The organism is Holdemania sp. Marseille-P2844, from assembly GCF_900120005.1.
Lineage (GTDB): Bacteria > Bacillota_I > Bacilli_A > Erysipelotrichales > Erysipelotrichaceae > Holdemania.
In genome coordinates this window covers 539848-597518 of record NZ_LT635451.1, presented here as the reverse complement: position 1 = coordinate 597518, position 57671 = coordinate 539848, and the positions used below count along the sequence as shown (strand labels likewise).

Here is a 57671-nt window from a genome sequence, read left to right as displayed (position 1 = left end):
ACAGCATCGCGCCTTCGATCTTGCCCTGTTCGATAGCTTCGATCGCCATCTCATAGTCATAGACCTTGCCTGTGTTGGACTTGAATTCACACAGGTTTCCTTCGTTGTTCTTACGAACAGCGACGAAACGTTCTTTGCCGGATTCAGTTTTCTCGTTTTTTCTTGCCATATTTATCGCCTCCTGACATTATTCTGAGCCCGGTCAGCATAAATATACTTGAGGTGATATTGTGAAATTCTGGAAATTTGCGGCTGCGGATTTGTCGACAGTACTGATCGATCAGCCGCCCCATGCCGAATCGGCGTCCCGGATTCTGAGCGGGGGGCTGGGCATCGGCGGCGATCAGCTGGCGGGCGTTGGCGAACAGGCTGAAGAAGGAAGCGTTCTGCTCGATGCGCAGGGCAATGACGGCCCCTCGCTCTTGTCCGCGGTGCTGGCCAAGGCAGCCTGGCAGAAACGCATGCAGAATCAAGCTCAGGGCACGATTCGGACGCCGGACCGCTGGATCAGCTGGTTTATCGAGAAAAATGGAATCGCGCTGTGCCTGCCGCGTCCGCAGGCCACCAACGACTTCATCGGCTATTATGGTCAGCATGAATGCCGCGGGGAGGGGATTCTGCCCTGGGATCCGCCGGATCATGCGGTGCATCGCTGGCGGCTGATCGACGCGCAGTCCTTTTATCTGGATTCCAGCGTGCCGGTGCAGGGACGAATCTGCGGCAGTGCGGAAGGGGCGCTGTGCGCCTATGCCTGCCTGCGGAAAGACGGACTGCTTTCCGGTCCGGCGTTAGCGTTGTGCGAGGGCGGACGGTTCTGGATCCGGCCGCAGGGGAAGGCGCTGATCCTGACGACGCCGGTTTTTTTCATCGCCGAGGGTTCTCTATTTGAAAATTAACCTGAAGTCCAGTATAATAGGCGTCAGAGGTGATGGAAAATGATCGAAAACGTCAATGACTTCTTATCTGTTGCCTTTCTCGCGCTTCTTTTAATCATTGCGGCGTTTCAGGTCGTCAAGCATTTCAGCTCGCGCCACGCGCGGCGGATTATGGATCTGGAGCGGGATTACTATATCCAGGATTTTGAAGAAGACGAATAGGAATCCGATCATAAAATCAGACTCAAAACGGCAAACGTACAGGAGGTAAACATGCTGATTCAGGAAATTACATCTGCCAATGCGCCGAAAGCGATTGGCCCGTACACCCCGGCGGTGAAGCTGGGCGACTTTGTTTATATGTCCGGCCAGATTCCGGTGGATCCGGCCAGCGGCGAAATCGTCGCGGGCGGCATCCAGGAACAGACTCACCAGGTATTAAAGAATATCGAAGCGCTGTTGGCGGAGATGAATCTGGAAATGCGCCACATCGTCAAGACGACGGTCTTCATGACCGACCTGGGCGAATTCAACGCGATGAACGAGATTTACGCTACGTATTTTGACCGGCCGTATCCAGCCCGTTCCACAGTGCAGGTCGGCGCGCTGCCGAAAGGCGCGAAGGTTGAGATCGAATGCCTGGTCATCGACACGCTCGTCTATGAACGCCAGATGCAGGGCGGCTGCGGAGGCTGCGGCGGGGGCTGCTCCTCGGATGAAGGCGGCTGCTGCGGCGGCGACTGCTGCGGAGAATAACCTAACACAAAAATTGGACTGAGGCTTCTCTATAAGGATTGTTTTGTCTTTGAACAATCAAAAAACAGGGAAATTGCAGCAGAAATTCCGGTTTTTACTCTCGCTTTGCGGGAGTTTTTTTATGTTTTTTTCAAGTGGTAAGAATAAATTGAAAATAGAATGTTAAAACTGCCAGCCGGGTATAAATAGAGCTGACGGGTTTGTATGAATTATGCGAATAAAATAAAAATTTGCCTGCCCAGTGTGTAACAGAAATATTTACGAAGAACGAGAAAAAAACAGGATTTTTTAAATTTTCTGCAATGATTACTAGTGACGGATCACTCACCAAAGCATTAAAAAGGGGAATTTATGAGAGACTTATTACTACTTTACTACGATTCAGCAAACTGCTGCACGATTGCGGTCCATTTCGATGGGACAATCAGCGCACTGCCGGACAAACCGGTAAAATGGCTGCGCCGCTGGTGCGTCGAGGCGGGAAGCAGCCTGGAAGGGCGGCTGGATGGTTACCGTAAGAAAATGGGAATCATCCAGAAACCGGCGCTTTATATCGGCGGCTATCCGCCCCAGATCTTTATTCCGACCGTGTCCATGGAGCGCGATGACTGTCTTTACCTGCGGGCTGACCGCATTCGCAAGATTATGAGCGATGACGGGATCGCCGTGGTTTGTTTTGATACCGGCGTTGTTTACCGGATACCGGTCTGCGCCCGCAGTCTGCGTCAGCAGCGCAACCGCAGCCTGCAATATTTGGAAATGTTGAACGGCCTGCGATGAATCAGACGATGATGTTTGTCATAGAATGAAACGATGAGGAGGAAATTATGACGAAGATCAATCTGATATTCAACGAAAATCGGAATATTCAAAAAGAACAGTCCCGGCTTGAACGAATGGGGCTGAAAGACGAACTGGCGATCGTCAGCGACGAGCATCTTCTCGCTTCGGCACAACCAGATCAAATTTACTACGACAGCCAGCGCAAGTGCGGCTGCTTCTGGTCGGGCGTCCTTGATAACGAGGACGAGCTGCGGTCGTTATGGGCTCAGTACCGGCCGCAAAGCACAGGCAACAGTGCGAAAATGTTGGCGCAGCTGTATGAAATTTTAAGTGAGAAGCTGTTTGAAAAGCTCGACGGCTGTTTCGTGATCGTGTTTGTCCAGGGGCATCAGCTGCATATCGTGCGCGATCCGATGGGCGTGAAAACGTTGTATTATACGCGCAAGCCGGATGGGGAATGGCTGTTCTCCGATCAGATCAAAGGGTTGTTTGCCGAGGGCAGCCGCATGCCGGTCGTCAACCGGACCGCGCTTCTGGAGCTGTTTGCGTTAGGGCCGTCGCATACCGAAGGGCAGACGTTTTATAAGAACATCGCGGAGCTGCCGATGGGGTATGCGCTGCTGATCCGCGACCGCAAGGAAAGCCTGCACGAATACTTTGAGCTGAACGTGCACCGGCACAACGAGGATCTGGCCGCGACGGCGGCGCATGTCCGGCAGATGGTCAGCGATTCGCTGAACCGCCAGTGCGCAGCCTCGGACGTGCACGCGGCGTTTCTTTCCGGTGGTTTAGACAGCAGCATTCTGTGCGCGCTGGCGTCAAAGCGCGGACCATTAACGACGTATTCGCTGGATTATGAGGGCAACGCGCAGTATTTCAAGGGCTACGCGTATCAGACGACGCGCGACAACGAGTATATCGACGCGATGATCGAACGGTATGCGTTCGACCACCATCCGCTAGTCATCGCCCAGCGCAAATGCGCGGACTTGCTGGAACCGGCGATGATCGGCCGTGATGGTCCCGGCATGGCGGATGTCGATTCCAGCCTGTTATGGATGTATGGCAAGGTCAGGGAACAGAACGGTTCGGTGTTGACGGGCGAATGCTCGGACGAGCTGTTCGGCGGGTATCCGTGGTTTTACCGCAGCGATCTGGTCAGCCTGAAGTCTTTTCCATGGCTGCAGTCGTTGCCGCAGCGCGTGAAGCTGCTGCGCGCGCCGATGAACGAGCTGGACTATGAGGGCGCGATGCGTTCCGCTTACTGGGCGACCGTTCAACGAGCTCCGAAGGATCCATTTGACAGCGAACAGGATCAGCGGGCCAAGCTCATGACGTATCTGACTGTGCATTGGTTTATGCAGACGCTGGTGCAGCGCCAGGAAGCGATGGCGGCTCTGACAGGCTTGACCGTGCGGGCGCCGTTCTGCGACGCGAAGCTCTACCAATATCTGTATAACGTGCCGTGGTCGATGAAATTTTATAAAGGCGAGGAGAAGGGACTTTTGCGGCTGGCGTTTGAAGACATCCTGCCGGCCAAGGTCGCGCACCGCAAGAAAAACCCGTATCCGAAGACCTATCATCCGGAATATACCCAGCGTGTCAAGGACCGTCTGCAGGCACTGATCAACGATCCTGAGTGCCGTTTGTGCGAGCTGCTGGAGCCGGCGGGATTGCAGGAATTGATCGACACCGACGGCGGCAGTTTTGCCAAACCGTGGTTCGGTCAGCTGATGATGGGACCGCAGCTGCTGGCGTATTTTATTCAGCTGGAACTGTGGCTGCGCCGCTACCAGATCCGAATCGAATTCTAGGATTTCAGATTCCTGTCTTTTTGGCTTGAAAGACAAAATAAAGATGATAAAATGAGGAATGGAAAAAAAGAGGAGATTTTATGTCAAACCAAGCCAAAAAGGACTGTAAAACACTGATTGCAGTCATTATTTCCGCCTTTGTCTACGCGCTGGCGATGAAAGCTTTTGTCGAGACCGGCAATCTGTTCCCGGGCGGCTTCGCCGGCCTGTCCCGCATGTTCAGCATGTCGCTGTCAAAATTCGGCGGGATTACGATTCCGTTCAGCGTCTTCTACTTCCTGCTGAACATTCCGCCGACGTTGTTAGTCTACAAATATGTCGGCCACCGTTTCACGATCTTTTCCGTGCTGCAATACTCGTTAACCAGCTTGTTTACAGAGTTGCTTCCGACCTTTCCGATCACCAGCGACATGCTTTTGATCGCCGTGTTCGGCGGTATCTTGGGCGGTCTGGCAATCTCAATCGCGCTGCGTGCGGATGCCAGCAGCGGCGGCACCGATTTCATCGCGATTTACGCCTCGACGAAATACAACGCGCCGACCTGGTCCTACGTCATGTATTTCAACGCCGCGATGTTGGTGCTGGCAGGCATTCTGTTCGGTTGGGAACAGGCGCTGTATTCAATTATTTATCAGTTCTGCAGCACCCAGGTCGTACAGACGATGCATCTGCGCTACAAGCTGAATTCCTTGTTTATCATCACGGAGAAGCCGGAAGAAGTCTGCGACGCGGTGTTTCATTACTGCCGTCACGGCATCACCAAGCTGTGGGGCGAAGGGGGCTTCTCGCATACGCCGCGGTGTCTGTTGTTCATGACGGTCAACGCCTATCAGGTTCACGGCTTGATCGAAGCAATCCGCCTGGTCGATCCGAAGGTGTTCATCAACGTGTCCAAAACCGATAAAATCATCGGCAACTATTATCAGAAACCGCTGGACTAACCCAGCCTGAGACGTTCTTTCATCAGAACGTCTTTTTTTCCGCTTTTCGACGAAGTTAAACAAGCTTTGCGCTTTTAAGCGGGTATGCTGAGCTTAACGGAAGGGGCGAAGCACATGGACTATCAGGTTAACGATCCTGAACTGCAGCGAAAGCTGGATCTGGCGGACAATGTCATCCAGCCGAAAACCCGCCAGGAAAGCCGGCTGCAGCGCTACTGGCAAAGCGTGGGGTGGAAGCACGCGGATAAAAAAAACCTGGGACTACCATCATCCCAGGCTGCGGACAGCTGAGGCTGTCCGTTTATCGTTTGCGGAACTCAAGACCGATTTTGCGCTGGACCTTTTCCAGCTTGCGGCTGGCCAGCCGCTGCGCCTTGACGGCGCCCTCGGCCAGCGTTTCCTCGATCAAGGTCGAATTGATGATCTCGTTGTAGCGGGCCTGAATTCTTTCCAGCTCGGCGCAGACGACGTCCGCCACGGCGCTTTTGAATTCCCCATAGCCTTTGCCCGCGAAACGCTCGACGATCGTTTCGATCGCTTCACCTGAGAGCGAAGACATAATCGTCAGCAGGTTGGCGATGCCCGGCTGATTTTCAGGATCAAAGCGCACACACGCTTCGTTGTCTGTCACGGCCGACATGATTTTCTTGCGGGCCGATTTGAGATCTTCCAGCAGATAGATGCAGCCCTTGTCGCCTTTGTCGGATTTGGACATTTTCTTTGACGGATCGCTGAGCGACATGATCCGCGCGCCCACCTTTGGAACAACCGGCTCCGGAATCCGGAACGTTTCGCCATAGCGGTTGTTGAAGCGGTTGGCAATATCGCGGGTCAGCTCGACATGCTGCTTCTGATCCTCGCCGACGGGAACGTAATCCGCGTCATAGATCAGAATATCGGCCGCCATTAAGCACGGATAAGTGTACAGGCCGACCGTCAGGTTTGTTTCGCCTTTTGCGACCTTATCCTTATACTGCGTCATCCGGTTCAGCTCGCCCTGATAGCTGTTGCAGTTCATAATAAAGCCCAGCTGCGCATGCTCCTTGACGTCGGACTGTAAGAAAATCGTCGCCCGCTGCGGATCCAGACCGCACGCCAGATACAGCGCCACCGCGTCCTTCAGATTCTTTTTCAGTTCTTTGGGATCCTGATAAACCGTGATGCAGTGCAGGTTGGCGATGAACACAAGCATTTCGTATTCATCCTGATACTTGACGAAATTGCGCAGGGCGCCGATATAGTTGCCCAGCGTCAACTGTCCGCTCGGCTTGATTCCGCTGAGCATGACTTTTCTTTTTTCAGTGTTTTCCATCATTTCTCCTCCTAAAATAAAAACGTCCCGATCACCGGGACGCTTCCGCGTGGTACCACCCAGCTTGTTTTCCAGACGCCTGAAAAACCGCTCATGCAGGATAACGGCCTGTTCCGTTGGAAAACTGACGCTTTCCAAGGCTCCAAAAACCCAATTCACGAAAGATTTCTGCGGATGAGTCGCACCGTTCCTCATCTCTCTGGATGTCACAAAATCCCGCTACTGCTTTTTCTTCGTTGCTTTTCTTAATTTAAGCACAAACCGATCGAACATGCAAGCCGGATCGGACTGGATCTTGTCAATCCGAGACGCAGCAGCGAACTGCACGGTCATAAAAAATCATGAAATTCATCCGAGAATCGGCAGGGCCGGATTGAATTTCCGGCTGTTTCATTGTATGATAAAAGCTCAAAAGAACTCACAACGGCGTTGAGCTTGATTTCAGCCCGGCTGTGCGCAATAGAAATGGCGGTGCAATTTATGATCGTAGTGTATACTTCACCCGGCTGTGCTTCCTGCCGAAAGGTCAAACAATGGCTGAAAGAGCGGAATCTGCCGTATATAGAAAAGAACATTTTTACGACGCTGCTCAACGAAACGGAGATCCGGCATTTGTTGATGCGCAGTGAAAACGGCTCGGAGGATATCATCTCCAAGCGCTCAAAAATCATCCAGCAGAACGCGATCGACCTGGACGACATGACGATCAGCGAGCTGGTGCATTTCATCCAGGAAAATCCATCCGTGCTGAAACGGCCGATCATCCTGAATGAACGGAACTTCCAGGTCGGCTACGACGAGGAGGAGATCGACGCGTTCGTCCCGCAGCAGCTGCGCTCTCTGGCCCGGCTGTCCTGCAACGCCAGCTGTCCGAATTACGCCGGCTGCGGCAAGATCCGGGAAGAAGCCTGACAAGCATCTGCGGATGCTTGTTTTTTTCCTCAAATCCAAAAGAAACAAAGGGAGGATGAATGATGAAAATCTTAGTCGGTTTGTCCGGCGGCGTTGATTCCGCCGTCGCGGCGTATCTTTTAAAACAACAGGGGCTGGACGTGACCTGCGCGTTCATGCGCAACTGGGATTCAATGGCCAACAATGATTTCTTAGGCAATCCGAATGCGGACGACGACGTATGCCCGCAGGAAAAGGACTGGATGGACGCTAAAAGCGTCGCCGACAGTCTGGGATTAGAACTGCTGCGCGTGGATTTTGTCAAGGAATATTGGGATAACGTTTTCTCTAACTTCCTGCAGGAATACAAGAAGGGGCGGACGCCGAATCCCGATATTTTGTGCAACAAATACATCAAGTTTTCCAGCTTTCTCGATTTCGCCCGCAGCCGCGGCTTCGATACGCTGGCGACCGGCCATTATGCGCGTGTGCGGCACGAAGCAGACTTCAGCGGTTTATACAAGGCGCACGACCTGAATAAGGATCAGAGCTATTTCCTTTGCCAGGTTGCGTCCGATGCGCTGCGGCATACGTTGTTTCCGTTAGGCGAAATTGAAAAGCCGGAAGTGCGGCGGATCGCGAAGGAACTGCGGCTGTCGATCGCGGAGAAAAAGGATTCGACCGGAATCTGTTTTATCGGCGAGCGCAACTTTCGGGAATTTCTGAAGAACTACCTGCCGGCCAAATCCGGCAAGATCGTCGACGTGATCAGCCGCCGCGTCTTAGGCGACCATGAGGGCGTGCTGTATTACACTATCGGTCAGCGCAAAGGCTTGGGGATCGGCGGTGAGGGCGGACCGTGGTTTGTCGTCGGCAAGGACGTCGTCCATAACGAGCTGCTGGTGGCCAGCGGCGAAAGCAACGACTGGCTCTTAAGCGATACCTGTCTGGTCAGCGGCGTCAACTGGCTGGCCAGGACAAAACCGCAGGGCGCGCTGTCCTGCTGCGCGAAGTTCCGCTATCGTCAGAAGGATAATCCGGTGACGTTGGAATTTCTCGATGAAACGACTGTCAGACTGACCTATCCCCAACAGGTCGCTTCGGTGACCCCGGGGCAGCAGGCGGTCTTCTATCTGGGCGAGCAGTGCCTGGGCGGGGGCGTGATCGAGGAAGTCTGGCATCGCGGACAATCGCTGACGGACCGGATCCGCAGCTTTGAACCATGAACCGAGTCATGCTGTCAAAGCGCCGGGTGCAGGTCATCCTGTTCAATTATTTCGCGGGCTACCTGTTTCTTTATCCCCTGTTGATCGGGGTGCTTTTCCGGCTGTTTGCACCCTTAGAGATCCCCAATCTTGACCGGATGCTGGAAAATCTGGTCTATATCCTGGTTTTCGCGGTGACGGTCGGCGCAGCCTGGCCGCTGTTGAAGGAACACCTTGAGCGCTTTCGGCAAAACCGGCGGGCGATTGTCAAATCGACGCTGACGCGCTATGTTCAGATGTGGCTGGTGATGTATGGGATGAATCTGGCGATCATTCTGATCACCGGGCTGTCAAGCAGCCAGAATCAGGATACCGTCGTCCAGCAGCTGACCCAGTCGCCGCTGCAGATCATTCTGGTCACCTGTCTGTTTGCGCCGGTCGTCGAGGAAACCGTCTTCCGCGGGGCCGTCTTTACGCCGCTGCGCCAGCGGGGCAGCTTTCGCACCGCCGCGCTGGTCAGCGGGTTTCTGTTCGGTCTTCTGCATGTGTTCACGTCGTTGCTGAGCGGCAATTTCAGCGACGGGATCTTTATCCTCGTTTACGGCACGATGGGCTATCTGTTGTGCGCAGCCGAGGAAGAAAATCAGACGATCGTCAGTCCGCTGCTGATGCACGGGCTGAACAATCTGATCAGCGTGATGCTGATCCTGCTGTGAGAAAGGAATGAGGGAAATGAGTGAGGAACGCGACGTCATCCGCGGCAAACTGAAGCAGATCGTCTTCCGCAACGACGACAACGGCTACACTGTCGCTCGTTTTATCGTTGATGATCTGCAGCAGCGGCAGGTGACGATCACCGGGTATCTGCCGGTGTTCAGCGAGGATGCGCTGATGGAGTTAAGCGGCAGCTATGTCGATCATCCCCGCTATGGAATGCAGTTTCAGGTTGAGACCTTCCATCGCGTCATGCCGGACGACGAGGATTCCCTGATTCGTTTTCTGTCCGGTCCGTTATTTGAGGGCATCGGCAAAAAATATGCCGAAACGATTGTGGCGGCCCTTGGTAAAGACGCGATTCATCGGATTAAAAACGACCCAACTGTGCTGGACAGCGTGCCGAAAATGACGAGCAAGCGCCGGACAGCGATTCTGGAAGGGTTAAAAGAAAGCGACGACGATCTGGAAAATCTGATCCAGTTCTTTGTCGCTCATGGTCTGGGGATGCGCAACGTCATGAAGCTGGAGCGGATCTACGGTAAGGAAGCGGTTGAGAAAATCCAGGAAAATCCGTATCGGATGGTCGATGAGGTCGACGGCATCGGGTTTGCGACGGCGGACAAGGTCGCGATGTCGCTGGGCTTTGAGCTGGAGGATCCGCGCCGGCTGGAAGCGGCGATGGTGGCGCTGGTCGATCAGATGAACATGCAGAGCGGCGATACGTTTGTCAGCCGCGAAGGACTGGCGCATCAGATGAAACGTCAGTGCGCCGGTCTGACCTATGATTTTGACGAACTGCTGGAATCGCTGCTTTTACAAAGACGGTTAGTGGAAGAAGAAGGGCGGATCTATCATGTCGATCAATATGACGCGGAGGTCCAGATCGCGCAGTTTCTGACGCTGTTTCCGTTTGAAGAACTGGAACCGGTCGATCCCGAAACGCTGCAGTTTGAGCTGGATGCGCTGCAGGAAAAGCTGGCGATCACCTACGATCAAGCGCAGCTGGAGGCGATCCACACGTTTTTTGAACATGACGCGATGATCCTGACCGGCGGCCCGGGAACGGGCAAGACAACCGTTGTGCGGGCGTTGACCGCGTTGTTTAAAAAACTGTATCCGTACCAGCGGATCGCCTGCTGCGCCCCGACCGGACGGGCAGCGAAACGGCTGGCTGAGCTGACGGAAACCGATACGTTTACGATCCACAGTTTGTTGGGCTGGGATCTGGAATCGAATACGTTTACCAAGACGGAACAGGATCCGCTGATCGTCGATCTGTTGATCATCGACGAATTTTCCATGGTCGACAGCTGGCTGTTCGCGGCGCTGTGCAAAGCCTCGGTGCATGTCAAGAAGCTGTGCATCATCGGCGACGAGGATCAGCTGCCTTCGGTCCGCTGCGGCTGCGTCTTGAAGGATTTAATCACCTCCGAGCTGTTTCCGTTAGTCCGGCTGGAACGGATCTTCCGCCAGAGCGAGGGCAGCGACGTGATCACGCTGGCGCATCAGATCCGTCAGGGCCAGACGGAGGAACTGGACTGTCATGGCGACGTGGCGTTTTTCCCGGTCGGACTTTACGAGATCAAGGATCAGGTCATCAACGTCGTTCAGTCGGCGCTCAACAAGGGCTACGATATTCAGGACATTCAGGTGCTGGCCAGCAAATACAACGGACCGGCCGGGATCGACCGGCTGAACGCCGCTTTGCAGCAATGCCTGAATCCGCCGGAGAAGGGCAAGCGTGAATGGAAGGTGGGCTACCGCACCTTCCGCGAGGGCGACAAAATTTTACAATTAAAAAACCAGCCGGATGACGACGTCTACAATGGCGATATCGGCATGCTCGTGGAAATCGTTTACGCCAATGAGGACGAAGCCGGCAAAAACCGGCTGATCGTCGACTTCGAAGGAATTCTCGTTGAATACACCTCGGATAACCTGCTCAACATTTCGCACGCCTACTGCATTTCCGTGCATAAATCCCAGGGCAGCGAATATCCGATCGTCATCATGCCGGTCGTGCGTGATTATGGGATCATGCTTCAGCGGCGGCTGATCTATACCGGCGTCACCCGCGCTAAAAAATCACTGGTTCTCTTAGGCGAGAAGGACGCGTTGATCCGCGGGATTGCCAGCCAGGAACATCATTTGCGCTCAACGACGCTTACCCGGCGGATCGCGGCGATGCTGAATCCGGAATTTTAAGCATAAGTTTATCCGCTTGCGGACATACTAACACCAAAAGGAGTGGAACGTATGAAAAAATGGTTATTCGGTTTCATGGCCGGTATGGCTGCCGGCATGGTGGTCGCGTTTGCGAATGAAGATGAACTCGACGACGCTTATTACAAGGCCTGCAAATGTAAAAAGAAGCTGATCCGCAAAATGCACCAGATGGATCTTGAACACTAACCCCGTCGTTGCGGGGTTTCTCTTTTATGAAAGACCTGTTTGAACGAACGGATTGGAAACGCTGGCTGCAGCTGTTTGGCTGCGTGCTGATCGTGATGATCGTGCTCAGAATGTTAGGCTGGGATGTTGTGCTGATGGCCGTCTTCCATGCGCTGTCGCCGCTGTTGTTCTCCTGTCTGATCGTGTTTCTGTTTGAGCCGTTTGTCGAGAAACTGCCGTTTCCCCGGGGGATCAGCTGTTCGCTGGTGTACTTCGGTTTCCTCGGGCTGTTGGTTCTGGGCATCGGCATGATGGTGCCGTTAGTGATGGAGCAGGGGTCGCAGCTGCTGGGCGAAGCGGGCCGGTTAAGAGAACAGCTGGCGGCGACCGAGTTCTTTCACTGGGCCGGGCAGCTGGATTGGCATGGCGTATTCACGGCCGGCTATGAGGCGGCGATGAGCGCGACCCGCAGCGCCGTCGACCGGCTGTCGTTTTTCGGCGTCAGCTTTTTAGGTGCGTATTTCATTGCGCTGGACATGGAAGCCTTCGGGCGCATTCTCAAAAAACGGCTTCCGTCCTATCAGCACTGGCTGCTTTTCTACAAAACCAGCTCGCGCGTCGTCTACCACTATCTGCGCGGCTTGGCGCTGGATTTGTTGTTTTTAATGATCACCGTGTCGGTGCTGTTGTTGATCTTCAGCGTACCCAACGCCGTATTCTACGCGATCATGCTTGCGCTGTTCAATCTGATTCCCTATCTGGGCGCAACGGTCGGTCAGATCGTGATCCTGCTTGCGCAATATTTCGCAACCGGTCAGATCCCGTGGGTATTGGGTGTCTTGTTGTGGCTGATCCAGCAGATTGAAGCCAACTGGGTGCAGCCGCTGATCTTCAAAAAGGTCATGAACCTGCGGCCGGTTTATACGCTGATCGCGCTATTGGCCGGGGGTTGTTTCTTCGGCATGATCGGGATCATTCTGGCGCCGATCCTGGCCGCGATTGTACAGCTGGCCTACCGCAGCTATCTTTTCGCAAAATGCACGGAAACAGTTGGCACGTGGGAAACAGTGTGGTATAATTTCGATAGTTTTGAAAACGATGACGAAGAAGAGTAGATCAGGCTGTTCCATTGCAGAGAGAAAACGGCGGTGCAAGTTTTCATGGAATCTGATCGAAGCCGCTTCCGAGTTTGCCCAAAGCAACGTGTGCTCTGCGTTAAAGAGAAATGAGGGCATTTCTTTTGAAGAAAAGAAATGAATCAGGATGGTACCGCGTGAGTAAAGCGTTCCTGGAGTTTCAGGGCGCTTTTTATTTTGGCAGACGCATCAGACAAAGAAAGGAAGAAACAAACATGAAAGAATTAACAGGCAACCAGGTACGCCAGATGTTTCTGGACTACTTCCAATCCAAAGGTCACATGATTGAACCGGGAGCTTCGCTGATCCCGCATAACGATCCGACGCTGTTGTGGATCAATGCGGGCGTCGCGGCGCTGAAAAAATATTTCGACGGCAGCGAGAAGCCGGCCTGCAACCGGATCGCCAACGCGCAGAAGTCGATCCGCACCAACGATATCGAAAACGTTGGCAAGACTGCCCGGCATCATACGTTCTTTGAGATGCTCGGCAACTTCTCGATCGGCGATTACTTCAAAGCGGACGCGATCCCGTTCGCCTGGGAATTTTTAACCTCGCCAAAGTGGATCGGCTTTGACAAAAACAAGCTGTATGTCACTGTCTATCCGGACGATGAGGAAGCTTACCGCATCTGGACCGAGGTGTGCGGCGTCGATCCAAGCCATATCTTAAAAACCGAAGATAACTTCTGGGAGATCGGCGAAGGGCCGGGCGGACCGGACAGCGAGATTTTCTATGACCGCGGCGAAAAGTATGACCCGGAGGGGTTAGGCGAAAAGCTGTTCTTTGAAGAAATGGAGAACGACCGCTACATCGAAGTCTGGAACGTCGTGTTCAGTCAGTTTGACTGCCGGCCGGGAACGGACCGCAAGCTGTATAAAGAGCTGCCGCACAAGAACATTGATACCGGCATGGGACTGGAACGGTTAGTTTCGATCATCCAGGAAGGGGAAACGAACTTTGATACCGACCTGTTCCTGCCGATCATCCGCGCGGCGGAAAAGCTCGCCAAGCATCCGTATGAAGGTGAATATAAAATGGCGTACCGCGTCATTGCCGACCATATCCGCACCGTGACCTTCGCGCTGAGCGACGGCGCGATGTTCTCCAACGAGGGCCGCGGCTACGTGCTGCGCCGGGTGCTGCGCCGGGCGGTTCGCTACGGTATTAAATTAGGCATTAACGGCGCGTTTATGTACAAGCTGGTCGACGTCGTCGCCGACAACATGAAGGATTTTTATCCGTATCTGTTAGAAAAGTCGGAATTTGTCGCCAAGCTGGTTAAGAATGAGGAAGAAGCGTTCCACTCGACGCTGGCCAACGGTGAAAAGCTGCTCAATGAGGAGCTGGCCAAAGCCGAAGCGGCGAAAACCTTGAGCGGCGAGGTCGTCTTCAAGCTGTACGATACCTACGGCTTCCCGCTGGAGCTGACGAAAGAAATCGCCGGCGAGCGCGGTTATACGATCGACGAGGAAGGCTTTGAGGCGCAGATGGCGAAGCAGCGTGAACGTGCCCGGGCCGCGCGTGAAGACGCGCAGTCGATGGCCAGCCAGTCGGCGGATCTGATGGATTTCACGGCGCCGTTTGAATTCACGGGCTATGAAACAATGAGCGATACCGGAACGATCACCGGATTGTTTAAAAACGGCGTGCGCGTCGCGATACTGGAAGACGAGGGCGAGGTCATCCTCGACCGTTCCTGCTTCTACGCCGAAAGCGGCGGACAGGTGGCCGACGGCGGCACGATGCGCTGCGACGAAGCGGATTGCGAAGTGCTCGACGTCAAGAAAGCGCCGCACAAGCAGTTTATGCATCATGTGAAAGTCGTCGACGGCGTGCTGAAGGAAGGCATGAAGCTGCAGCTGCAGGTCGACGTCCAGCGCCGGATCCGCACGATGGCCAACCATTCCTGCGTCCATCTGATGCAGAGCGCGCTGAAGAAGATCGTCGGCAATCACATCGCCCAGGCCGGCTCTTATGTCTGCCAGGATTACGCGCGGTTCGACTTCACGCATTTTGAAAAGGTCAGCGATCAGCAGTTAAAGGAAGTCGAAGCGCTGGTCAACGAATTTGTCATGGCGAAATTTCCGGTCCATACCGAAGTCATGGCGATTGAAGAAGCCAAACATTCCGGCGCGATCGCGCTGTTTGATGAAAAATACGGCGATGAAGTCCGCGTCGTATCCATGGGCGAGGTTTCCAAGGAACTGTGCGCCGGCACGCATGTCCACAATACGCAGGATATCGGTGTGTTCAAAATCGTCAGCGAAGAAAGCATCGGCTCCGGCATTCGCCGGATCACCGCCAAGACTGGCTATGCGGCTTATCAGGAGTTTGTCAGCGAGCAGGACGTGTTAAAAACGATTGCCGCGCAGCTGAAGATGAACAGCCTTAACGGCGTCAGTGAAAAGGTTGCGGGCGTGCTGGAAGAAAACGCGGCGCTGAAAAAAGAAATCGGGCAGCTGAACCAGAAAATGATGGTCTTAAAAGCAGACGACATGGTCAATCATGCGGAAGCGGTCAACGGTCTGAATATCATTCTGGAAGAGGTTTCCGGACTTGACGGACAGGCGATGAAGAATCTGGCGGAAACGCTGCGCAATAAGTGTGAAAAATCTTTCATCTTCTTAGCCAATCCTTCGGAAGGCAAGGTCACCTATGTCTGCGCCTGCAGCAAGGAAGCGATCGCCAAGGGCATAAAAGCCGGAGATTTCGTGAAAATGGCGGCCCAGATGAGCCAGGGCAACGGCGGCGGCCGGCCGGACATGGCGCAGTCGGGCGGCAAGGATGGTTCCAAAGTGGACGAAGTCTTTGCGCTGATTCGCTCAAAACTTTGAAAATCCCTTTCCAATTTCCGCAGTTTACGCTAAAATGAATTCAAGGAGGGATATCCATGTCAAAACAAATTACCGAAACGATGTCTTTTAAGTCAGAGGAGATCCGCAGAGATAACATCAAGCAGGTGCTCCGGCTGACAAAAGAAGCGCTCGAAGAACGAGGCTACAATGCAGTGAACCAGCTGGCAGGGTATCTGATTTCCAATGATCCGGCCTACATTTCCTCGCATCACAACGCCCGCAGCATCATTCAGTCGGTCGAGCGTTACGAAATCATCGAGGAACTGGTGCGTTCCTACCTGGAAGAAAAGTAATGGAACGGATCATGGGGCTGGACCTGGGCAGCCGCACGCTGGGCATCGCGGTTTCCGATCCCCTGGGCATGATTGCCCGGACCGTGGAAACGTTCCGGTTTGCGGATGACGATTACGACGCGGCCTGCGCCCGGGCGGTGCAGCTGGCGAAGGAGCTGGGTGCAGTGAAGTTTGTACTGGGCCTGCCGAAGCACATGAACGGCGATGTCGGGATCCGCGGCCAGATATCGCTGGATTTCAAGGCGAAGCTGGAAGCAGCCTGCGGCCTGCCGGTCATCTTGCAGGATGAACGGCTGACGACGGCGGCGGCCGAGCGAATCTTAATCTCTGCGGACGTTTCCCGCAAAAAGCGCAAAGCGGTGATCGATCAGATGGCGGCAGTGCAAATCCTGCAGAGTTATTTAGATCAGAAGCGCTAAGAGTGCAGCAATGCACTCTTTCATTTGAATCGCAAAAAGGAGGAAAAAGCGATGTTGGAATCAAATAAAATTTTAATTACGGAAGAAGACGGCACGGAAACAGAAATGGAAATCCTGTTCACCTTCGACGACGACAGCCGCAGCAAAAGCTATGTGCTGTTCACCGATCCGAAGGATGAGGAAGGCGAGGTTTTCGCCTGCAGCTACACCGACGAGGGCGAAATGGAACCGGTTGAGGATCCCGAGGAGTGGAGCATGATCGAGGAAGTCTTCGGGGCTTTTGTCGAGGAATTAGACGATGCCGAAGTCGAAGAATAAACGGCGCAAAAAGAATAACGGACTGGCCGCCGTACTGATCGTGCTGGTCGTATGCGCCGGCCTGGTTCTGGGCGGGATTTTCTTTTACAACGGTCAGCTGAAGCCGGCCGCTTCGGAAAGCGAACAGATCACCTTTACCGTCAGTCAGGGCGAATCGCTCAACCGGGTCATTAAGAACCTGGAAGATCAGGGCGTGATCCGCAGCGGCTGGGCGGCGAAGATCAGTGTCAAGCTGGCGAAGCTGACGAACATCAAAGCCGGCACGTACATCTTGGATCCGAGCTGGGAAGTCCGGGAGATTTTTGAAGTGCTCAACGATTCCCACGGGGCGGTCGTTAACGACACGCGCTTAACGTTCATCGAGGGCGACTGGGCGAAGCATATCGCTGAAAAAATCGGCGAGACGACGCGCTGCAGCAAGGATGAAATGTTGGCGCTGTGGAACGATGAAAGCTATGTTCGTTCGCTGATGAGTGATTATCCGTTTTTAACCGAGGAAATCTTCAACGCGGACAGCCGGATTTTATTAGAAGGCTATCTGTTTCCGGAAACCTACAATTTCTTTGTCGACGCCGACGCCGATCAGATTACCCGCAAGATACTGGATCAGACGCTGAAGGTTTACAATGAGTTTGCGGATCAGTTCGCGCAGTCGCAGCTGAGCGTGCACCAGCTGTTTACGCTGGCTTCGATTGTTCAGTATGAAGCGGCCAAGCCGAGCGATATGCAGCTGGTCGCGGGCGTGTTCTACAACCGTCTGGCCGCCGGCATGAAGCTGCAGTCGAGCGTCACCGTGTGCTATGCGATAGATAAGGAAAAAGACGACGACTGGATGGCGTGCGAGGTCAATCCGGACTTTGATTCCCCGTATAACACCTACCGCGTCGAAGGTTTGCCGCCCGGCCCGATTCTCAATCCGGGACGCGATGCGATTCAGGCGGTCCTGCAGCCGCAGGCCAGCGATTACCTGTATTTCATGGCCGATGTGAAGGGTGACGGCACGGTGTATTACGCCAAGACCTACGCCGAGCATCAGGCCAATGTCCGCAAGTATTTAAAATAAACGTCAGTCAGGAAGAGGTGAGGGAAGATGAAGCCGTTATTGATCGGCATCGCCGGCGGCAGCGCGTCGGGCAAAACGACGATTGCCCAGTGTCTGAAGGAAGAATTTGAACAGACGCGGTCGGTCGTGATCATCCGCGAGGACGATTATTACAAAGACCAGTCGCAGAAAACGATGGCGGAGCGGGTAAAAACGAATTATGATCATCCGTTTGCCTTCGATCACGCGCTGATGATCGAACAGATCGACGCCCTGTTAGCCGGGCAAGCGATTGAGAAGCCGGTTTACGACTTTGTCCAGCATACCCGCAGCACTGTTACGGAAGTGATCGAGCCGTGCGATGTCGTCGTGCTTGAGGGGCTGTTTGTGCTGGAGGAGCCGGAGCTGCGCAAGCGCTTAAACATCAAGGTGTACGTCGATACCGATGCCGATATCCGCTTTATCCGGCGGCTTTTGCGGGATGTCGAGGAACGCGGAAGAACACTGCAGTCGGTCGTTAATCAATACACAGAAACCGTGCGGGTGATGCACGAGCAGTTTATCGAACCGTCCAAACGGTATGCCGACGTGATCATCCCCGAGGGCGGAAGCAACGTCGTTGCGATCGATCTGCTGAAGACAAAAATCAGTAGCATCATCAGTCCAAATATGCTATAATAGCCGAGCTAAGGAGTGAGAAAACCAATGGCAGATGATAAAATTTATGTAACTCAAGAAGGTCTTGAAGAATTAAAAAAGGAACAGGAAAACCTGATCCATGTCGTTCGTCAGGAAGTCATTGAAGATTTAAAGGCCGCCCGGGCGCAGGGCGACTTGTCTGAAAACGCCGACTACGATGCCGCGCGGGATCGTCAGGCTCAGGTTGAAGCCCGGATCCGCGAGCTGGAAGTCATGCTTAACAATATCGAAATCATCGACGATAAGCAGGGCTCGGTACGGGTTGCGAAAATCGGCTCAACCGTTAAGATCGAAGAACTCGACACGCATCAGATTGACGAGTTCACAATCGTGGGTTCCGTAGAAGCGGATCCGCTCAACGGCAAGCTGTCCAACGTCACGCCGCTGGCGGAAGCAATTCTGGAACACAAAGTTGGTCAGACCGTTGAAGTTCTGGTCGACGAGCCGTATCAGGTAAAGATTTTAGAGATTCGGTAAAAAAACAGGATTTTTAACAATTTGCGCAATAGAATAAGCAGGTGATCTTATGAGAAAAGAGTTCCTGCTTATTTTTTGTTTCGTTTTTCTGCTTCTGCCGCTGATTCCGCAGCGCGTCGTCGATTTGGAGGCTATGCGCGGGCAGCCGATTACCGTGACGATCGAGGGGGCTGTGCGGGAGCCGGTCACCCTGGAATGTCCGCCCTACACCGAGCTGGGCGAATTGCTGGACCAGGTGACGCTGTTGGACGACGCGGACCTCTCGCCGTTTTCAATGACGATGATCGTCAAGGATCACGACGTGATCCAGATTCCCCATTTCCAGGAAACGCCGCGGATTTCGATCAACACCGCATCCGCCGAGCAGCTGACGCAGCTGCCGGGAGTGGGGCAGGCGACGGCGGAAAAGATCGTGGCTTACCGCGCGGAGCATGGTTTGTTTCAAACGTTGGAAGATCTGATGCAGGTGCCGGGCATCAAGCAGAAGAAATGGGAAGCGCTGAAGGAGTTTATATGCTTATAAACGACACTGACGCGCTGCGGTGGCTGGTTTGCGTCGTGATCAGTCTGTGTCTGCCGCTCCCTGTGCAGAAAACCGGCCTGCTTTTCAGCCTGGTCTTCGTGCTGGTCTCCGCCCGCCCGAAGCAGCGGAAGTTTCTGTTTTTCTGGCTGTCCTCGGTTCTTGTCATTCTGTTCTGGCAGCTGAAACCGTCGCCGGCGCTCACTGCACCACGGATCAGCGGCACGGTGAGCGCGGTTTCCGCCAACAGCTTTATCCTCGAAAATTCTCAAGGCCGCTTTCAGGTGATCAGCGAAAATCGCCCCGGGTTAGACGATCAGGTCGAGGTCGAAGGGGAAAGCAGTGCGTTTGAGGAAAATTATTCGTTCTATGGTTTTGACGCGAAAGCCTGGTCGCTGCGGGAAAAGCTTAACGGCCGCATGTTTGCCAAAACCGTTAAGATCGTAAGCGCCGGGAAAACACCGCGGGCTTTTCTTTACCGCCGCATTGAAGCGATCCGCGATCCGGCTGCCCGGGCGCTGGCAGGCAAGCTGATTCTGGGTGTGAATGAGGAAGAAGGCGGACTGGCGATCTTGCTTCGCTGCGGATTTCAAATCAGCGTGCTGATCCAGGGCCTGGGAATGATCTGCGGCTGGTTCTGGACGGACCGGAGCGTGCGGAGGATCCGCTTTGGGACCGTGCTGGGCATCGCCGCGATACTGCATTTTCCCTATCCTCTGGTTCGTCTGGTGCTCAGCGAAGGCTTCCGGCTGAATCCCCATCGCGATAAAATCGAAACGTTTAAAACCAAATGGCTGTTATTGGCGCTGTTAGCGCCGCGAAGGGTCGCGACAGCGGCCTTTCTGCTTCCGTTCGCGTTTGCGCTGCTCGCTATGTTTCCTGCTCGCTCAGCGCTGCGGACCGCCCGTTTTACGCTGAGCTGGGCAATGCAAAGCTTCCTGTTTCATACCGTGAATCCCATGATGGTGCTTGGGATGCGCGTGTTGCGCTGGGGCTTGGCGTTGTGTACGCTGGGTTCTCTGGCCGGGCTTGTCTTTACGCCGTTTCTGTCCTTCAGTGTGAGCCTCGCCGGTCTGTTGGATCGGGTGTTAAGCTGGGGTAGGGAGCTGCCGGGGCAGCTGTCGTGGCTGATTGTGATTCTGGCCGGGGTTGCCGGGGTGTTCCCCAAGCGCGTGCGGATGATTCTTTTCTGCGTGCTGATCGGGGGCTGGACGCTGTTGGGCTGGTGGCATCCGTGGGCCAGTCTGACGCTGATCGACGTCGGTCAGGGCGACAGCATCCTGATCCGCCTGCCGTACAATCAGGGGAATCTTCTGATCGATACCGGCAAGCCGGCGGCGCTGGATCAGGTTGAAGCAATGCTTCAAGGCGAGGGCGTGCGGCGGCTGGACGCGCTGATCTTAACGCATGAGGACGATGATCACAGCGGCAACAAGGAGGCTTTAATCGAAGCCTATCAACCTGCGCAGGTGATCGAGACGATGACCGAACCGCTGACCCTGCACGGCTTAACGATTTTCAATCTGAATCCTGACAGTGAAACGCGGCAGGGGAACGAGGGATCGCTGGTGCTGCTTTTGCGGATGCAGGATCTGACGATGATTCTGGGCGGGGACGCCCCGGCTGAAATTGAGCAGAAAATTCTGGATCAGATTCCCGGCCTGCGCGCGGATATCGTCAAGCTCGGGCATCACGGCAGCCGCACGTCCAGCTGCGCGCGCTGGCTGCAAATGCTGAGACCGATTGTGGCGCTGAATTCCAGCGGCCGCAATAACCGCTACCAACATCCCCATCCCGAGGTCATGCAGCGCCTGGAAGACTGCCGGATCGGGATGTTCGATACGAAGCAGGAAGGCGATATCCGGATTATCGTAACGCCGATTTGTAATTTCCTTTTTACCGCGCGCCGGGGATTTGCTATAATAGGGTAGGTGATTCGATGAACTATTTATTGTACGGGTCGGAAACGTATCGGCTGAAGAAAAAACTGGACGAGCTGCTGAAAGCGAACGATCCGGAAAACACGGGCATGAACACGGTGGTCTACGAAGCAGGCAACGCCGATTTTCAGCTTCGTGCGGTTCTGGAAGACGCCTGGACAATTCCGTTCTTTGCGGAAAAGAAAACCGTCGTCGTGCGCAATCCGGTCTTTTTAACGACAAGCGGATCGTTAAACGAGAAGGACGGCAAAGCGCTGGAGGATTACCTCAATCACAGCTGCCCGAGCACTGATTTAATTTTCTGCGGTGAGTTTGAAAATCTGGATCAGCGCAAGAAGCTGGTCAAGCTGGCTGTAAAAACGTGCCGGGTGTTCACGATGAAGCGGCTTGATGAACGCGAGTTTCGTTCGTATGTCAATCAGCAGTTATCGGCGCACCAGCTGATCCTGTCGCGCGATGCGATGGACGAGCTGATGCAGCGGCTGCCGCTTGATTTGGAAAACTTCCATCAGGAGCTGATCAAGCTGACGCTGTTTGGAACGAAGATCAGCCGCGACGACATCGTGCATCTGGTCAGCCGGCCGTTGGACGAGGATGTGTTTCATCTGGTCAACGCCGTCATCACGCATGATTTAAAACAGGCGATGCATCTTTGGCACGATCTGGATTTCCTGAACAAGGATCCGATTTACCTCGTCGCCCTGCTGGCTTCGCAGTTTCGCCTGATGGCGCAGGTGCGCATGCTCAGCGATCGGCGGATGAGCGAATCGATGATCGCCCAGCAGCTGAAGGTTCATCCTTTCCGCGTCAAGAAAGCGCATGAAGCCGTAGCCCGGCTGAATTCCGAACGGTTATTGGAAATTCTGAACGATTTAGCCGAGCTTGATCAACGGTTTAAAAGCGGGACGCTGGACCGCAGGCTGGGCTTTGAAATGTTCTTAATCAAAGCCGCGCACTAAAAAATCTGTGAAATCACCAGAGAAACAGTCAGAATCCGCGTGTTTTCATACGCTGAAAGAATAAAGGGAGTGTTACGATGGATTCATTAAAGGAACTTTATAAAATCGGTCCGGGTCCCAGCAGTTCGCATACGCTGGGGCCGCAGCGGGCCTGCCAGCTGTATAAGGCAGAATACGGCGAGCAGCTGCACCACGTCGAAGTTGAGCTGTACGGCTCGCTGTCGTTAACCGGCAAAGGTCATCTGACAGATTATATCATCCGCAAGACCTTTGAGCCGGCGAAGACGACAATCTTCTTTTTAAAGGACTGGAAGGAAAGCTTTCCCAACGGTTTTTATATCCGCGGCTACAACCGGGATCATCAGCTGCTGGCAAAATGGACGGTGTTCTCCGTCGGCGGCGGTTCGATTAAGATTTTAGAAAAGCATCTGGAAACGGGCGAAAACGTTTATCCGGAAAATACGATGCAGGCGATCCGTGAAATCTGCGACAAAGAAAAGATCGGTTTTGCGGAATACGCGCTGCGGGCGGAAGCCGGACTGGAGCCGTATCTGGATAAGATTCTGACCGCGATGCTCGCATCCGTAAAGGAAGGTCTGCAGGCCAGCGGCGTTTTGCCGGGACGGTTGAAGATGGAACGCGCAGCGAAGGCAATGCTTTTACAGGCGGGAACGATCGAGGATGAAGCGGAACGGACGAAGATGAAGCTGGCGGCCTATGCCTATGCGGCCAGCGAACAGAACGCTTCGGCCGGCACCGTCGTCACTGCGCCGACATTGGGCTCCTGCGGCGTCATGGCGGCCTTGATGTATTACTATTATAACGATCAGCAGATCACCCGCGGCAAGCTGGTCAAAGCGCTGGCAGTGGCGGGTTTGTTCGGGGATCTGATCAAAACCAACGCCACGATTTCCGGTGCGGTCGGCGGCTGTCAGGCAGAGATCGGCGCAGCCTGCGCGATGGCTGCGGCCGCAGCCGCCTATCTTAACGGCATGAACTGCGGTCAGATCGAATACGCCGCGGAAATCGGCATGGAGCACCACCTTGGATTAACGTGTGATCCGGTTGGCGGCTATGTCATCATTCCGTGCATCGAACGCAACGCTGTCGCAGTCCTGCGCGCCTTGGACGCGATGTCGCTTGCTCGCACGATGAGCCGGATTAAAAAGAACCGCGTCAGCTTCGACGTCGTTGTCAAAACGATGAACTATACCGGCAAACATCTGCCGATTGAACTTAAGGAAACCTCGCTTGGCGGCTTAGCCAAAGAGGTGCAGATTGTACCTGAGGAACATCCTTCCTGTCTGGACGGTCATCTGATCGTTGAGGAAGCCGTCATGGAAAACGACGTGCTGGCTTCGCCGATCCGGTTCGATCTATGAACAACGCGGCGCAGACCGTCGTGCATCCGTTCGCGCCGATCTACGACGCGCACAGCCGGGTGCTGATTCTCGGATCGCTGCCTTCGGTCGCCTCGCGTCAGCAGGCGTTCTATTACGCTCATCCGCGCAACCGGTTCTGGCCGGTCATGGCGGCGCTGGACGGAAGTCCGCTGGATACCACGGCGCAGCGCGTGGCCTTTCTGCACCGCCGGCACTTCGCGTTGTGGGATGTGATCGCCAGCTGCACGATTACCGGCAGCAGCGACGCCAGTATCCGCGACGTCACCGCCAACGATTTCAACCGGCTGCTTGCGGAAACGGAAATCAAAACCATTGTGACGACCGGCAAGACCGCCGGCCGCTGCTATCAGAAATACGCTCAGCCGAAAACCGGCATCGAAGCGATCGTGCTGCCTTCCACCTCGCCCGCCAACGCCGCGGTGTCGTTCGAGCAGCTGATCGAAGCCTATCGGTTTCTGTTTGAGCTTTAGAGAAAAATTGAAGTTCCAAAGGAGGACATGGCATGGGAATTTTATTATGGCCGTTTAAACTGGTATTCTGGCTGACAGGACTGGTATTGTCCTTATGCGGCAAGCTGATCACCATCATTTTGGGGTTAGCCGTCTGCGCGCTGGGTTTGATGCTGTGCGCGACGCTGATCGGTCTGTGGCTGGGCATTCCGTTAGCTATATTAGGGATTTCGCTGATCATTAAAGGAGTTCTGGGATGAAACGCCCGGAACTTTTAGCGCCGGCGGGCAGCATGGACGCGCTGATCGCCGCCGTCAACAACGGGGCGGACGCGGTCTATCTGGGATCGACGCGCTTCGGCGCGCGGGCCTATGCCGGCAATTTCGACGAGCAGCAGCTGCGTCAGGCGGTGCACTATTGTCATCAACACGAGGTGAAGGTCTATGTCACCGTCAACACGCTGATTTTTGAAAACGAGCTGGACGATGCCAAGGCGTTGATTGATTTTCTGTATCACACCGACGTCGACGCTCTGATCGTACAGGATCTCGGCTTGGTTTCCTGGATCCGCCGGGCTTATCCGGATTTTGAGCTGCATGCTTCGACGCAGATGCACATCCATAACCGGGAGGGTGTGCGCTGGGTCAGACAGCTGGGGATGAAGCGCGCTGTGCTGGCGCGGGAAACCCCGGTCGAACTGGTCAGGGAGTGCGCTGAGGAAGGGCTGGATCTGGAGATTTTCGTCTACGGCGCCTTGTGCGTCTGTTACAGCGGCGAATGCCTGATGTCCAGCATCAACGGCGGCCGCAGCGGCAACCGCGGCCAGTGCGCACAGCCCTGCCGGCTGCCGTATCAACTGGTTGAAAGGGACAGCGGCCGGGTCATCGAAGCTCCGGGGGAATACTTATTAAGTCCGATGGATCTCAATACCCTTGACCAGGTTGAGGAGTTGATCCGCAGCGGAGCGACGAGCTTTAAAATTGAAGGCCGGATGAAGCGGCCGGAATATGTCGGTGCGGTCGTGCGGGCTTACCGTGAGAAAATCGACGCGGTTCTGGCCGGAATGCGGCCGGCTTCTGAGGAAGAGGAACAGATCCGGTTAAAGAAGTTGTTCAACCGCGGCTTCACCACCGGCTATCTGTTTCATCAAAGCGGACCGGCGTTGATGAATCCGCTGCGCCCCAATCACGTTGGAATCCGCATCGGCACGGTGCTCAGCCAACGCAACGGCCGTGTCCAGGTAAAATTAACCGCGCCGCTGCATCAGGGCGACGGACTGCGGATTTTACGTGAAAACGGCGAAGATATCGGCTTCATTGCCAATTACATCTATAAGCATGATTTGTTATGCGCCCAGGGACAGCCGGGCGAGATCATTGAGCTGCCGGTGCGGGAGAAAGTCCGGCCGGAGGCTGCTTTGCTTCAGACGACTGACAGCGAGCTGATGAAGGAAATCCAGGCGCAGTCTGCCCAGCCGGCGCGCCGGACGGCCGTGCGGTTTACGATCCGAGGCCGGGCTGGCGAACCGATGCAGGTGGACGTCTGCGACGAAATGGGATTTCAGGCGCAGGCCCGGACGGAACAAGTTCTGCAGCCCGCGCAGAAAGCACCGTTGGACACGGGGCGGTTAACCCAGCAGCTGGGCAAGCTGAACGATACGCCGTTTCAGCTGGAAAGCGTCGACAATCAGCTGGAAGGGGCGTTGTTTCTGCCAGTTCAGCAAATTAACGAAGCCCGCCGCCAGGCGCTTGATCAACTTGCGCAGCGGCGAGCTGTCCGCTATCCTGAGCGGGCTCAGCTTCAGCGTCAGGCTGTTCAGCCTTTAACGATCCAAGAAAAACAGCCGCTGCCGGGATTGATCGTGCAGATTGAAACCCGCGAACAGGCGGAAGCGTTGGCTGAGCTTCCAGTGCAGCTGATCAGCAGCGTGCCGGCCCTGATTCAGGCGTATCCGCAGATCATGCCCTCAACGCTGCGGGTCCAGGAGCATCCGGCCCGCTGCGAAACGGAATGGCTACAGACCGAGGAAATCGGAACGCTGACCCGGACAACGACGCGGTTGATCTGTACGAGCGGCTTCAATGTGACCAACAGCGAAGCGCTGGCGCTGCTGCTCAGCCAGACTTCGGTAGCAGGTGTGGAGTTTTCACTGGAAATTAATCCAATGCAGCAGAGTGCGATTCGTGAAGCGTTTAAAGAACAATACGGATTTTCCGCGCCGACCGTGCAGTACGTCTACGGTTATCGCGATCTGATGGTGTCTAAGGCTTGCCCGGTCAACCGATTGTTGAAAGACGGGACGAAGCGGAACTGTCAGCTATGTCATCAGCAGGCCTATGCGCTGAAAAATAAAAAAGGTGAACTCTACCCCGTTTTCGGCGACGCCGCCTGTTACAGTCATTGTCTTGAAAAAACGCCGTTTGAGCTCAAAGCCGGCGAGCTGGATCCACATTCTGCGTGGAAGATCCGGCTGACGCTGGAAGACGGCGCTGCCAGCCGGCAGATCGTTGAACGTTTCCTTCGTATCCGCAACCGGATTCAGGGAGAATAAGGAACTGTTGGTTGAAAAGAAAACAAGATCGTACACTTCCACCGCGGCGAAACGCCGCGGTTTTACTATGTTTCGATATGAAAATCAAAAGTTCCGTTTCGGAAGCGGGATGAGCTGGTTTAACGTTTTCAATTATGCTACACTAACAAAAAGGGGGAATTTTCATGTTTGAAGCTTCAATTTCAGAACTGGCGGAAGGCTTGCGGACCGGCCGCTGGACCAGCCGGAGTTTAACCGAGGAAGCACTGCGCCGTATCGCGGAGATCGACCAGTCCGGACCGGGCTTGAACGCGATTGCCGAGGTGAATCCGGATGCGCTTTGGATTGCGGACGCGCTCGACCGCGAGCTGCGGGAAACAGGACCGCGCGGACCGCTGCATGGGCTGCCGGTCGTCGTGAAAGATAATATCAGCACAGCCGGCAAGATGCACACCACGGCCGGTTCGGCGGCACTGGCTGATTTTTACGCACCGCAGGACGCCGAAGTCGTGCACCGGCTGAAGCAGGCGGGAGCCGTCATTCTCGGTAAAGCCTGTCTTTCTGAATTCGCGTATTGGGTAGCCCGGAAGCGGAAGATGCCGTCAGGGTTCAGCTCGCGCAGCGGTCAGGTCGTCAATCCCTATGATCCGCAGCTGGATCCGTCCGGAAGCAGCTCCGGCTCCGCCGTGGTCGTCGCCGCTCAGCTTGTACCGTTTTCCATCGGTACGGAAACCAACGGTTCGCTTGTTTCCCCAGCCCGCAACAACGCCGTGGCGACGATCAAGCCGACGGTGGGGCTGATTTCCCGCAGCGGCATCATTCCGATCTCCTCGATGCAGGATACGGCTGGACCGATGGGCAAGACGATCGCGGACTGCGCCGTCGTCCTGGATGCGTTATGGGGCAAGGATGAACTGGACCCGGCGACGCTGGCGTGCCCGGATCACTTCGATTTCGCCGGTGCGCTGAACCGCGGGGTCGCAGGCTTCCGGATCGGCGTTCTGACGTTTGACGACGCACCGCAGGATGAGCTTGAAAACACGATTCTGGAGCAGGCGCGGCAGATTCTGGTACAGCAGGGCGCAACGCTGGTGCCGGTTTCCCTCCCGCAGGGCCGGCTGAACAATATGCCGGTGCTAGAGCATGAATTCAAAAATGGAATCAACGCCTGGCTGGGGTCTGTCCGCGGCTGCACCGCGATGCGTACGCTGGACGATATCCTAGCGTATAACCGCCGGTATGCGCAAACCTGCCTGCGTTACGGACAGGATCTTCTGGAAAGCAGCAACCGCACCTCCGGCACGCTGCGGGAAGCCGACTATCTCCGGCAGCGCTTAGCGTTGACCCGTCAAACACGCACAGAAGGAATCGACCGGCTGTTGAAGGAATATCAGCTGGATTGTCTGATGACGGTTAAAATCACCGGTTATGCGCCGATTGCCGGATATCCCTGCGCCGCGGTCTGCGCGCAAAGTCCGGACCAGGGGACGCCGTGTTCCGTCTTGTTTATTTCTACGGCCTGGAGCGAAGAAACGTTGATCACCGCTGCCCATGCGCTTGAAACAAAACTGTGCGCCCGCCATGCCCCGATTTTCTAATAAAGTCAAAAAAAGCATATCGTCAGTTTCTGCGCTGAACGATATGCCTTTATTTTGGTTTGAATGTTCACAGCAGCGACAGGATGACCGTAAAGATGCCGGTGATCCCGATCGCCAGTCCGGACAGGCCGCCTTCCTGTTCGCCGATCTCAATCGCCTTGGACGTGCCCATCGCATGCGACGCTGTGCCCAGGGTAATGCCCAGCGCCACGCTGTTTTTAATCTTCAGTTTAGTGAACAACAGGGGGATCACGATCGAACCGAGAATTCCGGTCAGGATCACCGCCGCTACGGTGATCGCGGGCAGGCCGCCGCTGACCTCACACACGCTGACCGCAATCGGCGTCGTTACTGACTTCGGCAGCAGCGAGCGGGTGATCAGCTCGTTTAAGCCAAAGATCCGGCATAGGAGTGTGACGGAAAGGATCGAGCTGAGCGCTCCCAGAAACGTTCCGATCAGAATCGCCGTCAGGTTCTGCTTCAGGATTTTCCGCTGATTGTACATGGGAATCGCCAGGACACACGTCGCCGGCGTCAGCATCATGGCGATGACGCTGCTGCCTTCCTTAAAATGAGCATAGGGAATCCGCAGAACTAACAGAATCCCAATCAGAATCAGAATCGAAACCAACAACGGATTCAGCCATGTCTTCCGCGTGATCCGCTGCAGCCGGCAGGCCAGAAGATAAACGATCAGGCACAGACCCGTGAAGAAAAACGGACCGTTGAGCAGCTCGTTCATCGCGCCGACCCCCGCTTCTGTAATTTCGTGATCAAAAGGATGCTGCCGCAAGTTACCGCCGCGGTGATCAGGGTGCTGAGCACGATCACCGCCAGGATCGGAAGCAGATCATTTTGGATCGCCCCGAAGCTGTCCAGAATCGACACGCCCGCCGGAATGAAAAAGAACGCCATGTTGGCCAGGAGAAACCCGGCGAATCCGGAAATATCCTCGATCCGCAGCAGCGACGTCGACAGACAGCCTAATAACAGCAGCATCGCCACGATACTGCCGGGAAAAGCAAACGGCAGCAGGGCGCTGATCACCTCGCCCAGCCAGCATAACAGAAACACAATCGTGATTTGTTTTAAAATTTTCATAGGGGAAAAGAACCTCGCTTTAAAAAGATCGTTACCAGTATACCGGAAATAAAACCCCGGCGCAACCGGGATTTTTGAATGGAAGCGCATTCCTTGAGCAATTTTTATCAAAGTGATCACGGATGTGCGGAATTGCTTAAAAAACATGCGAAAGCACCGCTTTTCGTCCTGGGTTTCCTTTAAATTTAAACGCTGGTTTGTTATAATACATAGATGGAGTGAGAAGGAGGATGCCATGTTTCTAAAACGAATAGAAATGCAGGGCTTTAAATCTTTCGCCGATAAGGTCGTGATTCAGTTTGATCACGACGTCACCGGGATCGTAGGCCCCAACGGCTGCGGGAAAAGCAATATTACCGACGCGATCCGCTGGGTTCTGGGCGAACAGTCCGTGAAGTCTCTGCGCGGCAACGCGATGACCGACGTCATCTTTGCGGGCAGCGCCGACCGCCGAATGGTCAACATGGCTGAGGTTACCCTTGTCTTTGACAACAGCCGCCGGGATCTCAACAGCGAGCTGGATGAAATAGAAGTCACACGCCGGCTTTACCGCAATAACGGTGAAGCCCAGTATTTGATCAACCGCAACCCGGTCCGGTTAAAGGACGTTGTGGATCTGATTCTGGACAGCGGCCTGGGAAAAGATTCCCTGTCGATGATTTCTCAGGGCAATATCAGTTCATTCGCGGAAGCGAAGCCGATCGAACGGCGGGCGATCTTTGAGGATGCCGCCGGCGTCAGCAAGTACAAGAAACGCAAGCTTGAATCGCTGTCCAAGCTGGAGCGGACCAAGGAAAACCTCGACCGCACCCAGGATATCTTAAGCGAATTGGAGCGGCAGGTTTCGCCGTTGAAACGCCAGGCCCGCAAGGCTGAGATTTACAGGGAAAAGAAAGCACAGCTGCAGGAAATCGAGATCGCCGTCTTAGTCGAGGAGATCACGCATCTTAACCAGCAGATCGACGAAGCCGTTAAGACACTGTTCGATATCGAGAATTCGACGACGATGCAGCAGACGACGATTCAGGTTCATGAAACGGCCAATCTGGAGGCCAAGAAGGATTCCAACGGGCTGGAAGTTGAAATCAACAAGCTGCAGGAAGAATTGATGCACGTCATCAATGAAATCCAAACGCTGGAAACCCGCAAGATCGAGCTGGATGAAAAGCGGAAATACGCAATTGAGGTCGGCACGCGCGAGGAAAAAGCAAAGCAGATGCAGTCGTTATTGGAAGAAGCGCGCTTTGAATACGAAGACCGGCAGCAGCGGCTGGATCAGCTGCAGCGGGATGTGGCGCTGCTTTCCCAACAGCTGTCGCAGACCGCGATGGAGCTGGCTGAAAACTCGCAGAAAAACGACGAGGCCGCCGGCATTCTGCGGCGGCTGCAGAACCGCAGGGAAGTGCTGGAAAACCTGGCCCGTCAGCCGTTCAATTCACAAGCCGGCGTCAAGGCTGTCATGGATTCCCAGGCGTTTCTGCCCGGCGTCTTAGGCGTCGTGGCGAAAGTGCTGGAACCGGAAAAAGGCTATGAGGAAGCGATTTCGGTTGCCTTAGGCGGCGCGATGTACAACATCGTGACCACCGACGAGGCCAGCGCCCGTCAGGCGATCAGCTTTTTGAAAAAGAACCAGAGCGGGCGCGCGACGTTTCTGCCGATCCGGGTCTTAAAACCCCGCTGGATCGCGCAGGATCACCGCATCGTGGCGCAGAACACCGAAGGCTTCTTAGGCGTCGCCAGCGAGTTCATCCACTGTGATCCGCAGTTTGATTTAGTCAGTCAGTCGTTACTGCAGAACGTATTGGTCTGCGATACGCTGGAACATGGCAACAACCTGGCCGATTTATTAAAGTTCAGTTATAAAATCGTAACGCTGGACGGCGACGTCATCCACCGCGGCGGTTCGATGACCGGCGGCAAGGCCCGCAACAGTTCGTCCTTAATGACGGTTCAGCGCGAACTGGAAGAAATCACGGGAACGATTCAATCGCAGCAGGCGAAATGCCAGTTGGCGCAGAAGGCGCTGGATCAGTCCGGACGCCAGCGCTCTGAGCTGGAGCGGTCGCTGACGGAGAAACGGATCGCCAGCGCTCAGCTGGAACCGGTCGTCGACGCTAAGCGCGCCAAATTTGAACGCTTGAAAAACGATTACGAGCTGTTAGCGCCGGAAGCGGTAGACGGCGAGCAGGAAACGTTTGCGGATTCGCTGATCACATCGCTTAACCAGGCCTATTCCCGCCGGGATGAAATCACGACGTCCCTGTCCCAGAAGCGACAGCAGAAGATGAAGCTGACCGCCGACATCGAACGGCGTGAGCAGCAGATCCGGCAGATCCGCCGGGAACTGGAAACGGCGACCGCCAGCTCGCACGCGATTCAGCTCGACAAGGCGAAGATTGAAACGCGCCTGGAAAACAATCTGGCGCGGCTGACCAGCGAATATCAGCTGACCTATGAATACGCCCGCACCAAGGTTGAGGAAAGCCACATTGAAAATGCGCGCGAGGAAGTGCTGCAGCTGCGCTCGGAAATTGAAGCGCTCGGCAACATCAACATGAACGCGCCGGAAGAATACACTGAGGTCAACGACCGGTACGAATTCATGCGCAAGCAGGTGGACGATCTGATCGCCAGCCGTGATAAAATCCTGTCGGCGATCGACGAGATGGACGAAGTCATGGTCCGGCAGTTCAAGGACATGTTCGATAAGATCAACGAGGAGCTGGGCGATACGTTCCGCGCGTTGTTCGGCGGCGGCAAGGCCCGCCTGATCTTGGAGGATCCGACGGATTTGTTAAACACCGGCATTGATATCGACGTCCAGCCCCCGGGCAAGTCGGTTCAAAATATCCGGCTGTTCTCCGGCGGCGAAAAGAGCCTGATCGCGATCAGCGTGCTGTTTGCGATTCTCAAGGCCCGGCCGGTTCCGTTATGTATCTTCGACGAAGTCGAGGCAGCGCTGGATCAGGGCAACGTCGAACGGTTCGCCCGCTACATCAAGAATTTCAGCGAACGGACGCAGTTCATCGTCGTCACCCATCGTCCCGGAACGATGGGGCAGTGCGAGGTCCTCTACGGCGTCACGATGCAGAAGCAGGGCGTTTCGCAGATGCTGAAGGTCGAACTGACCGACGCGATTGAAATGGCCGAAACCAAGGAGGTGCAGCCGGCATGAGTTTCTTTGATACGCTGAAAGATAAATTTTCCAAGAAAAAAGACGGCGACCGCTATCTGAGCGGTTTCAACAAAACAAGCGACACGATGGGCAAAAAGCTCAACAAGATGGCGTTCGGCTTTAACGGCGTCACCGAGGATTTCCTCGAAGAACTGATGATCGTGCTGTTGGAGAGCGACGTCGGCATTCAGACCGCGGAGAAGATCTGCGATCAGCTGAAAACGACGGTCGATCAATACCGCTACGTTACGTTCAAGGACGTCATGGCCTTTCTGATGGAGATCATGCAGAATATCTATCTGGAAAGCGCCGACGCGCCGATCGTGATGAATGAGAACGGCCCGACCGTGATCTTGATGGTCGGCGTCAACGGCAGCGGCAAAACCACGACGTGCGCCAAGCTGACCAAGCTGTATCAGAGTCAGGGCAAAAAAGTCGGCGTCGTGGCCGCGGACACGTTTAGGGCCGGGGCGATCGAGCAGCTGGCGCGCTGGGCTGATAAGCTCGGCGTCCCGTGCATCAAAGGCCGTGAGAACGGCGATCCCAGCAGCGTGCTGGTCGACGGCTGCCGCTATGCCAAGGAACACAATCTGGATATCCTGTTGTGCGACACTGCCGGGCGCCTGCAGAACAAGGTCAATCTGATGAACGAGCTGGCCAAGATGCGCAAGGTCATCGGCCGTGAAATCGAAGGCGCGCCCCATCATGTATGGCTGGTGCTCGATTCCACAACCGGCCAGAACGGCTTATCCCAGGCCAAGATCTTCCAGGAGGTCACGGATGTGACCGGCATCATCCTGACCAAAATGGACGGCACCGCCAAGGGCGGCATCGTGCTGGCGATCAAGGATGTGCTGCACATTCCGGTCTATTATCTGGGCTTAGGCGAAAGGGAAGACGACCTCAAGCCGTTTGATCTCGATCTGTATCTTTACAGCATTTCGGAAGGCATCCGGGATGTCGGATAAAGAATTAGCTCAAACCGAACGGATGAATCTTTTGATCGATTTCTATGGTACGCTGCTGACAGAAAAGCAGCGCACGATCCTGGATTACTACTTTCAAGAGGATTATTCGCTCTCGGAAATCGCCGAGCTGCAGCAAACCAGCCGCAGCGCCGTGTACGATCTTCTGAAACGCTGTGAAAAGATTTTGGAAGACTATGAATCGAAACTTCACCTGCTGCGTCACTATCAGGTCCGCATCGCGCAATATGAAAAGCTGAAAGCGCTGCACATTGCCGAAGTCGACGCGCTGGTCGAGGTCTGTATGCAGACAGAATAAATGGAGGTACATATGAGTAAAGTTATTTCAGTCAACGCAGGCAGTTCATCCCTTAAGTTCCAGCTGTTCAACATGCCAGAGGAGGAAGTTCTGACTTCCGGTGTGGCAGAACGGATCGGTCTGGACGAAGGCATCTTCACGATCAAGGTCAACGGGGAAAAACATACCCAGAACCTGCCGATCAAGGACCACAAGGTCGCGGTCGAACTGCTTTTGGAAGCTCTGGTTAAATATCACATCGTCGAAACGCTGGATGAGATTTCCGCTGCCGGCCACCGCATTGTTCAGGGCGGCGCATACTTCGATCAGTCCGTCAAGGTCGACGCGGACGTCGTCGATAAAGTTGAAGAACTGGCGCCGTTGGCGCCGCTGCACAATCCAGCGCATTTGATTTGTTACCGCGCGTTCTGCGAAGCGCTGCCGAAAATCGGTCACGTGTTCGTCTTTGATACGGCGTTCCATCAGACGATGACACCGGAATCCTACATCTTCCCGGTTCCGTACGAATGGTACACGGAAGATAAGGTCCGCCGCTACGGCGCTCACGGCACCAGCCACCAGTATGTTTCCCAGCGCACCGCGGAATTGATGGGCAAGGACATTGCGGATACCCGCATCATCACCTGCCACTTAGGCAACGGCGCTTCGATCACGGCGGTCAAGGGCGGCAAGTGCGTCAACACGTCGATGGGCTTCACACCGTTAGGCGGCATCATGATGGGCGGCCGCTGCGGCGACATCGATCCATCCGTCATCTGCCATATCATGGATAAGAAGGGTATTTCCCCGAAGGAAATGGACACGATCTTAAATAAGAAATCCGGCATGCTGGGCGTCAGCGGCATTTCCAGCGATGCCCGTGATATTGAAGATGCAGTGAAGCAGGGCAACGAACGCGCTATTCTGACCCAGGCTGTCTATGTCAACCGCGTGATCAATGTGGTCGGCGGCTACGTCATGCAGATGGGCGGCGTCGATGCGATCGCCTTTACGGCCGGCTTAGGTGAAAACGACACGAACCTGCGCCATCAGATCCTCGAGAAGATGGAAGAATGCCTGGGCTTGTCCATCAACTATGAACTCAACGATAAGACCCGCGGCAAGGAAGTCTGCATTTCCAATCCGGAAAGCAAGGTTCAGGTCTATATCGTACCGACCAACGAAGAACTCGTCATCGCCCGCGACACTGTTCGTCTGTTAGGGTTATAAGCATGTTTGAAGGACTGTATTCCGCACTGGAGCAGTCTGAGGTCATTACACTTTACCGACATATCAATCCGGACTGCGATGCTTTAGGGAGCCAATGGGGGCTTGCCACCTGGTTAAAGCATCGCTTTCCTTTAAAAAGGGTGATTGTGCTCGGACATCAGAAAATGACCAACGGCTTGTTTCCGGACAGCGATGAAATTGATGACGAAACCATCCGGCAGTCGCTGGCGATCGTGCTGGACACGGCGAACGTGCGGCGGATTGACGACGAGCGCTGGCAAAGCGCCCGGCAGATCATCCATCTCGACCATCATCCGCAGATCGAGCATTTCGCCGATCTCGAATATGTCATCGATCACTACGCGGCGACCTGTGAAATTCTTGCGGAATTTTTCAGCAACGTTGATCAGGAACCGCTGGAAGCGGAGGTCGCGGAATATCTGTACCGCGGTTTACTGACGGATACACTGAGCTTCAAGACGAGCAATACAACGGAACATACGCTCGCGATGGCTTCCTATCTGGCTCAGAGCGGCTTGAATATTCCGCAGATCAACCGTGATCTGTTCGACGTTCCGCTTAAAGAATATGAATTTGCCAGCGCGATCCGGGCTGAAGCTCAAATTCTGGATGATCATCTGATGATTTCCGTTATCGATCAGGCCTTCTTAGACCGCTGGTCCATGACAGCTTCCCAGGCAAAGGATCAAGTCTATCAGTTCGGTGGAATCCGCGAAATTGAGATCTGGGCGGTCTTTGCCAACGATCACGACGATCAGGGAAACACCTGGTGGGCTGGTTCGCTGCGTTCCAAGACGCTGCCGGTCAACGACATCGCGATGAATTACCGCGGCGGCGGGCATAAGAACGCGGCTGGCTGCAAATGTCTGGACGATGCCAGTCTGAACGCACTGATCGCTGATCTGCGCCGGCGCTTAAAGGAGAATCAAGCATGACTCAATTCCATTTTAACTTTGATCCCAACGCCTTCAACCAATTCAAGACACCGCGCAAACCGAAAATGAAGCCGGGGAAAGCTCATCTGACAGCTCTGGTGATCACGCTGGCGCTGGCCATTCTGATTGACTATGTGACGCTGCCGGCCTGGAATCTGCACAGTCCCTCGACCGTTATGCTCGTGGTCTTTCTGCTTGTCGTCTTTGGAATCAGCGATTTTGTGCTGTCCGGCAAGTGGGCGCTGATCCAGAAATGCTGCATTTTCGGGGCAGGATTCCTGTTTGCCGCGATGCTGCTACTGATGTTTTTAGGCAGCGAGCTGCTCAATGCTGAGAAATACCGCGATCAGATCGCGATAAAAGACGTGTCTGATTTCAGCTCACAGTTCCAGGCGATTTCAACCGAGCGGATTCCGGTCGTTGATCAGCAGACTGCGGCATTGTTAGGCGACAAACAGATCGGCAAGCAGGCTGGTCTGGGTTCGCAGTATCAGATCGATCAGACCTACACGCTGATCAGCTCTGATCAGCATTTATACCGTGTATCGCCGCTGGAATACCGGGATTTCATCAAATGGTTCCAGAACAACGGCACTGGAATCCCGGGCTTTATCCAGGTCAATGTGAACGATCCCAACGACGTCGATATGGTCATGCTTCAGGAAGGGATTAAGTATTCCCCGTCGGCCTGGTTCAATCAAAATCTGTTCCGGCACATCCGCTTCCGTTATCGCACAGAGCTGCTTTCCGATTATTCATTTGAGCTGGATGACGAAGGTCATCCGTATTGGGTTGTTTCCGTCGTCGCACCGGAAATCGGTTACTACGGCGGATTAAGCGCTCAGGGCGTGATCATCGTCGATCCAATGACCGGTGAGATGAACAAATACGCTATGGATGAAATTCCAGCCTGGGTGGATCGTGTCCAGCCGGCGGAGCTGGCATGGAATCAGATTGACAACTGGGGCTATTACGTCCATGGTTTCTTCAACACGCTGTTTGGTCAGAAGGATATGATTCAAACGACCGACGGCTACAATTTTGTCAATATCGACGGGCAAACCTATGTCTTTTCCGGCCTGACTTCCGTCGCGGCGGATCATTCGATCAACGGCTTTGCCTTGATCAATCTGCGCACCAAGGAAGCCAGCTATATCAAAGTCGGCGGCGCTGACGAGGTTTCGGCGATGGCTTCCGCGGAAGGGCAGGTTCAGCATCTGAACTATCGCGCAACCTTCCCGATTCTGTTGAATATCGCGGATGAGCCGACATATTTCATCTCCTTGAAAGATTCCGAAGGGCTGGTCAAAATGTATTCCTTCGTCGACGTTACGGACTACTCCATTGTCGGGATCGGTGAAACGATGCAGACGGCGCATGACGATTATCTGCGAAAGCTGAAAACTGCGAACAAGCAGATCAGCGGTGAAGTGGCGGAAATGAAAACGGTCACGGGAAAGGTGGCTGCGATCGCTTCTGCCGTGCAGGAAGGCACAACGCATTATTATCTCACGCTGGAGAACGATGTGCATCTGTATGTACTCTCTCTGGACATCAGTGCGGAGCTGACACTCACCCAGGCGGGTCAAAACGTCATGATCGAGTATCTGGATACTGTCGGCAACACGGTTGCCGGAAGTCGTTTTGACAATTTGGAAATGGATTACGAATAAGCAAAAACGCCTGAAATAAAGCAAAATTTAAGATTAGTTTCTGTTGAACTCTGAAACGAAAGATGGTATCATATACGAGTACCGGAGGTAATAAGTATGAGTGAATTGTTAAACAAAAAAGCATTAGTAGATACTGTTGCGAATCAGATGGGAATGACAAAGAAAGCGGCAGGCGAAACTGTCGATCTGATCTTTGATGAAATTACTTCAACGCTGAAAGACGGCGGCAAAGTCGATATCAGCGGCTTCGGCAAATTCGAAGTGAAGACAAGAGCTGAAAGAACAGGCATCAATCCTGCAACAAAGGAAAAGATCACCGTGCCTGCGACAAAGGTTCCAGGATTCAAAGCTGCTAAAGCCTTAAAAGACGCTGTAAAATAAGAAGCCTTGCGCTTCTTTTTTTGTGAAAAAGGGTGAATCCGTGCCGAGACTCTCTCAAAGGCTGAAACAAGGATGAAATGAGGAGAGACTGATAATTCAATAAGATCGCTTGATCAACAGGAATTCTGCGTGAAGCAATTCATTCGCCAATTCGGATATTCTATGGTAGAATAACAAAAACTCAAGATCAGCGCAGCAGCAGACTCACATGTTCCTGCCAATTTGGGTTATACTAGAGAATAGAAGGAGTGATGAAGATGGATTGGATCCTTTACTTAGCGGCTTTATTCCTGGTTATGTTCTCTCAGATCAAGGTTCAGGGCGCCTATGCGCGTTACCGGCAGGTGATGACGCTGCGCGGTTATACTGGGGCCCAGGTGGCTCGGCGGATTCTAGACGATCATGGTCTGCAGCATGTTCAGGTCGAACCCGCTCCTGGCGGGGCATTGTCTGATCATTACGATCCAAAAGCGAATGTTGTCCGGCTGTCCGAAGACATTTACGCCAATTCCAGTATCGCTTCTGTGGCGGTGGCGGCGCACGAATGCGGCCATGCGATCCAGCATGCAGAGAATTATGGATTCATCGCTTTGCGGAACTCCATTCTTCCCTTTGCGATGGTATCCAGTCAGCTTTCCTGGCTTGTCTTGATCTTGGGACTGTTGTTCAGCTCCACTGGCCTGTTTTACACCGGCATTCTGATGTTGAGCTGCGTCGCCGTCTTTCAGTTAGTGACGCTGCCGGTAGAACTTGATGCTTCCAAGCGGGCCATGGCGCTGGTCTATGAGGAAGGATTTGTCGTTCAGGAAGAGCGGAAAGATGTCAAAGCGATGCTGAGCGCGGCTGCGTTTACTTATATCGCATCGTTAATTTCCTCAGTGCTGCAGATCCTGCGGCTGCTTCTGATCTTCAACCGGAACCGGGATTAGATTCCATACTGCAGCGATGCTCACAGCTATAAAACAGCTGTGAGTTTTTCTTTATCTTGAGCAGCGGTGTGGTATACTTGAGAAAAAGGAGGCGTTTTTATGAAAGTTTGGCAGCAATATCTTGAGGAGGAAATCAATGCTTTACGCCGGATTGAAAGGACCCAGACGACTGCGATTGAACAAGCCGCGCGGATTCTGGCCGACTGCACGAAGAACGACGGAATAATCCGGGTTTTCGGCTGCGGTCATTCGCATCTGATCGCAGATGATGTCTTCTATCGTTCTGCCACCTTGGGCAACGTTCAGGCCGTTTTGGAAGAAGCTGTGACTGGAAATACCCAGATTACTAAATCAGGATTCCTGGAAAAAATGGAAGGCTATGCTGAGAAGATCATTGATTACTACCGCTTTGAACCAAACGACGCTGTGATCTGCATTTCCAATTCCGGCAACAATGCCGTCACGCTGGAATTTGCGAAGATCTGTAAGGAAAGGGGCTTTCCGGTCATTGTTCTGACGAATACCGAATATTCCGCAACATTGAAACCAAGACATTCCAGCGGCAAGCATTTGATGGATTTTGGCGACGTTGTGATTTCAAATTGTTCTGCCCTTGGCGATGCCGCGGTGGCGATTGAAGGACTGCCGATGAAGGTGGGATCGACGTCCTCCATACCATTTCTCTTCCTGATCAACGCGATTCTGGCGGAAGCGGTGGATTTGTGCGTAAAGGAAGGCTTTATTCCGGATGTCTATTATAACGGCTCCTTACGGGTTAACAATCCGGCGTTGGGTGAGCATAACTTCGCCATTATCGACAAATATTTCTATCGCATGCGCAATCTGTAAGTTCGCTTTACGACAGATTTATGAATCTGACCAAAAAACGACGATTGTCGGATCGGCGGGACAAGGGTATAATAGAATCAGAAAACAGAATCAGGACCGTCGTCCGGAAAGGAAAGATCATGAAAAAAGCGTTGAAAGTTGTTGGCGTTGTCGCTGTGGCAGGAGCCGGGCTCTACGCCTGTAATTATTACAAGCAGTACCGAAAGTTCAAGAAGATGGAAGAACGGATGGAAAAGCTACCGCTGCATAAGCTGCAGGAAGCGGTAAAGGAAAGACGTTCCAATCCGGATACAGTTGTTGTGGAAGTATCCAAGAGGGCAGGGCTGTGGCAGAAACTAATCGCCTGCCTGCATGTTTTAACGGCCTGAAATCTAACGTGGTAAGCAGTATAAGAAAAAGTCCGGATAAACGGACTTTTTAGATTACAGTTAAGAATGGAATAATGCTTGGGTTTCCTATGTCGGCTTGTTATAATTGTAACTAGCAAGGATGAAGGGGAGTCATCTTCACTTTAACAAAGGTATAGAATATGGATTACTTAAAGAGTATTTTTACATGGATTCACTGTGATTTTTATTTCCGGGTTTCATTTCTTATTGGATTGCTACTTGTTTTGATTGTGTCGGGAATAAGCAACTTACTGATCAATCATTTAAATTGTTTCCATCAATGGGACGTTTTCATAATTTTATTGTTTTCTGCTTTTTATGGGTTAACAGACGTCCTCGTCTGTCTTTTGTTAATTCTTAATCCCCAGATGAATGATTTAAATAAGAAGCAGCGAGTCAGCTGCTTAGTCGAATATGCAAGAATCATAAATATTGAGGTCCTGATATTCAAAGCATTTCAGATTCTTTTCGTTTATTATTTTTCCATCTCTGAATGGATTATCGCGATCTTTGGTTTACTCGTAAACGGGATCATCTGTTATTCATTTATCCGCTGGAAGCAGAAACGTATGAGTAAATCTGGGAAATATGATTCATCTACATAGCTTCGCATAATGTATCTTATCCAATTTTTATATTTGGAATAAGCAATTCAATCGTTGTGATATCGAAAATAAACGCCGCAGAGAGAACACTCCCGTCTGCGGCGTCACTGGTTTTATTTCAAATATGATAAATACGATTCGCCATATTCCGGCATCGACACCTCAAAATTCTCGGCCACCGTTGCGCCCAGATTGGCAAACGTATTCGCCAGCGGCAACAAACCGGAACCTTGATGCGATGGCGAGTACAGAATCAAAGGCACCATTTCACGCGTATGATCTGTTCCCGTATGACAAGGATCGTTGCCGTGATCGGCGGTAATGATCACCAGATCCTCTTCCCGCAGTTGTCCCAGGAACGTGGTTAACAGCTGATCATAATCCTCCAATTCCTGCGCATAACCCTGCGGGTTGCGGCGATGTCCCCACTTTGCGTCAAAATCAACCAGATTCACAAAGCACAGGCCGGTGAAATCCTTCTGCGTCAGTTCAATCGTCTGCTCCATACCGTGATGACTGCTTGTCGACTTATACGCTTCCGTAATCCCTTCGCCGTCAAAGATATCTTTAATCTTGCCAACGCTGATCACATCATAACCCTTATCCTTCAGCTCGTTCAACACGGTGCGGCCAAACGGCTTCAATGCCAGGTCATGACGATTGCTGGTACGAGTGAAATGGCCCTTGCCTTCACCGACAAACGGCCGGGCGATGACGCGTCCCACCTTCCATTCATCCTTCATCGTCAGCTCACGCGCAATCTCGCAGCAGCGATACAGTTCTTCTAAGCCGAAGACTTCTTCATGGGCCGCGATTTGCAGCACGGAATCCGCCGATGTATAGACGATCATATCCTTGGTCTTCATGTGATGCTCACCCAGTTCATCCAGAATCTCCGTCCCGCTGGCTGATTTGTTGCCGACAATCTTATAGCCCGTGCGTTTTTCCAACTCGTCGATCAATTCCTGCGGAAATCCGGTGTCCGTAAACGTCTGAAATGGTTTATCAATGTATAAGCCCATCATTTCCCAATGGCCGGTCATAGTGTCCTTGCCGACCGAAGCTTCCAACATTTTTGTGTAATACCCCTGCGGATCACGTTGCGGTTCTACGCCCAGGATTGAATGCAGGTTGCCATAGCCCAGCTTTTCCATTGCCGGCATTGCCAAGCCGCCGACCGTTTTTGCGATATGACCGATCGTATCTGCACCGTGGTCCCCATAATGTTCGGCATCCGGCATTTCACCGCAGCCGACAGAATCCATTACAATTGTAAATATCCGTTTATATTTCATCGTCATTTTCTCCTTCTTGATCCATCAATTTTCCGAGCCCTTCATCATAAGCCGTCCGCAGCCGGTTGCGGTCGATGTGCGTATAGATCTGCGTCGTCGTGATATCGGAATGACCTAATAATTCCTGAACGCTGCGCAGATCCGCACCCCCTTCCAGCATGTGCGTGGCATAGGTGTGGCGGAGCTTATGCGGCGTGATCGGCTTCTGAATCCCAGCCTGGATACACACTGATTTTATCATACTTTCGATGGAAGCAGTAGTCGTTTTCTTGCCCAGTCGTGTAATAAACAGCCAGGACGTCGGTTTTTTCTGATATAACGGCCGGACGGTGTCGACATATTCGCGTACAATTTTTATCGTCTGCTTTGGCATCGGCACTAACCGCTCCTTATTCCCTTTGCCCCAGATCCGCAGCATCCCCAATTCCAGATCCACCTGATTCATTGTCAGCGCCGCGCATTCGATGACGCGCAGCCCGCATCCATAGAGAAGCTCGGCAATCGCGTGCCAGCGGATATCCTCCGGGCTATGTCCGAACTGTGCCATGATCTTCTCAATTTCATCCCGCGTGCAGTAGACCGGCAAGGACTGCGTCCGCTGCAGCTGCTCCAGATATTCCGCTGGGTCCAGTTCGTCAAAGCGAAAGGCTAAAAACTGATGGAATCCACGGATTGCGGTGATTGCGTGATTAACAGAAGCGGCGGCGTGATCCCGCGCCAGAACCCGCACATATTCCTCCAGCATCGCCGAATCAATCTGATCGATCCGATCGATTTCTTTCTGCGCAAGAAACTGAAAATACCGGCTGAGATCATTGCGATAGCCGGCAATCGTTTTTTCTGATTTTGGAAACTGAATTGAGATGTAAATCAGATATTGCCGGAAGGCTTCCTCTAGCGTCATATTCTCCCTGCTTTCCAGCTTTATTATACCAGAGTTATTCCATCATGGCGAAAATTTCCATCAAGCGGATGACCAGCGTCGATTTAATCCAGGCGGAAAAGAAGATCAGCAGCAAGGAAACGATCAAAACGTTTAAGCGGCCGTTGATCAGCTGGATCAACGAAAAATCACTGCGGCTGTAGCCCAGACAACGCTGAATCAAGGCATAGGAGATTTCCGTGCTGATCACCGAGACGAGAAACAAGGCGATCAAATCGAACAGAATCTGCGGAATCAGCGTTAACAGGATCCCCAGGACCCCTTTCAACTGATAGGTCAGAACGTATAAAACGCAGGAAAATCCAATCTGGACGCCCTTGGTAAAGACGATAAACCCGATCAGCGGAATCCCGGCCAAGGAGAAGCCGAGAAAAAAGATCGCAAGCATGAATAAAATGTTGGTGACAAACTGACTTGTAAAAAACGACTGCGGTTCTACGCTGGTGATCACCGTCGTCAACAAGTAAGAGGACAAACGCTCAACGTCGGCGCTGCTGATCCAGCGGGAAAGCAGGACACCGGTAATCATGCCGAAAATTAACAGAATTAATAAGAAGTTGATGGAGTTTTTATGCTTATTGGAAAAATTCTTCAACTGGGGTTGTATTGTTTTCATGTTTCCCTCCTGGTATCAATGTATGACAGCCAGGACAGATTAGACTTATTTCTTGTGTTGGGTATCAACCGGTTTTTTGATCAGCGCCGCGGCGGTCGTCAGCTTGCCGCCGGAAGTAAGCTGTTGATTCAGCTGACTGATGAGATCGAGCGTTGCGCAGGCCGGATCGACGGGCGGCGCTTCAAACAGATTCATCTGAATTTTCTGATCATGGATGCTGCTGAGCGAACCGACGCCAATGCCTAAATGGCGCATTGGCTGATCTTCATAGTTTTCATCGAACAGTTCCATCGCCAGCTCAAACAAGTCTTCGCTGCGGTACACCGGATGATCCAGCTTTCGTGAACGGACGTTGGTGTTAAAGTCGAAATAGCGGATGGAAATGGAAACGATCGTCCCCATTTTATCTTCTTCGATCATGCGTTCGCTGAGCTTATTCGCCAGCTTGCGAAACAGTGTCCGCACTTCTTCTTCAGTAGAGAAATCATAATTCAGCGTTGTTGACTGACTCATGGATTTGATTTCGGCATCGCTGATGATTTCGCGGTCATCCTCGCCATTTGCCCGCTGAATGTAGGTCATCGTATTTTTTCCCAGCAGCGGCCGCAGCTGTTCTGGATCGGCCGCAGCCAGATCGCCGATTGTCTTAATGCCTAATGCTTTCATCTGCGGCGCGGTTTTCTTGCCAATTCCGCGCATGTCTTCAATCGGCAGCGGCCACAGCTTCACCGGAACCTCCTGTTTCCGCAGGACGGTGATCCCCATCGGTTTTTTCATGTCGCTGGCCATTTTGGCCAGAAATTTATTCGGGGCGACGCCGATGGAGCATTTTAAATGCAGGTCGCTCAGCAATTCCTGCTGCAGCTGCCACGCTAAATCCAACGGCCGCGGGAAACGATGAATTGCCTGACTCATATCGGCATAGCATTCGTCAATACTGGCCTGTTCAACAAGGTCAGTGTATTTCTTTACATAGGAGATGAACTGTTCGGAAAGCTGTTCATAATAGCCGTGATGTCCTTTCACGACGACTAACTGCGGGCATAATTTCAAGGCTTCGTTGATCGGCATCGCCGAGTGAACGCCGAACTGCCGGGCTTCATAGGAGGCGGTGGACACGACGCTGCGCTTGGTCAGACCGCTGACGACGACCGGTTTTCCTTCCAGCGGGGGGTCAAGGAGAATTTCCGCGCTGGCAAAAAAAGCATTTAAATCAATATGATAAATAACCCGGCCCACGCGGCGTTCCCCCTTTCTTTCTTTTATATTGAACAGATTTGTTGATTGCTTCTTCAGAAACCAATCCTGTTTCAAGTCAAATATTCCGGTTCACCGCAGGATTCAAGCAGATGGCCCAGCTTTGCTTTTAACCTATCGTGATTTATTATAGCACGGACTTGAACAACTTTCATCTTTCAGACCAGAAAAAACGGAAGATTTCTCCTCCGTGCAAAGATGATCATGTTATCCAATTTTAGCGTAGCTGCTGGTATTGTTCTTCAGCCGATGCTCCAGCCGCAGCTTATCGGCGATCATGGCAATAAACTCTGAATTGGTCGGCTTGGCTTTGGAAGCACTGATCGTATAGGCAAAGATTTCGTCAATCGCGTCAATGTTGCCGCGGTTCCAGGCGACTTCGATTGCATGCCGGATTGCCCGTTCCACGCGGGAGCTGGTCGTCATATAGCGGCGGGCAATTTCCGGGTAGAGCACCTTGGTGATCTGACCGAGGTAATCGACGTTTAAGTAAGTTTCCAGAATCGCAGTGCGCAGGTACATATATCCTTTGATATGGGCAGGAATACCGATTTCATGTAAGATCTCCGTGATCTCCCGTTCCAGCTGCAGGCGCATCATTCGTTCATCATCCTGATTTTCATTGGCGTTGGCCGGCGCAGTGGATGGGGTTGGAGCAGAGACTTTCTGATAGCTGCAGACCTGAGCGATTTTCTCGCTGACCGTCTTGGGATCCACCGGTTTCATCAGAAAATAATCGACCTGATATTTCTGCATTTCCGTCACCATAAAGTCGTTGATAAAGCTGGATGTACATAAAATTTTTCCTATCCGGATCCCCTCCCGGCTCAATGTGCTGAGGACTTCCATCCCGTCGAGTTTAGGCATAATGCAGTCAAGGACAAGAACGTCAGGATGGCTCATCCTTATCCGTTCCAGACACTCCTGACCATCTTTGCAGCTGGGTAAAAGCAGCCAATCGTTTTTCTTCCGCAGTTCCTGTTCCATTTGTTCTCTGATCTCGCTGTTGGATTCACACAACAGGATTCTGATCTGTTTCATCTTGTTCACTCCTCTGTTCGATGTTTCCATTTTATGGAATTTGAACTGAAAAAGAAGTCGAAACAGGTCGAAGTCCATGGAAAAGTTTCTGCTTTTTTGCCTGTTTTTGAACTCAAGCCAAAAGAAATGCCTGAATTTCAGGCATTTCCTTAGTTTGTGTCTGTTAATCGTGCCGGGCTTCCTCCAACATCCAGTCGATGTAAATCCCATAACCGCTGTCGGGCTGGCTGGTAACCATATGCGTTACCGCGCCGATAAGTTTCCCATTTTGAAGAATTGGCGATCCGCTCATTCCCTGAATAATGCCGCCGGTTTGGTTGAGCAGTGCGGAATCGGTAACTTGAAAGCGGATTCCTTTCACGGCCTGACCGTTCTGTTTGCGCACCTCGGTAATCTGGATTGCGTAGCGCTTTGGCGTCGTTCCCTGCACGACGGTATAAATTTCCGCCGGGCCCACGGTAACTTCTTCGCGCGAAGCGACAGGTACGCTCTGCGCGGCGGAAGGCAGTGTCTGGACTTTGCCGTACAAGCCATAGATCGTGTTTTTCCTGACCGTACCAATAGGAACCAGACTCTCCGACTGACAGATTTTCTCACCAGGATTTCCGGAGGTTGAGCGCCGGACGGAAACGACGGTCGCTTCAAAGATCTGTCCCATTGTGACATCGGCAGGCCGGCTTTGCCCTTCCTCCGCGATTTCATGCCCCAGAGCAGCGAAGGTTTTGGTCGCCGGATCATAATACGTCATTGTCCCGACACCCTTGATCTTATCCTTCACATACAATCCCGTCTTGAATACCTTTTCTGCTTCCAGATAACAGACAAACAATGAAGCCGCTTCCCGCTGCCCATTGCGGATGACGGTCACCGGAACCTGATTCCGCTCTTTCTGCAACGTTTTCAGATTCGCAAACAGTTCCTCCAGTGTCGACACGGTCCGGCCATTGGATTCAATAATCCGGTCCCCTACCTGCACTGTCCCTTCCTTCGCTGCCGACAGCGTTTCCCCATTGACTTGGAAATCATACATACCGCTGACATAAACGCCTTCGTAATTGACTGTGATCGCAATCGTATCGCCGCCCAGAATGACGGTTTTCTCCTGGGCCTGAACGGGTAAAAGCGTTAACGTCAATAGGAAGGCCGTCAAACCGAAAATTCTTTTCATGGCCTCACCTCGCAGTACTGATAGTATGGCGCTTCCAGGCTTCAACTATATCCAGAAAATCTTACCAAGGCTTTGTTTCAACTGGGAAAACGTCGCATATAACCGTTGGAATAAGACGAGGAATTTATTTAACTTTAAAATATTTCCAACGAAAATAGCGGCTGTCCAAGGGATCGCAGTCTTTTCCAGCGCGGAATGCCCCTGCCAGTCTTTGAAGAAAGTAAAAGCACGATCAAACTGACCGTGCTTCATTCACTTTCTTTTGATTGCGTTGATATAACTCCTGGGCTGCCTGCCGGGCCGTATCGGACAATTCGCCCTGCGAGATCAGGGCCAGCTGGTCAATCCGTTCCTCTTTGCTCAAACACTGGATTTGGGTTTCCGTGAAATCCTGTCCCTGACGCTTGGTAACATGGTAATGTTGATCCGCGCATGCCGCAACCTGCGCCAGATGCGTGACTGAGAAGACCTGCGCGTCACGAGCTAATAAACTCATCTTCAAGCCGATCGCAGTTGCGACCTGGCCGCTGACACCGGTATCAATCTCGTCAAAGATGACGGTCTGAATCCCCTCCAGCCGGGTAAAGATCGTTTTCAGCCCCAACATTAAACGGCTTAATTCACCGCCGCTGGCAACCTGCGTCAGTGAGCGGACCGGCTCGCCGGGGTTCATGGAAATCATGAAGTCCGCTTCGTCCAGGCCATGCGCCGACGGCTTGGCGTCTTTCAGCTGCAAAATGAACCGCGCATGCGGAAGCATTAAATCGTGCAGATGAATTTCAACTTCCTTCTGCAGCGCCAGGGCTTTCTGCTGCCGGATCTGGCGCAGTTTCAGCGCGCTTTCTTCAAATTGCTTGTAGGCGGTCTGCACATGTTTCTGCAGCTCTTGCAAGTATTCCTGACGGTGCTCCTGTTGATTTAACTGCTGCCGGAAACTTTCTCCCTTTTCCAGAATTTCATCCAGACTGCGGCCGTATTTTCGCTTTAAACGATTGATTTCAAACAATCGGCTCTGAACTTCGTTGATTTGTTCCTCGCTGAATTCCAGCGACTCAAAATAACGCTGCAGCCGTTCTTTCAAATCCTGCAGGCCATAATAGTGCTCATTCAACGCTTCGCTGATTTCTGCCAGTTCCGTTTCTTCCGGAAATCCGCCGGTCAGCCGCGCCGCCTCGTACAGCTGCGGAACCGCGCTTTGTTCACCATCCAGAATTTCCAGACTTTCCGCTACCCGCTGATAGATTTTCTCGCGGGCCGCAATCCGCCGTTCGATCGCTTCCAGCTCCTCATCCTCGCCCGGCTTCAGCTGCGCTTGTTCAATTTCATTCAGCTGAAACCGCAGGAATTCCAAGTCCTGCTCAGCCTTCGGGCTGCGTGCTTCCTCAAGCTGATCATTCAGTTGTCGGTAAGCTTTAAACTGAGTTCTGACGCTGGCTAATAACGCTTCGTCATCCAGATATTGATCCAAAAGATTTAAAAACGAATTGCGGTTTAATAAATATTGCGTATCATGTTGGGAATGAATGTCAATTTCATGTCCCAGCAGCTCGCGAATGAAGTTCGCCGTGGTCACGCGGTGATTCAGACGCATCTGACTTTTGCCTTCCGCGCTGATCTCCCGGTTAATGACGACGTCCTCATCCCCATCGAAGCCAGCTTCCTGCAATAATGCCAGCACCCGCGGATTCGTGGAGAAATCAAAGACGCCTTCAATCAGTGCCTTATTTTCGCCTTGTTTAACGAATCCCGCCTGGGCGCGCTGCCCGCAAAGCAAACTGATCGCGTCGATCAAAATCGACTTGCCCGCGCCGGTTTCTCCGGTGAACACGCTGAAGCCCGCATCAAAATCCAAATCGGCCTCATCGATCAGAATGAAGTTTTTGACATACAGATGTTTAAGCATCAGCTTCCTCCTTCCGGAATGATTTAAGCTTCGCAGTATTCTTTAATCACATCGAACAAACTCAGGATATCAATCGCTTCCAGCCGCCGAATTTTATTCAGCGAACCCTGCGGTACGTAAGTATCGCCGATGCCGACGCGCCGGATGGTCATCGCCGCCTGATGATCGGCAGCCCATTCCAGAATCGCGCTGGAAAGACCGCCCGCCAGCATATCTGTTTCATACACGATAACTGGCTTGCCTTCCTCCGCCAGCCGCTGCAGCATGACTTCGTCCAGCGGCTTGAAGAACCGGGCATTGACAACCTGAACCGGCAGCGAATTGGTCAGCACTTTGGATACGACTTTATCGACATCCGGGCCATAGGTCACGACGGTGCATTGATGATCAGGTTCCGTATTGACGAGCGTCCAGCTGCCGACCGGAATCGGTTCAACCTGCGCCAGCTCGTTATACAGCGCAGTCCCGCGCGGATAGCGGATCGCCATCGGATGCGGCTGGGCAAACGCCGTTGCCATCAGCTGCTGGGCTTCCCCGGCATCTTTAGGCTGCGCTAAAATCAGATTCGGCAAGGAACGCAGGATCGCGATATCGAAGACGCCGTGATGTGTATCGCCGTCTTCCCCTACCAGTCCGGCCCGGTCAATACCAATCACGACCGGAAGATCCATCCGGCAGATATCATGATTGATCTGATCATAACAGCGCTGCAGGAATGAGGAATACAACGAGATAAACGGCCGTTTCCCGCTGATCGCCAGTCCCGCACAGAACGTCGCCGCATGTTCTTCGGCAATCCCGCAGTCAAACGCACGCTCCGGGTAAACCGCGAAGAATTTTTCCAGCTTACTGCCGGTGATCATTGCCGGCGTCACCGCGACGATATCTTTGTTGTCCTTCGCTAAACGAACCAGTGTTTCGCTGATAACTGAAGACCATGAAAGATAGCCCGCCGGCGTGGCCGACAATGGTTTTCCTGTCTGGGGATTGAACGGTCCGACGCCATGCCAGACACCTTCTTTATCTTCCTCGCAATAGGAATAACCCTTGCCCTTTTTCGTCAGCACATGCACGACGACCGGCCCTTGATGGGATTTTGCAACCTTCAGGATCTGAATCAGGCTCTTGATGTCATGGCCGTCGACCGGTCCGAGATATTCCAATCCGAATTCACCGAACACGCCGGTATCAATCACGCCTTTTTTCACCGCGTCCTTCATGTTTTGCAGGCCGGTCAGCACCACCTGACCGACATTGTTTCGATTCAGCGCCGTCTTGAGATCATTCTTCAACGCATTGTACGGCTTGGATGCGCGCAGCTTGGCAAAGTTCTGCGTCAAAACACCGACATTCTCTGAAATCGACATGTTGTTGTCATTGAAAATGATGATGATGTTGCGCTGTTCGCTGCCGATTTGATTCAGCGCTTCCAGTGCCATCCCGCCTCCCAGGGCGCCATCGCCGATAACCGGCACGATGTGGTAATGTTCATGGTTGAGATCCCGGGCAACCGCCATACCTAACGCCGCTGACAACGAGGTCGAGGAATGTCCCGCCTCCCAGACGTCATGCTCACTTTCGGCTCGTTTCTGAAAGCCGGACAACCCCTCATACTGACGAAGCGTATCAAACTGGCCGGCCCGTCCGGTTAAAATTTTATGCGTATAGCATTGATGTCCAACGTCAAAAAAGATTTTATCCTGCGGCGAATCAAACACCTTATGCAAAGCGATCGTCAGCTCGACGACGCCCAGATTGCTGGACAGATGTCCGCCGGTCTTGCTGACATGATCGATCAGGAATTCCCGAATCTGTTGCGCCAGCGCTTTAAGCTGCCGCTGATCCAGCTGTTTTAAAAACGCGGGATCGTGTATATCGGTTAAATCCATTTCCGCTAACCTCCTTATCTTCACTTAATACTGACGAAATTCCATCGCGTCCAGAATCGCGATCAGCCGCTGCGTATCCAGATTCATCTGACGGATCGCATCGCGCGTCTGACGGTAAACCTCGGTCATCGCATCCTGCGCCTGACCTAACCCCAATAAAGTGACATAAGTCGATTTTTTGTTATCCAGATCGCTGGCTGATTTTCCCAGCTCCTTGCTGCTCTTGGTGACGTCCAGGATATCGTCCTGAATCTGAAAGGCCAAACCCATGAGTGCGCCGATCCTTCGCCATTGCGAAATGGCCGCGTCCTGACCGGCCAGAATCGCGCCCATGACCAGCGGCGCAGTAAACAGACAGCCGGTTTTATACAAATGGACTTCTTTGAGCTGTTCCAGCGTTACAGCCGGGCTGTTTTCCGCCTCCAGATCCTTAATCTGGCCTAAGATCATGCCTTCCGCTCCGCCGGCCGAGGCCAGCTCCTTTACGATTTTTAACGCTTTGACCGGGTCGTCGCTGCTGTTGGCGGCTAAGGCAAAGGCCTGCGTCAGCAAACCGTCGCCGGCCAGAATTGCCGTCGCCTCGTTAAACTGTTTATGACACGTCTTGCGGCCCCGGCGGTAATCGTCGTTATCCATTGCCGGCAGATCGTCGTGAATCAGGGAATATGTATGCATCATTTCCAGTGCTCCGGCGGCCATAAAACCGTCCTGTGCTGATAGTCCATAACCCTCCGCGACCGCGAACAACAGCTGCGGGCGGAGCCGTTTTCCCTTGCCCATCAGCGAATATTCCATCGCTTCGCTAACCTCGGAACGTTTCAGCAGCCGGCACTGGCGCTGCATGAATACTTCAAATTCGTTCATCATAAGTTTTCGTCCTGACTTTCTTTCGGCTGATGCCGCAGCATCAGTTCCTGTACCTTATTTTCATATCCCTGCAGCTGGGTATCGAGATCCTGAACTAGATTCAGACCCTCCTCAAACAATCCGATCGCTTGTTCCAACGCGATTTCATTGCGTTCCAACAGCGAAACGATCTGATCCAGCCGGTCCATTGACTGTTCAAACGTCGGCTTTTCACTCATGCTTGTTCCTCCTTTTCCTTGACATGGGCCTGGATCTGACCGTCATGCAGCCGGATCCGCAGCTCCTCGTTGACATTAACTTCCTGGATAGAACGGACCAAATGCCCGTTCTGAGCGATCAGACCGTAGCCGCGCCCCAGAATCTTTAACGGGGAATAGGCGTCCAGCAGCCGGATCTTTTCTTTCAGCTGCTGCTGGCGAAGCATCAGCTGTTGTTTCTCATGGTGATTCAGATTCAGCCGCAGCTGTCCCAAGCGCTGCTGCTGAAGATGGACCTGACGCGAGGTCTGGTTTAATAAAACTGCGCTCAGCTGATCCAGCCGGGCCCGCTGACTGCGGAGCCGCTGGGTTGTGTTCTGCAGCCGTGAGCTGTCGTAATCCAGCCGCATCTGAAGCGGCTGAAGCAGACTCATCGGATCCTGAAAGATCCGGCTTTCAACCTGCTGCTGATAACGCTGGCGCTGCTGACGCAGTTTCTGATTCATCAGATAGATCAGCTGCTGCCGCTGGCGCAGACAATGGCTCTGCACCTCTGCCAACTGCGGCGTTGCCATCTCAGCCGCGCCGGTGGGCGTCGGAGCCCGCCGGTCAGCGACCAGATCGGCAATCGTGACGTCGACTTCATGACCGACGCCGCAGATTACCGGTGTTTGCAAACCGGCCATCGTCCGGGCTACGCTTTCTTCATTGAACGACCACAGATCTTCAATCGATCCGCCCCCGCGGGCTAAGATCATGACGTCAAAACCTAACGTGTCCGCCTGCCGCAGTGCCGCACAGATCTGTGCGGCCGCACCTTCGCCCTGCACCAGCACAGGAATTTCGCTCACCTGGGCAATCGGCCACCGCCGGGCCAGCGTCGTAACAACGTCTTGGCGCGCCGCGGTGTTTTTTCCAGTGATGACGACTATCCGCATCGGATACTGGGGCAGCGGTTTTTTCCGGGCCGGATCGAACAGACCTTCCTCATGCAGCCTGCGTTTCAATTCTTCATATTTTAAATACAGATCGCCTAAACCGGTCGGCTTCATCGCCGTAACATAAAGCTGAAGCTGTCCGCTGGCTTCAAAGATCGACGTGTTGGCCTGCACCAGCACGGAGTCGCCTTCCTTGGGAATAAACTTGCAGCGGGCCGCATTGGAAGCAAACATCACACAGCTGATGCGTGATTTCTCATCCTTTAATGTAAAATACCAATGACCGCTGCGATGCGCTGTGAAATTGGAAATCTCGCCTGCAACGATCACACGCTGAATCAGCGGATCCTGATCCAGCTTGCCTTTCAGATACCGGACTAAGGCGCTGACGCTCAGCTGCCGGTTTCTCATATTCTGTCCAGAACGCCGTTGATCAATCGGTAGGCTTCGTCGTCGCAGTAATCTTTCGCTAACCGCACGGCTTCATCAATGATGATCGCTGCCGAGGCCGTCTGGTGATCCAGTTCGCTGCACGCCATCAGCAGAATCGCCTGTTCGAGAACGCCTAAGCGCTCGAAGCTCCAATCCTTTAAGGTTTCGTTAATGTATTGGATATATCGGTTTTCATTGTCCAAGGTATCCAGGATCAGAATCCGGCTGAAATCATCCAGCTCTCCGGTTTTCATCTCCATGACTTCCTCAATGATTTCATCCATCGGTTTGTTCAGCAGACGATGCTGATACAAACAGATCATCGCTTTTTCTCTACAACTATGTCGGTTCATGTTAACCCTCCGCTCATTGTATTATTTTAGCATGAAAAACGGTTTGGTGAAACTCTTTCTCATGCCTTTTTGCGGACTTTTGATTTGCCTTTTTTTTAACATTCCTATAGAATGAAAAACAGAACAGAAAGAAGGATCGATATGCGTTCTTCCTCATTCCCCTTACGTTTCTGGGGACATTTAAAGACGATTACACTGCACAAGCTGCGGGTGACACGGCTGTGCTTTAAAATGGGCTTGATCAAGCAGGGTCTGCTTCATGATCTGTCGAAATACAGCCCGGTTGAATTCTGGGCGGGAGTGCGTTATTTCCAAGGCTACCGCTCGCCGATTGACGCCGAAAAAGAAGCCAAAGGCTATTCCGAGGGCTGGCTGCATCACAAAGGGCATAACAAGCACCATTGGGAGTATTGGATTGACCGGAACAAGCAATGTCAGGGCTTATTTTGCGTGGAAATGCCGAAGCGGTATGTCGCGGAGATGGTCTGCGACCGGATCGCAGCGTGTCAGACGTATCAGAAAGAGAAGTATACAAACGCTTCGCCGATCGAGTATTTCCTTCAGGGCAGCGACAAGCAGTTCATGCATCCGCATACCGCAGCGCTGCTTCAGCAGTATTTGGAATGGGTTAGAGATTTCGGGATTGACGCGGCATTTAAGAAAATCAAGCAGAATTTGCGGCGCTCGGAGGTTGTTTAAAGTATTCTGAATTCATGTTTTAAAGGCCCCGATCGCTTGTTTAACAGATTTTTACAGAGGATAAGCAAGCGGCGCAGAACAGCCGCTTTTCTTCCTGTTGAAGACCGTTCTTCCGGCAAAAAAGATACATTCCTAAAGAAACAGTGCGGCCGCCCTTCCCCCCCCCATTGCTTTGCTTTCCGCATCCCGCTTTCATCAGGATTTTAAGCGCAGACTGTTCCTTAATTCTCTTTTTACTTACAGTTAAGTTCTATCTCAGAAACAATCCGTTGGATAAAAGTGAGGTGATCCCATGCGCTCTATTGATTTATCCGGACTTCCCCGCGATGCGCGTCATTTCATAGCCTGGAATCAGTCGGAAGGCTTTGACGTTCCCTTTCAGTATGATGATCATCAGGGCCTGCTGACGATCCTGCGGGCTGGAAAAGGAAATCATGGCGAAGCGGTGCTGGATATCCGGTATGCCGGTAGGATTATTCCCGCGGTGCCGGCCAGCTCCGTCAAGCATTGTATTTTAGGCAGGATCCTTCAAACGCGCCATTTCGATTTTGTTACGTCGCTGGGGCAGCGGTTTGCGGACGCCCGGCGGGATTATACGATTATAGATCAGCGCCGCGGGCGTTTAAAATCCAATCCTCGGATGACACAGCGCGAAGTTCTGATCCTGTGTTCGCAGTGCGGCGCTAAAACCTGGATGGCGGAAGAACGGGTCCTGCCGCCAAAAAGCTGTGCCTGCGGTCGCTGCCGGTATTCGCCTCTGTCCGGCAAGCGTTCCATCGCCCAAACCGATCGCTGGATGATCCTCTTCTTTCCCGGCGGTGAAGCCGAAGCCCGACAATACACCCGCGGGCAAAACAAAAAGCTTCGCTTCCGTTGTCCCTATTGCGGCAACGTGCGCGAAAAAGCGATTGCGATTGCGACGCTGCATCATACGCATTCCATCGGCTGCGCCTGTTCCTGGTCTGTCGGGCGCTCCTTTCCGCACCGGCTGATCAAATCCGTGCTGGATCATCTTGAAATTCATTATATTCAGGAAGCTTCCAGAAAAGAGCTGCCTTGGGCGCAGTCGTTTTCCTATGATTTCTATCTGCCGGATTTCGGCGTGATCCTGGAAGCGCATGGAAAGCAGCATTATGAGGAAGGCACTGGTTATTTTAAGAATACGTTAAAGAAAAACAAAGCGAACGACGCGCAAAAAAGAAAGCTGGCCCTGGACCATGGCATCGCCGCTGAGCGCTATCTTGAAATTAACTGTAAGAAAAGCGAGACCGAAGTAATTAAAGCCAATTTGCTTCGCTCCTCACTGTCTCAAATCCTGAAATGTGATCTGGCCGAGCTGGATTGGGTCGAACTCACAAAAGTTGCGTGGAAATCGGAAAAACTGAACATCCTGGAAATGAGCGTTAAAAATCCTGAACTGTCAGTGCGGGCCCTGGCGGAACACTTCGGCGTCAGCCGGGATTTAGTAAAAGAAGTCCAGATTAACGCCGGAATTTATGACAGTCAGAAGGAACGAAAGCTGGGCGTAAAGCGACAACAAGTGCGTTATCATCATCGGACCCAAGCGCGGAATGAAAAGATCTGCCAGATGAAAAAGGACCGTCCGCAAGCCTCCACTCAGGAGATTGCCGAGCTTGTCGGCATGGAGCGTCATGCGGTTTACCGGATTTTGAAACAAAGCGGGCTCTACGATGAGCAAGCGGAGAAACAGAACAAAAATTTCAAAATTTCCATGTCGAAGAAGAGAATCAAAGATTGTGATATTCAGACAATCTGCCAGATGAAACAGGATCATCCGCTTCTGTCTGCCAGAGAGGCCGGCCGATTAACCGGTCACAGTCACACTACAATTTTATCCGTCTGGAGGGAATTCGGATTAGCTTAAAGTGTCGAAGACCCTTTCCTTCCGGGGCAAAGAATGAAAATTTGTTAGCATTGATTTGATTCGGTAAAAGAAAGACTTGCGGTGCAAGGAAGGCCTACATTGAAATACGAAAAGCGGAGCAGAAGATCAGAGAAGAAGACGGATTCCCGATCTTTCCGCTGTTACAGAAAAAACGTTTCTTAAATCGGGTCCGGTTGAAGCCAGGACTCAAGTAAGAAACGTTTTTCATTAAAATCATGGATGGATTAAAATCGGTTCTATAAATTTTGGTGTTGGTAGAAACCAACGCTTTTTTTTCTTGAGCATAAAAAAAAGAGACATAGGTAAGAATTTCCGTTACAATAAAGTTACCACACAATATAGAAAGGAAATCTCACTATGTCCATTACTCATTCTATCGTATCTGTTCTCAATTTAAAAGACCCTCATCTTCATTTCTCTGAGGATTGTGTCTCTTCTCAGTCGATTCGTGGTGTTGACTCCCTTGTCTTTTCCGGCTCGCTTTCTTATGACCCTCCCTCTTCCTGTCCTCTCTGCGGGTCCTCCAACCCCGGCTCGGCTATCATCAAACATGGTACGAAATCCTCCCTCATCACCCTGCCTTCCGTTTCCCGCCGCCCCGCTTATCTCCGCCTCAAAAAACAACGCTTCCTTTGTAAACATTGCGGCCATACTTTTACGGCTTCGACTTCCATCGTTCTCCCTCATTGTTTCATTTCCAATAACACTCGTCTCTCCATTGCCCTCGACGCCAAGATGAAGACTTCTGAAAAAGATATCGCTTTCCGTCACTCTGTTTCTCATGCCACGGTGAATTCCCTTCTTCAACAGCTCTATCAGGATTTTAAAGTCCAGCGGAATTTTCTTCCCCCTCATCTCTGTTTTGACGAGTTTCGCTCTGTCAAAGGGGTTGATGCTTCAATGTCTTTTCTCTTTCTTAACGCAGAATCCGGTCAGATCCTCAATATCCTTCCTGATCGCAGAATGCCCGCTCTCATCCGCTATTTCATGAGCTATTCCAGGAAAGCCCGCGAAGCCGTTAAAACCGTTTGTATGGATATGTATTCCCCTTACTTCTCTGTCGTTCACCACTGTTTCCCTCACGCCAAGATCATTCTTGACCGCTTCCACATCGTTCAGCTGCTCAGCCGCGCTCTCAATAAGACCCGCGTCAATTTCATGAATCAGAGTAAGCCTCATTACAATAAGCTCAAACGCTATTGGAAACTCCTTCTTAAATTTGAAGATGACCTGAATGATCAGGACTTCAAAAAATGGGTTTGCTTTCCATCTCTGATGCGCGAAATTGAC

Annotated in this window: 57 protein-coding genes and 2 other annotated features (1 of these 59 running past the window's edge); of the genes, 41 read left to right on the top strand and 16 right to left on the bottom strand. The window is 52.8% G+C overall.

Annotated features, from left to right (window positions below; translation table 11 throughout):
• A protein-coding gene (locus BQ7364_RS09495) for a DUF3892 domain-containing protein (RefSeq protein ID WP_020223481.1) crosses the window boundary here: on the bottom strand, positions 1-169 show its 5' portion. Its footprint begins 86 nt before the window's first position; only the first 169 of its 255 coding nucleotides appear in the window; its start codon is at positions 167-169; the stop codon falls past the left edge of the window.
• 61 nt (positions 170-230) lie between these two features.
• Here BQ7364_RS09495 and BQ7364_RS09490 point away from each other — a divergent pair, with 61 nt between their 5' ends.
• The 7 genes from BQ7364_RS09490 to BQ7364_RS17780 all read left to right on the top strand — a co-directional run bounded on the left by BQ7364_RS09490 (position 231) and on the right by BQ7364_RS17780 (position 5460).
• Positions 231-896 (top strand): hypothetical protein, encoded by a 666-nt coding sequence (locus tag BQ7364_RS09490; RefSeq protein WP_072684477.1) that lies wholly within the window; start codon positions 231-233, stop codon positions 894-896.
• Positions 897-935: 39 nt separating this feature from the next.
• Positions 936-1097 carry a hypothetical protein gene (locus BQ7364_RS18000; RefSeq protein WP_159432785.1) on the top strand — a complete coding sequence of 54 codons (162 nt, stop codon included), beginning with the start codon at positions 936-938 and terminating at the stop codon, positions 1095-1097.
• A gap of 51 nt (positions 1098-1148) precedes the next feature.
• Positions 1149-1631 carry a RidA family protein gene (locus BQ7364_RS09485; protein WP_006060666.1) on the top strand — a complete coding sequence of 161 codons (483 nt, stop codon included), beginning with the start codon at positions 1149-1151 and terminating at the stop codon, positions 1629-1631.
• A 351-nt stretch (positions 1632-1982) separates the two neighbouring features.
• Positions 1983-2411, top strand: a complete 429-nt coding sequence (locus tag BQ7364_RS09480) for a competence protein ComK (RefSeq protein ID WP_072684476.1) — start codon at positions 1983-1985, stop codon at positions 2409-2411.
• A gap of 47 nt (positions 2412-2458) precedes the next feature.
• Positions 2459-4228, top strand: a complete 1770-nt coding sequence (locus BQ7364_RS09475) for an asparagine synthetase B family protein (RefSeq protein WP_072684475.1) — start codon at positions 2459-2461, stop codon at positions 4226-4228.
• A gap of 80 nt (positions 4229-4308) precedes the next feature.
• On the top strand, positions 4309-5169 hold the full coding sequence (locus BQ7364_RS09470; RefSeq protein ID WP_072684474.1) for a YitT family protein: 861 nt from the start codon (positions 4309-4311) through the stop codon (positions 5167-5169).
• Between the two features lie 84 nt (positions 5170-5253).
• Positions 5254-5460: a hypothetical protein gene (locus BQ7364_RS17780; RefSeq protein WP_139248606.1), complete on the top strand. Its 207-nt coding sequence runs from the start codon at positions 5254-5256 to the stop codon at positions 5458-5460.
• Positions 5461-5470: 10 nt separating this feature from the next.
• Here BQ7364_RS17780 and trpS read toward each other — a convergent pair whose 3' ends face one another.
• Positions 5471-6481: a tryptophan--tRNA ligase gene (gene trpS / locus BQ7364_RS09465; protein WP_072684571.1), complete on the bottom strand. Its 1011-nt coding sequence runs from the start codon at positions 6479-6481 to the stop codon at positions 5471-5473.
• 32 nt (positions 6482-6513) lie between these two features.
• Positions 6514-6727 (bottom strand) — a binding site (T-box leader).
• Positions 6728-6961: 234 nt separating this feature from the next.
• On the opposite strand from trpS, the gene BQ7364_RS09460 reads away from it, so the two are divergent.
• The 21 genes from BQ7364_RS09460 to BQ7364_RS09365 all read left to right on the top strand — a co-directional run bounded on the left by BQ7364_RS09460 (position 6962) and on the right by BQ7364_RS09365 (position 28326).
• Positions 6962-7393, top strand: a complete 432-nt coding sequence (locus BQ7364_RS09460) for a Spx/MgsR family RNA polymerase-binding regulatory protein (RefSeq protein ID WP_039865115.1) — start codon at positions 6962-6964, stop codon at positions 7391-7393.
• A gap of 59 nt (positions 7394-7452) precedes the next feature.
• On the top strand, positions 7453-8598 hold the full coding sequence (gene mnmA / locus BQ7364_RS09455) for a tRNA 2-thiouridine(34) synthase MnmA (RefSeq protein WP_072684473.1): 1146 nt from the start codon (positions 7453-7455) through the stop codon (positions 8596-8598).
• Positions 8595-9293 (top strand): CPBP family intramembrane glutamic endopeptidase, encoded by a 699-nt coding sequence (locus BQ7364_RS09450; RefSeq protein WP_083538520.1) that lies wholly within the window; start codon positions 8595-8597, stop codon positions 9291-9293. Before mnmA ends, BQ7364_RS09450 begins: the two co-directional genes overlap by 4 nt.
• 16 nt (positions 9294-9309) lie before the next feature.
• Positions 9310-11499, top strand: coding sequence for an SF1B family DNA helicase RecD2 (locus BQ7364_RS09445; RefSeq protein WP_072684471.1), 2190 nt, complete (start codon positions 9310-9312; stop codon positions 11497-11499).
• 51 nt (positions 11500-11550) lie between these two features.
• Positions 11551-11706 (top strand): hypothetical protein, encoded by a 156-nt coding sequence (locus BQ7364_RS17995; RefSeq protein ID WP_006060679.1) that lies wholly within the window; start codon positions 11551-11553, stop codon positions 11704-11706.
• Between the two features lie 26 nt (positions 11707-11732).
• Positions 11733-12800 carry an AI-2E family transporter gene (locus BQ7364_RS09440; RefSeq protein ID WP_072684470.1) on the top strand — a complete coding sequence of 356 codons (1068 nt, stop codon included), beginning with the start codon at positions 11733-11735 and terminating at the stop codon, positions 12798-12800.
• Positions 12775-12978 (top strand) — a binding site (T-box leader). Its footprint overlaps the gene before it by 26 nt.
• Positions 12979-13036: 58 nt before the next feature.
• Positions 13037-15658, top strand: coding sequence for an alanine--tRNA ligase (gene alaS, locus BQ7364_RS09435; protein WP_072684570.1), 2622 nt, complete (start codon positions 13037-13039; stop codon positions 15656-15658).
• A 56-nt stretch (positions 15659-15714) separates the two neighbouring features.
• Positions 15715-15972 (top strand): IreB family regulatory phosphoprotein, encoded by a 258-nt coding sequence (locus BQ7364_RS09430; RefSeq protein ID WP_006060683.1) that lies wholly within the window; start codon positions 15715-15717, stop codon positions 15970-15972.
• Positions 15972-16391, top strand: coding sequence for a Holliday junction resolvase RuvX (ruvX, locus tag BQ7364_RS09425; protein ID WP_006060684.1), 420 nt, complete (start codon positions 15972-15974; stop codon positions 16389-16391). Before BQ7364_RS09430 ends, ruvX begins: the two co-directional genes overlap by 1 nt.
• 51 nt (positions 16392-16442) lie before the next feature.
• The gene (locus BQ7364_RS09420; protein WP_039865117.1) at positions 16443-16709 is read left to right on the top strand and encodes a DUF1292 domain-containing protein; all 267 of its coding nucleotides are present in this window, start codon (positions 16443-16445) and stop codon (positions 16707-16709) included.
• Positions 16690-17772: an endolytic transglycosylase MltG gene (gene mltG, locus BQ7364_RS09415; RefSeq protein ID WP_006060686.1), complete on the top strand. Its 1083-nt coding sequence runs from the start codon at positions 16690-16692 to the stop codon at positions 17770-17772. The genes BQ7364_RS09420 and mltG overlap by 20 nt, the downstream gene beginning before the upstream one ends.
• Positions 17773-17799: 27 nt before the next feature.
• Positions 17800-18429: a uridine kinase gene (gene udk / locus BQ7364_RS09410; RefSeq protein WP_072684469.1), complete on the top strand. Its 630-nt coding sequence runs from the start codon at positions 17800-17802 to the stop codon at positions 18427-18429.
• Between the two features lie 27 nt (positions 18430-18456).
• Positions 18457-18927: a transcription elongation factor GreA gene (gene greA, locus BQ7364_RS09405; protein WP_006060688.1), complete on the top strand. Its 471-nt coding sequence runs from the start codon at positions 18457-18459 to the stop codon at positions 18925-18927.
• 49 nt (positions 18928-18976) lie between these two features.
• The gene (locus BQ7364_RS09400) at positions 18977-19450 is read left to right on the top strand and encodes a ComEA family DNA-binding protein (protein ID WP_072684468.1); all 474 of its coding nucleotides are present in this window, start codon (positions 18977-18979) and stop codon (positions 19448-19450) included.
• A complete protein-coding gene (locus BQ7364_RS09395; RefSeq protein WP_072684467.1) occupies positions 19441-21378 on the top strand; it encodes a ComEC/Rec2 family competence protein in 1938 nt (645 codons plus the stop codon). The genes BQ7364_RS09400 and BQ7364_RS09395 overlap by 10 nt, the downstream gene beginning before the upstream one ends.
• An 8-nt stretch (positions 21379-21386) precedes the next feature.
• Entirely contained in the window at positions 21387-22346 is a 960-nt protein-coding gene (gene holA / locus BQ7364_RS09390; protein WP_072684466.1) for a DNA polymerase III subunit delta, read from the top strand.
• Positions 22347-22423: 77 nt separating this feature from the next.
• On the top strand, positions 22424-23728 hold the full coding sequence (locus BQ7364_RS09385) for an L-serine ammonia-lyase, iron-sulfur-dependent, subunit alpha (protein WP_072684465.1): 1305 nt from the start codon (positions 22424-22426) through the stop codon (positions 23726-23728).
• Entirely contained in the window at positions 23725-24219 is a 495-nt protein-coding gene (locus BQ7364_RS09380) for a DNA-deoxyinosine glycosylase (protein WP_072684464.1), read from the top strand. Before BQ7364_RS09385 ends, BQ7364_RS09380 begins: the two co-directional genes overlap by 4 nt.
• A gap of 32 nt (positions 24220-24251) precedes the next feature.
• Positions 24252-24458, top strand: coding sequence for a hypothetical protein (locus BQ7364_RS09375; protein ID WP_072684463.1), 207 nt, complete (start codon positions 24252-24254; stop codon positions 24456-24458).
• A complete protein-coding gene (locus tag BQ7364_RS09370; RefSeq protein WP_072684462.1) occupies positions 24455-26749 on the top strand; it encodes a peptidase U32 family protein in 2295 nt (764 codons plus the stop codon). Before BQ7364_RS09375 ends, BQ7364_RS09370 begins: the two co-directional genes overlap by 4 nt.
• Positions 26750-26913: 164 nt before the next feature.
• Entirely contained in the window at positions 26914-28326 is a 1413-nt protein-coding gene (locus tag BQ7364_RS09365) for an amidase family protein (protein ID WP_072684461.1), read from the top strand.
• A 67-nt stretch (positions 28327-28393) separates the two neighbouring features.
• Here BQ7364_RS09365 and BQ7364_RS09360 read toward each other — a convergent pair whose 3' ends face one another.
• Complete coding sequence (locus tag BQ7364_RS09360) at positions 28394-29068, bottom strand: LrgB family protein (RefSeq protein ID WP_072684460.1); 675 nt, start codon at positions 29066-29068, stop codon at positions 28394-28396.
• Positions 29065-29427 carry a CidA/LrgA family protein gene (locus BQ7364_RS09355; protein WP_039865273.1) on the bottom strand — a complete coding sequence of 121 codons (363 nt, stop codon included), beginning with the start codon at positions 29425-29427 and terminating at the stop codon, positions 29065-29067. Before BQ7364_RS09355 ends, BQ7364_RS09360 begins: the two co-directional genes overlap by 4 nt.
• Positions 29428-29662: 235 nt before the next feature.
• On the opposite strand from BQ7364_RS09355, the gene BQ7364_RS09350 reads away from it, so the two are divergent.
• The 10 genes from BQ7364_RS09350 (at position 29663) to BQ7364_RS09305 (ending at position 40251) form a co-directional block, all read left to right on the top strand.
• Positions 29663-32602 (top strand): chromosome segregation protein SMC, encoded by a 2940-nt coding sequence (locus tag BQ7364_RS09350; RefSeq protein ID WP_072684459.1) that lies wholly within the window; start codon positions 29663-29665, stop codon positions 32600-32602.
• A complete protein-coding gene (ftsY, locus tag BQ7364_RS09345) occupies positions 32599-33570 on the top strand; it encodes a signal recognition particle-docking protein FtsY (protein WP_072684458.1) in 972 nt (323 codons plus the stop codon). The genes BQ7364_RS09350 and ftsY overlap by 4 nt, the downstream gene beginning before the upstream one ends.
• Entirely contained in the window at positions 33560-33886 is a 327-nt protein-coding gene (locus BQ7364_RS09340) for a putative DNA-binding protein (RefSeq protein WP_006060729.1), read from the top strand. Before ftsY ends, BQ7364_RS09340 begins: the two co-directional genes overlap by 11 nt.
• Before the next feature lie 12 nt (positions 33887-33898).
• Positions 33899-35095, top strand: a complete 1197-nt coding sequence (locus BQ7364_RS09335; protein ID WP_072684457.1) for an acetate/propionate family kinase — start codon at positions 33899-33901, stop codon at positions 35093-35095.
• Between the two features lie 2 nt (positions 35096-35097).
• Positions 35098-36051, top strand: coding sequence for a DHH family phosphoesterase (locus BQ7364_RS09330; protein ID WP_072684456.1), 954 nt, complete (start codon positions 35098-35100; stop codon positions 36049-36051).
• Positions 36048-37724, top strand: a complete 1677-nt coding sequence (locus BQ7364_RS09325; protein WP_083538516.1) for a hypothetical protein — start codon at positions 36048-36050, stop codon at positions 37722-37724. Before BQ7364_RS09330 ends, BQ7364_RS09325 begins: the two co-directional genes overlap by 4 nt.
• 96 nt (positions 37725-37820) lie before the next feature.
• Positions 37821-38105: an HU family DNA-binding protein gene (locus BQ7364_RS09320; protein ID WP_072684455.1), complete on the top strand. Its 285-nt coding sequence runs from the start codon at positions 37821-37823 to the stop codon at positions 38103-38105.
• 257 nt (positions 38106-38362) lie between these two features.
• On the top strand, positions 38363-39034 hold the full coding sequence (locus BQ7364_RS09315) for a zinc metallopeptidase (protein WP_229100667.1): 672 nt from the start codon (positions 38363-38365) through the stop codon (positions 39032-39034).
• Between the two features lie 99 nt (positions 39035-39133).
• Positions 39134-39883, top strand: coding sequence for a sugar isomerase domain-containing protein (locus BQ7364_RS09310; protein WP_072684453.1), 750 nt, complete (start codon positions 39134-39136; stop codon positions 39881-39883).
• 119 nt (positions 39884-40002) lie between these two features.
• On the top strand, positions 40003-40251 hold the full coding sequence (locus BQ7364_RS09305; protein WP_072684452.1) for a hypothetical protein: 249 nt from the start codon (positions 40003-40005) through the stop codon (positions 40249-40251).
• A gap of 739 nt (positions 40252-40990) precedes the next feature.
• On the opposite strand, the gene deoB is transcribed toward BQ7364_RS09305, so the two are convergent.
• The 12 genes from deoB to nusB all read right to left on the bottom strand — a co-directional run bounded on the left by deoB (position 40991) and on the right by nusB (position 53776).
• Positions 40991-42172 (bottom strand): phosphopentomutase, encoded by a 1182-nt coding sequence (gene deoB, locus BQ7364_RS09295; RefSeq protein ID WP_072684450.1) that lies wholly within the window; start codon positions 42170-42172, stop codon positions 40991-40993.
• Positions 42162-43076 (bottom strand): tyrosine-type recombinase/integrase, encoded by a 915-nt coding sequence (locus BQ7364_RS09290; protein WP_072684449.1) that lies wholly within the window; start codon positions 43074-43076, stop codon positions 42162-42164. Before BQ7364_RS09290 ends, deoB begins: the two co-directional genes overlap by 11 nt.
• Positions 43077-43110: 34 nt before the next feature.
• Complete coding sequence (locus tag BQ7364_RS09285) at positions 43111-43731, bottom strand: stage II sporulation protein M (protein ID WP_072684448.1); 621 nt, start codon at positions 43729-43731, stop codon at positions 43111-43113.
• A gap of 45 nt (positions 43732-43776) precedes the next feature.
• Complete coding sequence (gene dinB, locus BQ7364_RS09280; RefSeq protein WP_072684447.1) at positions 43777-44970, bottom strand: DNA polymerase IV; 1194 nt, start codon at positions 44968-44970, stop codon at positions 43777-43779.
• Between the two features lie 225 nt (positions 44971-45195).
• Positions 45196-46029: a sporulation transcription factor Spo0A gene (gene spo0A / locus BQ7364_RS09275; RefSeq protein WP_072684446.1), complete on the bottom strand. Its 834-nt coding sequence runs from the start codon at positions 46027-46029 to the stop codon at positions 45196-45198.
• A gap of 163 nt (positions 46030-46192) precedes the next feature.
• Complete coding sequence (spoIVB, locus tag BQ7364_RS09270; RefSeq protein ID WP_072684445.1) at positions 46193-47197, bottom strand: SpoIVB peptidase; 1005 nt, start codon at positions 47195-47197, stop codon at positions 46193-46195.
• 232 nt (positions 47198-47429) lie between these two features.
• A complete protein-coding gene (recN, locus tag BQ7364_RS09260; protein WP_072684443.1) occupies positions 47430-49100 on the bottom strand; it encodes a DNA repair protein RecN in 1671 nt (556 codons plus the stop codon).
• A gap of 23 nt (positions 49101-49123) precedes the next feature.
• Complete coding sequence (gene dxs / locus BQ7364_RS09255; RefSeq protein WP_072684442.1) at positions 49124-50989, bottom strand: 1-deoxy-D-xylulose-5-phosphate synthase; 1866 nt, start codon at positions 50987-50989, stop codon at positions 49124-49126.
• 24 nt (positions 50990-51013) lie between these two features.
• Positions 51014-51856: a polyprenyl synthetase family protein gene (locus BQ7364_RS09250; RefSeq protein WP_083538514.1), complete on the bottom strand. Its 843-nt coding sequence runs from the start codon at positions 51854-51856 to the stop codon at positions 51014-51016.
• Positions 51853-52074: an exodeoxyribonuclease VII small subunit gene (xseB, locus tag BQ7364_RS09245; protein WP_006060764.1), complete on the bottom strand. Its 222-nt coding sequence runs from the start codon at positions 52072-52074 to the stop codon at positions 51853-51855. The genes BQ7364_RS09250 and xseB overlap by 4 nt, the downstream gene beginning before the upstream one ends.
• Positions 52071-53402 carry an exodeoxyribonuclease VII large subunit gene (gene xseA / locus BQ7364_RS09240; protein ID WP_072684441.1) on the bottom strand — a complete coding sequence of 444 codons (1332 nt, stop codon included), beginning with the start codon at positions 53400-53402 and terminating at the stop codon, positions 52071-52073. Before xseA ends, xseB begins: the two co-directional genes overlap by 4 nt.
• Entirely contained in the window at positions 53399-53776 is a 378-nt protein-coding gene (gene nusB, locus BQ7364_RS09235) for a transcription antitermination factor NusB (protein ID WP_039865145.1), read from the bottom strand. The genes xseA and nusB overlap by 4 nt, the downstream gene beginning before the upstream one ends.
• Positions 53777-53917: 141 nt before the next feature.
• Here nusB and BQ7364_RS09230 point away from each other — a divergent pair, with 141 nt between their 5' ends.
• The 3 genes from BQ7364_RS09230 to BQ7364_RS18605 form a co-directional block, all read left to right on the top strand.
• Positions 53918-54475: a DUF5662 family protein gene (locus BQ7364_RS09230; protein ID WP_072684440.1), complete on the top strand. Its 558-nt coding sequence runs from the start codon at positions 53918-53920 to the stop codon at positions 54473-54475.
• A gap of 292 nt (positions 54476-54767) precedes the next feature.
• Entirely contained in the window at positions 54768-56360 is a 1593-nt protein-coding gene (locus tag BQ7364_RS09225) for a hypothetical protein (RefSeq protein ID WP_072684439.1), read from the top strand.
• Positions 56361-56738: 378 nt separating this feature from the next.
• A partial coding sequence (locus BQ7364_RS18605) for an ISL3 family transposase (RefSeq protein ID WP_072684438.1) occupies positions 56739-57671 on the top strand: 933 nt, incomplete at its 3' end.

Bases quoted from the DNA above. Each gene is read 5' to 3' on its own strand.
- BQ7364_RS17995 (WP_006060679.1), top strand. From the start codon at position 11,551: ATGAAAAAATGGTTATTCGGTTTCATGGCCGGTATGGCTGCCGGCATG.
- BQ7364_RS09250 (WP_083538514.1), bottom strand. From the start codon at position 51,856: ATGATGAACGAATTTGAAGTATTCATGCAGCGCCAGTGCCGGCTGCTG.
- xseA (WP_072684441.1), bottom strand. From the start codon at position 53,402: ATGAGAAACCGGCAGCTGAGCGTCAGCGCCTTAGTCCGGTATCTGAAA.
- BQ7364_RS09340 (WP_006060729.1), top strand. From the start codon at position 33,560: ATGTCGGATAAAGAATTAGCTCAAACCGAACGGATGAATCTTTTGATC.
- BQ7364_RS09230 (WP_072684440.1), top strand. From the start codon at position 53,918: ATGCGTTCTTCCTCATTCCCCTTACGTTTCTGGGGACATTTAAAGACG.
- BQ7364_RS09310 (WP_072684453.1), top strand. From the start codon at position 39,134: ATGAAAGTTTGGCAGCAATATCTTGAGGAGGAAATCAATGCTTTACGC.
- BQ7364_RS09325 (WP_083538516.1), top strand. From the start codon at position 36,048: ATGACTCAATTCCATTTTAACTTTGATCCCAACGCCTTCAACCAATTC.
- BQ7364_RS09440 (WP_072684470.1), top strand. From the start codon at position 11,733: ATGAAAGACCTGTTTGAACGAACGGATTGGAAACGCTGGCTGCAGCTG.
- greA (WP_006060688.1), top strand. From the start codon at position 18,457: ATGGCAGATGATAAAATTTATGTAACTCAAGAAGGTCTTGAAGAATTA.
- BQ7364_RS09330 (WP_072684456.1), top strand. From the start codon at position 35,098: ATGTTTGAAGGACTGTATTCCGCACTGGAGCAGTCTGAGGTCATTACA.
- dxs (WP_072684442.1), bottom strand. From the start codon at position 50,989: ATGGATTTAACCGATATACACGATCCCGCGTTTTTAAAACAGCTGGAT.
- BQ7364_RS09420 (WP_039865117.1), top strand. From the start codon at position 16,443: ATGTTGGAATCAAATAAAATTTTAATTACGGAAGAAGACGGCACGGAA.
- mltG (WP_006060686.1), top strand. From the start codon at position 16,690: ATGCCGAAGTCGAAGAATAAACGGCGCAAAAAGAATAACGGACTGGCC.
- BQ7364_RS09430 (WP_006060683.1), top strand. From the start codon at position 15,715: ATGTCAAAACAAATTACCGAAACGATGTCTTTTAAGTCAGAGGAGATC.
- BQ7364_RS18000 (WP_159432785.1), top strand. From the start codon at position 936: ATGATCGAAAACGTCAATGACTTCTTATCTGTTGCCTTTCTCGCGCTT.
- udk (WP_072684469.1), top strand. From the start codon at position 17,800: ATGAAGCCGTTATTGATCGGCATCGCCGGCGGCAGCGCGTCGGGCAAA.
- BQ7364_RS09365 (WP_072684461.1), top strand. From the start codon at position 26,914: ATGTTTGAAGCTTCAATTTCAGAACTGGCGGAAGGCTTGCGGACCGGC.
- holA (WP_072684466.1), top strand. From the start codon at position 21,387: ATGAACTATTTATTGTACGGGTCGGAAACGTATCGGCTGAAGAAAAAA.
- BQ7364_RS09395 (WP_072684467.1), top strand. From the start codon at position 19,441: ATGCTTATAAACGACACTGACGCGCTGCGGTGGCTGGTTTGCGTCGTG.
- trpS (WP_072684571.1), bottom strand. From the start codon at position 6,481: ATGGAAAACACTGAAAAAAGAAAAGTCATGCTCAGCGGAATCAAGCCG.
- BQ7364_RS09350 (WP_072684459.1), top strand. From the start codon at position 29,663: ATGTTTCTAAAACGAATAGAAATGCAGGGCTTTAAATCTTTCGCCGAT.
- BQ7364_RS09335 (WP_072684457.1), top strand. From the start codon at position 33,899: ATGAGTAAAGTTATTTCAGTCAACGCAGGCAGTTCATCCCTTAAGTTC.
- BQ7364_RS09375 (WP_072684463.1), top strand. From the start codon at position 24,252: ATGGGAATTTTATTATGGCCGTTTAAACTGGTATTCTGGCTGACAGGA.
- BQ7364_RS09225 (WP_072684439.1), top strand. From the start codon at position 54,768: ATGCGCTCTATTGATTTATCCGGACTTCCCCGCGATGCGCGTCATTTC.
- BQ7364_RS09400 (WP_072684468.1), top strand. From the start codon at position 18,977: ATGAGAAAAGAGTTCCTGCTTATTTTTTGTTTCGTTTTTCTGCTTCTG.
- BQ7364_RS09460 (WP_039865115.1), top strand. From the start codon at position 6,962: ATGATCGTAGTGTATACTTCACCCGGCTGTGCTTCCTGCCGAAAGGTC.
- BQ7364_RS09485 (WP_006060666.1), top strand. From the start codon at position 1,149: ATGCTGATTCAGGAAATTACATCTGCCAATGCGCCGAAAGCGATTGGC.
- BQ7364_RS09385 (WP_072684465.1), top strand. From the start codon at position 22,424: ATGGATTCATTAAAGGAACTTTATAAAATCGGTCCGGGTCCCAGCAGT.
- BQ7364_RS09305 (WP_072684452.1), top strand. From the start codon at position 40,003: ATGAAAAAAGCGTTGAAAGTTGTTGGCGTTGTCGCTGTGGCAGGAGCC.
- BQ7364_RS09290 (WP_072684449.1), bottom strand. From the start codon at position 43,076: ATGACGCTAGAGGAAGCCTTCCGGCAATATCTGATTTACATCTCAATT.
- ruvX (WP_006060684.1), top strand. From the start codon at position 15,972: ATGGAACGGATCATGGGGCTGGACCTGGGCAGCCGCACGCTGGGCATC.
- spoIVB (WP_072684445.1), bottom strand. From the start codon at position 47,197: ATGAAAAGAATTTTCGGTTTGACGGCCTTCCTATTGACGTTAACGCTT.
- mnmA (WP_072684473.1), top strand. From the start codon at position 7,453: ATGATGAAAATCTTAGTCGGTTTGTCCGGCGGCGTTGATTCCGCCGTC.
- recN (WP_072684443.1), bottom strand. From the start codon at position 49,100: ATGCTTAAACATCTGTATGTCAAAAACTTCATTCTGATCGATGAGGCC.
- BQ7364_RS09360 (WP_072684460.1), bottom strand. From the start codon at position 29,068: ATGAACGAGCTGCTCAACGGTCCGTTTTTCTTCACGGGTCTGTGCCTG.
- BQ7364_RS09445 (WP_072684471.1), top strand. From the start codon at position 9,310: ATGAGTGAGGAACGCGACGTCATCCGCGGCAAACTGAAGCAGATCGTC.
- BQ7364_RS09355 (WP_039865273.1), bottom strand. From the start codon at position 29,427: ATGAAAATTTTAAAACAAATCACGATTGTGTTTCTGTTATGCTGGCTG.
- deoB (WP_072684450.1), bottom strand. From the start codon at position 42,172: ATGAAATATAAACGGATATTTACAATTGTAATGGATTCTGTCGGCTGC.
- BQ7364_RS09315 (WP_229100667.1), top strand. From the start codon at position 38,363: ATGGATTGGATCCTTTACTTAGCGGCTTTATTCCTGGTTATGTTCTCT.
- BQ7364_RS09285 (WP_072684448.1), bottom strand. From the start codon at position 43,731: ATGAAAACAATACAACCCCAGTTGAAGAATTTTTCCAATAAGCATAAA.
- BQ7364_RS09380 (WP_072684464.1), top strand. From the start codon at position 23,725: ATGAACAACGCGGCGCAGACCGTCGTGCATCCGTTCGCGCCGATCTAC.
- BQ7364_RS09475 (WP_072684475.1), top strand. From the start codon at position 2,459: ATGACGAAGATCAATCTGATATTCAACGAAAATCGGAATATTCAAAAA.
- BQ7364_RS09450 (WP_083538520.1), top strand. From the start codon at position 8,595: ATGAACCGAGTCATGCTGTCAAAGCGCCGGGTGCAGGTCATCCTGTTC.
- spo0A (WP_072684446.1), bottom strand. From the start codon at position 46,029: ATGAAACAGATCAGAATCCTGTTGTGTGAATCCAACAGCGAGATCAGA.
- BQ7364_RS09480 (WP_072684476.1), top strand. From the start codon at position 1,983: ATGAGAGACTTATTACTACTTTACTACGATTCAGCAAACTGCTGCACG.
- BQ7364_RS09370 (WP_072684462.1), top strand. From the start codon at position 24,455: ATGAAACGCCCGGAACTTTTAGCGCCGGCGGGCAGCATGGACGCGCTG.
- BQ7364_RS09470 (WP_072684474.1), top strand. From the start codon at position 4,309: ATGTCAAACCAAGCCAAAAAGGACTGTAAAACACTGATTGCAGTCATT.
- alaS (WP_072684570.1), top strand. From the start codon at position 13,037: ATGAAAGAATTAACAGGCAACCAGGTACGCCAGATGTTTCTGGACTAC.
- BQ7364_RS17780 (WP_139248606.1), top strand. From the start codon at position 5,254: ATGCTGAGCTTAACGGAAGGGGCGAAGCACATGGACTATCAGGTTAAC.
- nusB (WP_039865145.1), bottom strand. From the start codon at position 53,776: ATGAACCGACATAGTTGTAGAGAAAAAGCGATGATCTGTTTGTATCAG.
- xseB (WP_006060764.1), bottom strand. From the start codon at position 52,074: ATGAGTGAAAAGCCGACGTTTGAACAGTCAATGGACCGGCTGGATCAG.
- BQ7364_RS09320 (WP_072684455.1), top strand. From the start codon at position 37,821: ATGAGTGAATTGTTAAACAAAAAAGCATTAGTAGATACTGTTGCGAAT.
- ftsY (WP_072684458.1), top strand. From the start codon at position 32,599: ATGAGTTTCTTTGATACGCTGAAAGATAAATTTTCCAAGAAAAAAGAC.